General features: G+C 61.7%; 46 protein-coding genes. 21 read left to right on the top strand and 25 right to left on the bottom strand.

Going from position 1 to position 49927, the window contains the following annotated elements; all coding sequences use genetic code 11:
- Positions 1 to 96: 96 nt before the first annotated feature.
- Together LVD08_RS18510 and LVD08_RS18515 are read right to left on the bottom strand one after the other, a co-directional pair.
- On the bottom strand, positions 97 to 1746 hold the full coding sequence (locus LVD08_RS18510) for an acyl-CoA dehydrogenase family protein (protein ID WP_115988826.1): 1650 nt from the start codon (positions 1744 to 1746) through the stop codon (positions 97 to 99).
- A gap of 97 nt (positions 1747 to 1843) precedes the next feature.
- On the bottom strand, positions 1844 to 4198 hold the full coding sequence (locus tag LVD08_RS18515; RefSeq protein ID WP_247268887.1) for a hybrid sensor histidine kinase/response regulator: 2355 nt from the start codon (positions 4196 to 4198) through the stop codon (positions 1844 to 1846).
- Between the two features lie 303 nt (positions 4199 to 4501).
- Between LVD08_RS18515 and LVD08_RS18520 the strand changes: the two genes are divergently transcribed.
- From LVD08_RS18520 to LVD08_RS18535, 4 genes are all read left to right on the top strand, one after another.
- Positions 4502 to 5299 carry a hydroxymethylpyrimidine/phosphomethylpyrimidine kinase gene (locus tag LVD08_RS18520; protein ID WP_007960553.1) on the top strand — a complete coding sequence of 266 codons (798 nt, stop codon included), beginning with the start codon at positions 4502 to 4504 and terminating at the stop codon, positions 5297 to 5299.
- Positions 5300 to 5317: 18 nt separating this feature from the next.
- Positions 5318 to 5941, top strand: coding sequence for a thiamine phosphate synthase (gene thiE / locus LVD08_RS18525; RefSeq protein WP_007960555.1), 624 nt, complete (start codon positions 5318 to 5320; stop codon positions 5939 to 5941).
- A gap of 15 nt (positions 5942 to 5956) precedes the next feature.
- Positions 5957 to 7240, top strand: a complete 1284-nt coding sequence (gene hemL, locus LVD08_RS18530) for a glutamate-1-semialdehyde 2,1-aminomutase (RefSeq protein ID WP_134787403.1) — start codon at positions 5957 to 5959, stop codon at positions 7238 to 7240.
- A 225-nt stretch (positions 7241 to 7465) separates the two neighbouring features.
- Positions 7466 to 8020 carry a tetratricopeptide repeat protein gene (locus tag LVD08_RS18535; protein WP_003228518.1) on the top strand — a complete coding sequence of 185 codons (555 nt, stop codon included), beginning with the start codon at positions 7466 to 7468 and terminating at the stop codon, positions 8018 to 8020.
- A 124-nt stretch (positions 8021 to 8144) separates the two neighbouring features.
- On the opposite strand, the gene LVD08_RS18540 is transcribed toward LVD08_RS18535, so the two are convergent.
- Entirely contained in the window at positions 8145 to 8474 is a 330-nt protein-coding gene (locus tag LVD08_RS18540; protein ID WP_003185742.1) for a DUF1820 family protein, read from the bottom strand.
- A gap of 133 nt (positions 8475 to 8607) precedes the next feature.
- Here LVD08_RS18540 and miaB point away from each other — a divergent pair, with 133 nt between their 5' ends.
- From miaB to lnt, 5 genes are all read left to right on the top strand, one after another.
- Positions 8608 to 9936 (top strand): tRNA (N6-isopentenyl adenosine(37)-C2)-methylthiotransferase MiaB, encoded by a 1329-nt coding sequence (gene miaB / locus LVD08_RS18545; protein WP_003228520.1) that lies wholly within the window; start codon positions 8608 to 8610, stop codon positions 9934 to 9936.
- A gap of 215 nt (positions 9937 to 10151) precedes the next feature.
- Entirely contained in the window at positions 10152 to 11150 is a 999-nt protein-coding gene (locus tag LVD08_RS18550; RefSeq protein WP_007960560.1) for a PhoH family protein, read from the top strand.
- Complete coding sequence (gene ybeY, locus LVD08_RS18555) at positions 11143 to 11637, top strand: rRNA maturation RNase YbeY (protein WP_096795275.1); 495 nt, start codon at positions 11143 to 11145, stop codon at positions 11635 to 11637. Before LVD08_RS18550 ends, ybeY begins: the two co-directional genes overlap by 8 nt.
- A 5-nt stretch (positions 11638 to 11642) precedes the next feature.
- Positions 11643 to 12482, top strand: a complete 840-nt coding sequence (locus LVD08_RS18560) for an HlyC/CorC family transporter (RefSeq protein ID WP_027612886.1) — start codon at positions 11643 to 11645, stop codon at positions 12480 to 12482.
- A gap of 276 nt (positions 12483 to 12758) precedes the next feature.
- A complete protein-coding gene (gene lnt / locus LVD08_RS18565) occupies positions 12759 to 14282 on the top strand; it encodes an apolipoprotein N-acyltransferase (RefSeq protein WP_096795276.1) in 1524 nt (507 codons plus the stop codon).
- 91 nt (positions 14283 to 14373) lie between these two features.
- Here the strand turns inward: lnt and LVD08_RS18570 are convergent, their stop codons facing one another.
- Entirely contained in the window at positions 14374 to 15153 is a 780-nt protein-coding gene (locus LVD08_RS18570; RefSeq protein WP_247268888.1) for a YdcF family protein, read from the bottom strand.
- Positions 15154 to 15258: 105 nt separating this feature from the next.
- Positions 15259 to 15582: a hypothetical protein gene (locus tag LVD08_RS18575; protein ID WP_096796296.1), complete on the bottom strand. Its 324-nt coding sequence runs from the start codon at positions 15580 to 15582 to the stop codon at positions 15259 to 15261.
- Positions 15583 to 15838: 256 nt separating this feature from the next.
- On the opposite strand from LVD08_RS18575, the gene leuS reads away from it, so the two are divergent.
- From leuS to LVD08_RS18600, 5 genes are all read left to right on the top strand, one after another.
- The gene (gene leuS / locus LVD08_RS18580; RefSeq protein WP_247268889.1) at positions 15839 to 18445 is read left to right on the top strand and encodes a leucine--tRNA ligase; all 2607 of its coding nucleotides are present in this window, start codon (positions 15839 to 15841) and stop codon (positions 18443 to 18445) included.
- An 88-nt stretch (positions 18446 to 18533) separates the two neighbouring features.
- Positions 18534 to 19139, top strand: a complete 606-nt coding sequence (locus tag LVD08_RS18585; protein ID WP_007960576.1) for an LPS-assembly lipoprotein LptE — start codon at positions 18534 to 18536, stop codon at positions 19137 to 19139.
- Positions 19140 to 19178: 39 nt separating this feature from the next.
- Positions 19179 to 20216, top strand: coding sequence for a DNA polymerase III subunit delta (holA, locus tag LVD08_RS18590; RefSeq protein ID WP_003228535.1), 1038 nt, complete (start codon positions 19179 to 19181; stop codon positions 20214 to 20216).
- 199 nt (positions 20217 to 20415) lie between these two features.
- Complete coding sequence (gene arfA / locus LVD08_RS18595) at positions 20416 to 20580, top strand: alternative ribosome rescue factor ArfA (protein ID WP_027612891.1); 165 nt, start codon at positions 20416 to 20418, stop codon at positions 20578 to 20580.
- Between the two features lie 61 nt (positions 20581 to 20641).
- Positions 20642 to 21964: a lytic murein transglycosylase gene (locus LVD08_RS18600; protein WP_247268890.1), complete on the top strand. Its 1323-nt coding sequence runs from the start codon at positions 20642 to 20644 to the stop codon at positions 21962 to 21964.
- 125 nt (positions 21965 to 22089) lie between these two features.
- Here the strand turns inward: LVD08_RS18600 and LVD08_RS18605 are convergent, their stop codons facing one another.
- The 13 genes from LVD08_RS18605 to LVD08_RS18665 form a co-directional block, all read right to left on the bottom strand.
- Positions 22090 to 23040, bottom strand: a complete 951-nt coding sequence (locus tag LVD08_RS18605; protein WP_115988818.1) for a S66 peptidase family protein — start codon at positions 23038 to 23040, stop codon at positions 22090 to 22092.
- A 129-nt stretch (positions 23041 to 23169) separates the two neighbouring features.
- Entirely contained in the window at positions 23170 to 24168 is a 999-nt protein-coding gene (gene lipA / locus LVD08_RS18610) for a lipoyl synthase (RefSeq protein ID WP_160768663.1), read from the bottom strand.
- Positions 24169 to 24193: 25 nt separating this feature from the next.
- On the bottom strand, positions 24194 to 24841 hold the full coding sequence (lipB, locus tag LVD08_RS18615) for a lipoyl(octanoyl) transferase LipB (protein WP_027612894.1): 648 nt from the start codon (positions 24839 to 24841) through the stop codon (positions 24194 to 24196).
- Positions 24841 to 25116: a DUF493 domain-containing protein gene (locus LVD08_RS18620; protein ID WP_027612895.1), complete on the bottom strand. Its 276-nt coding sequence runs from the start codon at positions 25114 to 25116 to the stop codon at positions 24841 to 24843. Before LVD08_RS18620 ends, lipB begins: the two co-directional genes overlap by 1 nt.
- Before the next feature lie 85 nt (positions 25117 to 25201).
- Positions 25202 to 26359, bottom strand: a complete 1158-nt coding sequence (locus LVD08_RS18625; protein WP_003228546.1) for a D-alanyl-D-alanine carboxypeptidase family protein — start codon at positions 26357 to 26359, stop codon at positions 25202 to 25204.
- Between the two features lie 187 nt (positions 26360 to 26546).
- Positions 26547 to 27557: a septal ring lytic transglycosylase RlpA family protein gene (locus LVD08_RS18630; RefSeq protein ID WP_247268891.1), complete on the bottom strand. Its 1011-nt coding sequence runs from the start codon at positions 27555 to 27557 to the stop codon at positions 26547 to 26549.
- The gene (mltB, locus tag LVD08_RS18635; RefSeq protein WP_007960589.1) at positions 27557 to 28567 is read right to left on the bottom strand and encodes a lytic murein transglycosylase B; all 1011 of its coding nucleotides are present in this window, start codon (positions 28565 to 28567) and stop codon (positions 27557 to 27559) included. The genes LVD08_RS18630 and mltB overlap by 1 nt, the downstream gene beginning before the upstream one ends.
- A gap of 17 nt (positions 28568 to 28584) precedes the next feature.
- Positions 28585 to 29688, bottom strand: coding sequence for a rod shape-determining protein RodA (rodA, locus tag LVD08_RS18640; RefSeq protein WP_166497270.1), 1104 nt, complete (start codon positions 29686 to 29688; stop codon positions 28585 to 28587).
- Between the two features lie 31 nt (positions 29689 to 29719).
- Positions 29720 to 31615, bottom strand: coding sequence for a penicillin-binding protein 2 (gene mrdA, locus LVD08_RS18645; RefSeq protein WP_027612897.1), 1896 nt, complete (start codon positions 31613 to 31615; stop codon positions 29720 to 29722).
- 10 nt (positions 31616 to 31625) lie between these two features.
- Positions 31626 to 32093: a 23S rRNA (pseudouridine(1915)-N(3))-methyltransferase RlmH gene (gene rlmH, locus LVD08_RS18650; RefSeq protein WP_003185785.1), complete on the bottom strand. Its 468-nt coding sequence runs from the start codon at positions 32091 to 32093 to the stop codon at positions 31626 to 31628.
- Positions 32094 to 32102: 9 nt separating this feature from the next.
- Positions 32103 to 32597, bottom strand: coding sequence for a ribosome silencing factor (gene rsfS / locus LVD08_RS18655; RefSeq protein ID WP_007960601.1), 495 nt, complete (start codon positions 32595 to 32597; stop codon positions 32103 to 32105).
- A 72-nt stretch (positions 32598 to 32669) separates the two neighbouring features.
- On the bottom strand, positions 32670 to 33392 hold the full coding sequence (nadD, locus tag LVD08_RS18660) for a nicotinate-nucleotide adenylyltransferase (RefSeq protein WP_049827899.1): 723 nt from the start codon (positions 33390 to 33392) through the stop codon (positions 32670 to 32672).
- Entirely contained in the window at positions 33361 to 34632 is a 1272-nt protein-coding gene (locus tag LVD08_RS18665; RefSeq protein ID WP_247268892.1) for a glutamate-5-semialdehyde dehydrogenase, read from the bottom strand. Before LVD08_RS18665 ends, nadD begins: the two co-directional genes overlap by 32 nt.
- Before the next feature lie 177 nt (positions 34633 to 34809).
- Here LVD08_RS18665 and LVD08_RS18670 point away from each other — a divergent pair, with 177 nt between their 5' ends.
- A complete protein-coding gene (locus LVD08_RS18670) occupies positions 34810 to 35508 on the top strand; it encodes a DNA-3-methyladenine glycosylase (protein WP_247268893.1) in 699 nt (232 codons plus the stop codon).
- 190 nt (positions 35509 to 35698) lie between these two features.
- Positions 35699 to 37015, top strand: a complete 1317-nt coding sequence (locus LVD08_RS18675; RefSeq protein WP_247268894.1) for a bifunctional DedA family/phosphatase PAP2 family protein — start codon at positions 35699 to 35701, stop codon at positions 37013 to 37015.
- 3 nt (positions 37016 to 37018) lie between these two features.
- Here the strand turns inward: LVD08_RS18675 and LVD08_RS18680 are convergent, their stop codons facing one another.
- The 3 genes from LVD08_RS18680 to LVD08_RS18690 are packed head-to-tail and all read right to left on the bottom strand — an operon-like array spanning position 37019 to position 38698.
- Positions 37019 to 37609, bottom strand: coding sequence for an LON peptidase substrate-binding domain-containing protein (locus LVD08_RS18680; protein WP_247268895.1), 591 nt, complete (start codon positions 37607 to 37609; stop codon positions 37019 to 37021).
- A gap of 10 nt (positions 37610 to 37619) precedes the next feature.
- Positions 37620 to 38336: an LrgB family protein gene (locus LVD08_RS18685; protein ID WP_247268896.1), complete on the bottom strand. Its 717-nt coding sequence runs from the start codon at positions 38334 to 38336 to the stop codon at positions 37620 to 37622.
- The gene (locus tag LVD08_RS18690; RefSeq protein ID WP_095139173.1) at positions 38336 to 38698 is read right to left on the bottom strand and encodes a CidA/LrgA family protein; all 363 of its coding nucleotides are present in this window, start codon (positions 38696 to 38698) and stop codon (positions 38336 to 38338) included. Before LVD08_RS18690 ends, LVD08_RS18685 begins: the two co-directional genes overlap by 1 nt.
- Before the next feature lie 180 nt (positions 38699 to 38878).
- Between LVD08_RS18690 and LVD08_RS18695 the strand changes: the two genes are divergently transcribed.
- The 3 genes from LVD08_RS18695 to LVD08_RS18705 all read left to right on the top strand — a co-directional run bounded on the left by LVD08_RS18695 (position 38879) and on the right by LVD08_RS18705 (position 41841).
- Complete coding sequence (locus LVD08_RS18695; RefSeq protein WP_003228575.1) at positions 38879 to 39334, top strand: MaoC family dehydratase; 456 nt, start codon at positions 38879 to 38881, stop codon at positions 39332 to 39334.
- A 110-nt stretch (positions 39335 to 39444) separates the two neighbouring features.
- A complete protein-coding gene (locus LVD08_RS18700) occupies positions 39445 to 41172 on the top strand; it encodes a C13 family peptidase (RefSeq protein WP_247268897.1) in 1728 nt (575 codons plus the stop codon).
- Positions 41173 to 41199: 27 nt separating this feature from the next.
- Positions 41200 to 41841 (top strand): oxidoreductase, encoded by a 642-nt coding sequence (locus tag LVD08_RS18705; protein WP_007968134.1) that lies wholly within the window; start codon positions 41200 to 41202, stop codon positions 41839 to 41841.
- A 107-nt stretch (positions 41842 to 41948) separates the two neighbouring features.
- Here the strand turns inward: LVD08_RS18705 and LVD08_RS18710 are convergent, their stop codons facing one another.
- The 4 genes from LVD08_RS18710 to LVD08_RS18725 form a co-directional block, all read right to left on the bottom strand.
- Positions 41949 to 42233: a YceK/YidQ family lipoprotein gene (locus tag LVD08_RS18710; protein ID WP_096796309.1), complete on the bottom strand. Its 285-nt coding sequence runs from the start codon at positions 42231 to 42233 to the stop codon at positions 41949 to 41951.
- On the bottom strand, positions 42226 to 42873 hold the full coding sequence (ubiX, locus tag LVD08_RS18715; RefSeq protein WP_007968137.1) for a flavin prenyltransferase UbiX: 648 nt from the start codon (positions 42871 to 42873) through the stop codon (positions 42226 to 42228). The genes LVD08_RS18710 and ubiX overlap by 8 nt, the downstream gene beginning before the upstream one ends.
- Positions 42870 to 44219, bottom strand: a complete 1350-nt coding sequence (gene mpl / locus LVD08_RS18720; RefSeq protein ID WP_027612907.1) for a UDP-N-acetylmuramate:L-alanyl-gamma-D-glutamyl-meso-diaminopimelate ligase — start codon at positions 44217 to 44219, stop codon at positions 42870 to 42872. The genes ubiX and mpl overlap by 4 nt, the downstream gene beginning before the upstream one ends.
- A gap of 157 nt (positions 44220 to 44376) precedes the next feature.
- Positions 44377 to 46284 (bottom strand): sigma-54-dependent Fis family transcriptional regulator, encoded by a 1908-nt coding sequence (locus LVD08_RS18725; RefSeq protein ID WP_247268898.1) that lies wholly within the window; start codon positions 46282 to 46284, stop codon positions 44377 to 44379.
- 301 nt (positions 46285 to 46585) lie between these two features.
- On the opposite strand from LVD08_RS18725, the gene exaC reads away from it, so the two are divergent.
- Both exaC and eat read left to right on the top strand, forming a co-directional pair.
- Positions 46586 to 48106: an acetaldehyde dehydrogenase ExaC gene (gene exaC, locus LVD08_RS18730; protein WP_247268899.1), complete on the top strand. Its 1521-nt coding sequence runs from the start codon at positions 46586 to 46588 to the stop codon at positions 48104 to 48106.
- Between the two features lie 308 nt (positions 48107 to 48414).
- Positions 48415 to 49785 (top strand): ethanolamine permease, encoded by a 1371-nt coding sequence (eat, locus tag LVD08_RS18735; RefSeq protein ID WP_247268900.1) that lies wholly within the window; start codon positions 48415 to 48417, stop codon positions 49783 to 49785.
- The last annotated feature ends 142 nt before the right edge of the window (positions 49786 to 49927 follow it).

The raw sequence follows: 49927 nt of genomic DNA on the forward strand, positions 1-49927 counted from the left end.
GCTTGCTCGCGAATGCGCAGTGTCAGTCGACCTATCCATTGACTGACACACCGCATTCGCGAGCAAGCCCGCTCCCACAAGGGGATTTGTGGTGGGTCAGAAACCCTGGGGGGTAGCGCGGGCGACGATGGCTTCGACGTCCAGCCCACGCGGCAATGCACCGTAGACCCGGCCGCCACCACTCAGGCGGCTGGCAATGAACGCGTCGCTGACCGCCGAGTTGCCGGCCTCCAGCAATAGCTTGGCCTGCAAACCGAGCGCGATGTCTTCGGTGAGTTGCCGCGCCCGATACTGAATGTCGCTGGTGTCCTTGAACTGCGCCTGCAACTGCTGGATATGCGCAGCCAGACGTTTGTCGCCATGGCCATCGCCCAACTCGCTGAACAGCACATCGAGCACACCCGGCTCTTTCGACAGCGCGCGCAGCACGTCCAGGCACTGCACATTGCCCGAGCCTTCCCACGTCGAGTTGACCGGCGCTTCGCGATACAGCCGTGGCAGGATGCTCTCCTCGACATACCCGGCACCGCCCATGCACTCGGCGGCTTCGTTGATCATTCCGGGGGCACGTTTGCAGATCCAGTATTTGCCCACCGCCGTCACCAGCCGGGCGAATTGCGCTTCATGGCGATCATCCAGATGATCCAGCGCCTTGCCCATGCGCAGGCTCAGCGCAAGTGCGGCCTCGCTTTCCAGCGCCAGATCGGCCAGCACGTTCTGCATCAACGGTTGCTCGCTGAGCAGTTTGCCGCCGACCTTGCGGTGCGCGCAGTGGTGGCTGGCCTGGGTCAGCGCCTGACGCATCAGCGAGCTGGAGCCGACCATGCAATCGAAACGGGTCATCGCCACCATCTCGATGATGGTCGGTACGCCGCGCCCTTCTTCGCCGACCATCCATGCCAGCGCGCCGCGAAACTCCACCTCGCTGGAGGCATTGGACTGGTTGCCGAGTTTGTTTTTCAGGCGCTGGATGTAGAACTGATTGCGCGTGTCGTCCGGGCGGTGGCGCGGCAGCAGGAAGCAGGTCAGGCCCTTGTCGGTCTGCGCCAGCGTCAGGAACGCATCGCACATTGGCGCCGAGCAGAACCACTTGTGCCCGACCAGTTCATAGGCCTGCCCCGGGCCACTGGCACCGACCGGATAGGCCTTGGTGGTATTGGCCCGCACGTCGGTGCCGCCCTGTTTCTCGGTCATCGCCATGCCGATGGTCACGCCGGCCTTGTGCGCCATGCCGACGTTACGCGGGTCGTATTCGGTGGCGAGAATTTTCGGCAGCCACTGTTCGGCCAGATCCGGCTGCAAACGCATGGCCGGGACACTGGCGAAAGTCATGGTCAACGGGCAACCGCTGCCCGCCTCGGCCTGGCTGTGCAGATAGCTCATCGAGGCGCGGGCGACATGTGCGCCGTCCTGCGGATGAGTCCAGGGGGACGAGGTCAGGCCATGTTCGATCGCAGTGCGCATCAGCTCGTGATAAGCGGGATGGAATTCCACCAGATCGATGCGATGACCGTAGCGGTCATGGCTGACAAACACCGGTTTGTTCTGATTGGCAAGGAATCCTGCCGCCATCAGCGGCCCACCGGCCAGTGCACCGTAGGCGTCGATCCGCGACTCGGCCCACCCGGCGCCGAAACGGCGTGACCACTCCTGCAACGGCAGGTCGATGCGGTACAGGTTGGCACCGTCCAGCGATGGCGGCTGGTTGGTGACTTCGTGGGTTTCGGCGAACTGATGCAGGTTCATGACGGGGCTCCTTTGGTCAGCCAAGGGATTCAGTTAAGCACCGGCCCGTGGCTGATCAAAGTGTCATATGCGCCGAACTGTCGGCGCTTTCGCCCTGTTACGCGCTGAGCACCCGACGCTCCAGCGCCGTCTGCAGGTCTTCGAATTTCACCGGTTTGTTCAGGTAATCGATGCGCGTGCCAGGTGCGCAGTGCTCGCGATCTGTGCCCAGCGCCAGCATGAACACCGGCAGATTGGCGCAGCCGGGCAACCCATGAATCTGGCAGCACAACGACGCGCCTTCATGATTGGGCAACTGGCAATCGATCAGCACCGCGTCGAAGGTTTCCCGTTGCAGGCAATCAAGTGCCGCCGCGCCGTTGTCCGCCGTGCGCACGCGGAAACCGAGCTTGAGCAGCATGCCGCGCATCACCAGTTGGTTGACGCTGTTGTCATCCACCAGCAACACCGTGCAGTCCTGCGGTGCACGGCTGCGCTCATGCAGCGCTTGCGGGGTTGGCGCCGCTTCGAGCGGCGGCAGCTCGAACTCGACATCCAGTTGAAAACGGCTGCCGCTGCCAGGCTGGGAGCGGTGAGTCAGCTTGCCGCCGAGCAGTTCCACCAGTTGCCGACAGATCGCCAGCCCCACGCCCAGCCCGCCGTATTCGCGGGTCATCGAGCCATCAAGCTGGAAGAAGCGCTGATACATCGTCGCCTCGCCCAGATCGGTGAAACCGATGCCGGTGTCGATCACCGCAAACGACAACGCCAAGCGGTTGTCCGCTGTCGGCTTGCCGGTCACCCGCAGCGCCAGACCACCGACTCGGGTGAACTTGATCGCGTTGTCCAGCAGGCACTCCAGGCATTGCGCCAGTTTTGCGCTGTCGCCGTGCAAGCGATCCGGCAGGGTCGGCAGCACCTCGACCTTGAAGTCCAGCGACTTGCTCGCCGCGTTGCCGTCGAACTGCACGCGCAAGGCCTCGACCACCGCGCGCAGACTGAAGCTGCCCGGCGTCGCCTTGAGCTTGCCGGCCTGCAATTCGGTGAGGGTGAGGATGCCGTTGACCATGCGCATCATGTCCCGGGCAGAGCCAGCGGCGGTTTGCTGGTATTGCTCCAGTTCAGGCTCCAGCTCGACGGTCTGCATCAGCTCCAGCGATCCGATCACCCCGTTCATCGGCGTGCGCAACTCGTGGGTCAGGGTCGCGAGGAATTCATCCTTGAGTTTGTTGCTGTGGGCCAGTTGCTGGTTGAGCACTTCGAGTTTCTGCCCGGCATCGAACAGGGTTTGCGCCTGTTGTTCGCGCATCGCGTTGATGCGGTCGGCCAGCGCCAACGACAGCAGCGCGACTTCGATCGCCGAACCGATCTGACTGGCGTACATGGTCAGGAACACGTTCGGCAGCAGGCCCAGCACCATCAGCGTATTGACGATGCCGCCGAGCAGGAATGCCGACCAGGCAATGATGAAATAACGCGCCACCCGCAAGCCACGCCACCAGGCGAGAATCCCGGCGGCGAAGATCACCACGGTGAACACCAGCGCCAACAGGGTCGCCAGGCGCAGCGACAATGCGTAACTGGTCATCAGCGACAGCCCGACCACCAGCGCGCCGAACGCGATCAGGGCGATCAGCAGATAGTCGAGCCAGCGGCTGTGGGTTCTGGTCTGCAGGAAACTGCGGGCGAACTGGCTGCCGAACAACCCGGCGCAACCGATGAAAAACGGTGTGGCGGCGTTGGCCCACCACGGATTGTCCGGCCAGAAATACTCGACCGCCGCGCCGTTCACCGACAGTTGATAAAGGCCGAACGAGGCGATGTAGAAGATGTAATAGAGGTAACTGGTGTCGCGCACGCTCAGGTAGATGAACAGGTTGTAGACCAGCATCCCCAGCAGCACGCCATAGATGATCCCCAGCACATACAGGCGCACCGGCTGGTCTTCGAGGTACGCGGTGCTCGACCATAACGTCACTGGTGCCTGGATCGAGCCTTCACTGGCCAGGCGCAGGTACACGGTTTTTTGCTGGTCAGGGGCGAAGGTCAGGTCGAACAGGTAATTGTTCTGCCGGATCTCGCGACTGGCGAACGGCAAGGCGTCGCCGGTCTGCCGGATCAGGCGGTAGTCGCCATTGGCATCGGCCATATAAAGGTCGAGGTGATCGAGCGGCGGATACGCCAGCTCCAGCAGCCAGGTGCGTTGCGCGGCCGGATTGTTTGGACGGTAATGCAGGTCGATCTTCAGCCAGAACGCCGAGCGCGAGTAACCGGCATTGAGCGTGGCTTTGTCGTGGGGTTTGAAATTGCCCGCCGCCGCTTGAGCGCGGACGTCGGCGATGTTCGCCTGACCGCTCGGGTCTTCGAACACTTGCAAGGAGCGGCCCAGGGGAAGGCTCTGGGTATTTTCGTCGAACTCGACGGCGCTTGCGAGGAGGGGCAAGCAGAACAGCAACATCAGCAAATAGCGCATTGAAGCCCCAGCGTGGCTCGTCCGGTTGTGTCAGGAAGCCCCCCATTCCCTTTGAGTAGACGTAAAACCGGTATTACCTGTTATTGGTTTGGATCCAGACTAGCATAGCCGTTGATGGCCATTGAGCACCATCGAAATTTTTCCTACAAAGGCTCTAGAACGGGCGTTTCAGAGCAAAGCAGCGAGCTAGAGCTGTTGAGTTGGTCAACTCAGTAAAGCAGCAGACATTGTGAATGCTTTTGTGATGACAAGCTCGATCGGGACTGAACCCCAAATTCAGCTTTGGTGGTAAGCTCGCGCACCATGAATATCTACAGCTCCCGCCCCGTTGTCCTCTGTCTCTCCGGCCACGACCCCAGTGGTGGCGCCGGCTTGCAGGCAGATATCGAAGCCCTGCTTGCGCAGGGTTGCCATGCGGCTCCGGCCGTCACCGCCCTGACCGTGCAAGACACCGTCAACGTCACTGACTTCCGCGTCCTCGACCGTGAGTGGGTACTGGCCCAGGCCAATGCCGTGCTCAACGACTCCGAAGTCGCTGCGGTCAAACTGGGCATGCTCGGCTCGCTGGAAATGGTCGACACCGTGGTCGAACTGCTTTCGGCGCACCCGCACCTGCCGGTAGTCTGCGACCCGGTGCTGCGTGCCGGCGGCGGCGGACGCCTGGGCAAGGACGAAGTCGGTTATGCGATGCGCGAGCGTCTGCTGCCGCTGTCGATCATTGCCACCCCCAACCTGCCCGAAGCGCGGATTCTCGCCGAACTGCCCGAAGGCACCGCGGATGAGTGCGCGGAAAAACTCCTGCCGTTCGTCAAAAACCTGCTGATCACCGGCGGCCATGGCGACGAAACTGAAATCCACAATCGCCTGTACAGCCGTGACGGCCTGCGTGAAACCTTCTATTGCCAGCGTTTGCCGGGCAGTTATCACGGCTCCGGCTGCACATTGGCCAGCGCCCTCGCCGGTCGGCTGGCCCAGGGCGAAAACCTCGCCAGCGCCGTGCGTACTGCACTGGATTACACCTGGCGCACCCTGCGCGATGCCGAACAACTGGGCAAAGGCCAGTTCGTGCCGCGTCGCCTGCCGCTGGATTTTTGCTCGTAACGTCGTGAGGTCTGCCTGATGAAACTCCGTGGCCTGTACGCCATCACCGACAGCCAATTGCTGGCGGGCAAGTTTCTGTCCTACGTGGAGGCGGCGCTGGAAGGCGGCGTCACCCTGCTGCAATACCGCGACAAAAGCAGCGACGAGGCCCGCCGCCTGCGCGAGGCCGAAGCGCTGCGCGATCTGTGCGAACGCTACAAGACGCAGTTGATCATCAACGATGACGCCGAGCTGGCCGCGCGCCTCAACGTCGGCGTGCACCTGGGGCAGACCGACGGCCCGCTGTCGCCGACCCGCGCCCTGCTCGGCTCCAAAGCCATCATCGGTTCGACCTGCCACGCGCAACTCGAACTGGCCGAGCAAGCCGCCAAAGAAGGCGCGAGCTATGTCGCCTTCGGTCGCTTCTTCAATTCCAACACCAAACCCGGCGCGCCAAGCTGCAGCCTCGATCTGCTCGACGAGGCCAAACGCAAGCTGCATCTGCCGGTCTGCGCGATTGGTGGCATCACCCTCGACAACGCCGCACCGCTGGTGGCCCACGGGGTCGACCTGCTGGCGGTGGTCCACGGTTTGTTCGGTGCCGAAAGCACCGCCGAAGTGACCCGCCGCGCCCGCGCCTTCAACGAACTTCTGAAAATCTGATTTGAGAGCCCGATCATGTCTCGTTCCGAAACCCTGTTTGCCAATGCCCAGAAACACATTCCCGGTGGCGTGAACTCGCCGGTTCGCGCGTTCAAGAGTGTGGGCGGCACACCGCTGTTCTTCAAGCATGCCGAAGGCGCCTACGTCACTGACGAAGACGACAAGCGTTATGTGGATTACGTCGGTTCGTGGGGGCCGATGATCCTCGGCCACAGCCACCCGGACGTGCTCGATGCAGTGCGCAATCAACTGCAACACGGCCTGTCCTACGGCGCGCCGACCGCGATGGAAACCGAGATGGCCGACCTGGTCTGCTCGCTGGTACCGTCGATGGACATGGTGCGCATGGTCAGCTCCGGCACCGAAGCGACCATGAGCGCGATTCGTCTGGCCCGTGGTTACACCGGTCGTGACAGCATCATCAAGTTCGAAGGTTGCTACCACGGTCACTCCGACAGCCTGCTGGTCAAGGCCGGTTCCGGCGCGCTGACCCAGGGCGTGCCAAGCTCCGCCGGTGTACCGGCCGCGTTCGCCAAACACACCCTGACCCTGCCGTTCAACGACATCGACGCCGTGGAGAAGATGCTCGCCGAAGTCGGTCAGGACGTCGCCTGCATCATCGTCGAGCCAGTCGCTGGCAACATGAACTGCGTGCCGCCGGCACCGGGTTTCCTCGAAGGCCTGCGCTCGCTGTGCGACAAGCATGGCGTGGTGCTGATTTTCGACGAAGTGATGACCGGTTTCCGCGTTGCCCTCGGCGGCGCCCAGGCGCACTACGGCGTGACCCCGGATCTGACCACGTTCGGCAAGATCATCGGTGGCGGCATGCCGGTCGGCTGCTTCGGCGGCAAGCGTGAAATCATGGAGCGCATCGCACCGCTGGGCCCGGTGTACCAGGCCGGCACCCTGTCGGGTAACCCGCTGGCGATGGCCGCCGGTCTGACCACCCTGCGCCTGATCAGCCGTCCGGGGTTCCACGCCGAACTGACCGACTACACCACGCGCCTGCTCGACGGCCTGCAACAACGCGCCGATGCCGCGGGCATTCCGTTCGTGACCACGCAAGCGGGTGGCATGTTCGGCCTGTACTTCAGCGGCGCCGACGACATCGTCACCTTTGAAGACGTGATGGCCAGCGACGCAGCACTGTTCGGTCGCTTCTTCCACCTGATGCTCGAAGGTGGCGTGTACCTGGCACCGAGTGCATTCGAAGCCGGTTTCACCTCGATCGCCCACGGCGAAGCCGAGCTGAAAATCACCCTGGACGCTGCCGAACGCGCCTTCGCTGCATTGAAGTAATCGCCGTACCGCTGACGTTGGCCATGGCCAGCGTCAGCTTTCACCTACACTCACGCCGTTTTTCCCACGCCTCTGCTAAAAATCCATCAGAAAGTGGCCGATATATTCCCCGCGCAGCAGAAAAACGAGTAAAGACTTTGTAAGGTTGGCCCTGCTTATTTCATAATGCGCGCTTATTGGATCCCTCGATGGGTCCGCGTGCCCTTCAGAGGTAAGTCGATTCCCATGAACCGCACCGGCCGCACCCTTGCCTTGGGCTGCCTGTTGCTCCTTCAGCCCCTGCTCGCGCATGCACAAGCAGGCGGCAACTCGTTGTTGATCCCGGCGATGGGTCGTTGCACCCTCAACACTCAGCCGCAAGACGTCACGCAGGCACTGGCCGCCTGCCAGAAAGCGGCCGACGAAGGGGATGCGCAAGCGCAATACGAGTTGGGTGAGTTCTACTACGACGGCAAGAATGCGCCACGCGATCTCAATCAAGCCCTGAGCTATTTCGAAAAGGCCTCGCTGCAAGGCCACGCTCAGGCGCAGTTCAAGCTTGGCACCATGTTCTTCCACGGCGAAGGCGTGCAGGCCAACAACATTCAGGCGTACATCGTGCTGAAGATGGCCGCGGTCAACGGCGCCGAAGATGCGCTGGACACCGCCGACGAAGTCTCCGAAAAAATGTCCCGCGAAGACCTCGAAACCGCGACCCAGGTGCTCGGGCAAATTTTCCGTAAATACCTGATGGAACTGCAGAGCGCCGACGGGCGTACGCCGTTTTCGCCACTTCCCTGATTTCTGCTTTGCTCTGACTATCCCCATTCGCGAGCAGGCTCGCTCCCACATTTGATCTCCAGCGCTGCGAAGATCTTTTGTGGGAGCGAGCCTGCTCGCGAAGGGGGCGACGCGGTTCTGAGCCCTACTTCTCAGGCATCGGCATCGGAAACGGCATCACATTGCCGACCGCGCCACGGGCTTCGCTGATTTTCGGGGTGCCCAGACGTTCCACCTCGTCGATGCGCACGATCGAATGCATCGGCACAAAGCTGCGCACCACACCTTCGAACTGCGCCTTGAGCTTCTCTTCGCTCGGATCGACCACCACTTGCGTGCGCTCGCCAAAGACGAACTCTTCCACTTCCAGAAAACCCCACAGATCACTTTGATAGATCTGCTTGGCGTACATTTCGAACACCTGGCCCTGGTTGAGGAAAATCACCTTATAGATTGGAGCTTCGCGTTTGGTCATGACGGGGGGATAACATCGGGGATAAAAATGAGGGCGCAAACTATAGCATAGCCGCCGGACGCACAGCGGTAGGAACCTGAGGGCTTGTTCCCTATAATGCGCGGTTCTTTGAATCAGGTGACGACCTTACTCCATGGCCAAGAAGCTTTACATCGAAACCCACGGTTGCCAGATGAACGAGTACGACAGCTCGCGCATGGTTGATCTGCTGGGCGAACATCAGGCCCTGGAAGTCACCGCCCGCGCCGAAGACGCCGACGTGATTCTGCTCAACACCTGCTCGATCCGCGAACGTGCTCAGGATCGGGTGTACTCGCAGCTCGGCCGCTGGCGCGAACTGAAACTGGCCAACCCGGACATGGTGATCGCCGTCGGTGGTTGCGTGGCCAGCCAGGAAGGCGCGGCGATCCGTGATCGCGCCCCGTATGTCGACGTGGTCTTCGGCCCGCAGACCCTGCACCGTCTGCCGGAAATGATCGACGCCGCGCGCAGCAGCAAGTTGCCGCAAGTCGACGTCTCGTTCCCGGAAATCGAAAAATTCGACCATTTGCCCGAGCCGCGCATCGACGGCCCGAGCGCCTACGTGTCGGTGATGGAAGGTTGCAGCAAGTACTGCACGTTCTGCGTGGTGCCCTACACCCGTGGCGAAGAAGTCAGCCGGCCGTTCGATGACGTGATTGCCGAGATCATTCACCTCGCCGAAAACGGCGTGCGTGAAGTCACCTTGCTCGGGCAGAACGTCAACGGCTATCGCGGCCTGACCCACGATGGGCGTCTGGCCGATCTGGCCGAGCTGATCCGCGTGGTCGCCGCTGTCGACGGCATCGACCGCATCCGCTACACCACTTCGCACCCGCTGGAGTTCTCCGACAGCCTGATCCAGGCCCACGCCGAAGTGCCGGAGCTGGTCAAACACCTGCACTTGCCGGTGCAGTCGGGTTCCGACCGGATCCTCGCGGCGATGAAGCGCAACCACACCGCGCTGGAGTACAAATCCAAGCTGCGCAAACTGCGCGCTGCGGTACCGGGGATCTGCATCAGTTCGGACTTCATCGTCGGCTTCCCTGGCGAGACCGAGAAAGACTTCGAACAGACCATGAAGCTGATTGCCGACGTCGGTTTCGACTTTTCCTACTCGTTCGTCTACAGCCAGCGCCCGGGCACGCCGGCGGCCGATCTGGCCGACGACACCCCGGAAGAGCTGAAGAAAGAACGCCTGAACGCCTTGCAGCATCGTTTGAATCAGCAAGGGTTCGAGATCAGCCGACAAATGGTCGGTTCGATCCAGCGCATTCTGGTCACCGACTACTCGAAGAAAGACCCGGGCGAGCTGCAAGGGCGTACCGAGAATAATCGTATCGTCAACTTCCGCTGCGATAATCCGACCCTGATCGGCCAGTTCGCCGACGTACACATCGACGCGGCGCAACCGCACTCGCTGCGCGGCTCGCTGGTCCAATAACACCGCAAATCCCTGTGGGAGCGAGCCTGCTCGCGAAAGCGGTCTGTCAGACACCTCAATGTTGAATGTGTCGCCGCCTTCGCGAGCAGGCTCGCTCCCACAGGTACAGCGCCAGGGGCATGAATCGGGCGAGTTCATATAAGAGCTTTCGCACCCACGCCACTGGCGTTATCCTTGATTTCATCTTAATTGCCCCAGGGCGGCTAAATACGACCTTGAACGCACCCATAGAACCACATCGTTTTATCCTCGAGCCCTTTGAGGCTCGCCGCTTCGCCAATCTGTGCGGGCAATTCGACGAGCATCTGCGCTTGATCGAACAGCGCCTGGCCATCGAGATCCGTAATCGCGGAAACCAGTTCGAGCTGATCGGCGACCCCAAGCACACCACGTCTGCGGAAAACCTGCTGCGCCGCCTGTACCGCGAAACCAAGGGTACCGAGCTGTCGCCAGACATGGTGCACCTGTTCCTTCAGGAATCGGCTGTGGTCGAACTGGACAACCACGCCCCCGCCGAAGCCTCCGTCGCCCTGCGCACCAAGAAAGGCATGATTCGCCCACGCGGCTTGAATCAGCTGCGCTACGTGAAGGAAATCCTCGGCAACGACATCAACTTCGGCATCGGTCCGGCCGGTACCGGCAAGACCTATCTGGCCGTGGCTTGCGCCGTCGATGCCCTGGAGCGCGAGCAGATCCGCCGCATCCTGCTGGTACGTCCGGCGGTTGAAGCGGGTGAAAAACTCGGCTTCCTGCCCGGCGACCTGAGCCAGAAGATCGACCCGTACCTGCGCCCGCTGTACGACGCCCTCTACGAAATGCTCGGCTTCGAATATGTGGCCAAGCTGATCGAGCGCCAGGTGATCGAAGTCGCGCCGCTGGCCTACATGCGCGGTCGTACGCTGAACAATAGCTTCATCATTCTCGACGAAAGCCAGAACACCACCGTCGAGCAGATGAAAATGTTCCTGACCCGGATCGGCTTTGGCTCCACCGCGGTCATCACCGGCGACATCACCCAGGTCGACCTGCCGCGCGGCACCAAGTCCGGGCTGCACCATGTGATCGAAGTGCTCAAGGACGTTCCGGGCATCAGCTTCACCCATTTCCAGCCCAAAGACGTTGTGCGTCACCCGTTGGTGCAGCGGATCGTCGAGGCCTACGAGCGCTTCGAGACCCGTGCCGAAGCCGCCAGGGAAACCTCGCGCGATGCTTGAGCTGGATCTGCAAATCGCTACCGAAGCGAACGCCCCGAGTGAAGCCGACTTCCGCAAATGGTGCGAACTGGCCCTGCGCCAGCGCAGCGCCGACTCGGAAATGACCATTCGTCTGGTTGACGAGGAAGAAGGTCGTGAGCTGAATCACACCTGGCGCCATAAGGATTACGCGACCAACGTCCTGTCGTTCCCGGCCGAAGTCCCTGACGAGTTTCTCGACATCCCGCTGCTCGGCGATCTGGTGATCTGCGTGGCCGTGGTCGAGCGCGAAGCTGCCGAACAAGGCAAGGAACTCCAGGCCCATTGGGCACATCTAGTCATTCACGGCTGCTTGCATCTGCTCGGTTACGACCATATAGATGACGACGAAGCCGAAGAAATGGAAGCACTGGAACGCGAGTTGCTTGCCGAACTGGGCTATCCCGATCCGTACGCGGACGACGAAGCCGAAACATCCCCTATCGTTACAACAAAGGATTCAGAGTAATCGCTATGAGCGAAGATCGATCGAGCAACGGGCAGAAGTCATGGCTGGGTAAACTGACCCAGGCTTTTGCCCACGAGCCGAAGAACCGTCAGGAGCTGCTTGAGCTGCTGCGTGATGCACATCAGAACAAACTGCTGGACAGCGAAGCGCTGGCCATCGTCGAAGGCGCCATCCAGGTGGCTGACCTGCAAGTACGCGATATCATGGTGCCGCGCTCGCAGATGATCAGCATCAAGGCGAACCAGACACCCCGTGAATTCCTCCCGGCCGTGGTCGACTCGGCCCACTCGCGCTATCCGGTCATCGGCGAAAGCCACGACGACGTGATGGGCGTGCTGCTGGCCAAGGATCTGCTGCCGCTGATCCTCAAGGAGAACGGCGACAGCTTCAACATCAAGGACCTGCTGCGCCCGGCCACCTTCGTGCCCGAGTCCAAGCGTCTGAACGTGTTGCTGCGTGAATTCCGCGCCAACCACAACCACATGGCCATCGTCATCGACGAATACGGCGGCGTCGCCGGCCTGGTGACGATTGAAGACGTGCTGGAACAGATCGTCGGCGACATCGAAGACGAGCACGACGTCGAAGAAGACAGCTACATCAAGCCGCTGCCCAGCGGTGACTTCCTGATCAAGGCCCTGACGCCGATCGAGAACTTCAACGAGTTCTTCGACAGCGAATTCTCCGACGACGAATTCGACACCGTCGGCGGCTTGGTGATGAGCGCGTTCGGGCACTTGCCAAAACGCAACGAAATCACTGAAATCGGCGCCTATCGTTTCCGCATCCTGAACGCCGACAGCCGTCGGATTCATTTGCTGCGACTGACGCCAATCGCTCGTTAAATCTAAGGATTGGGGTATGTCATCAGCTATTTCCTGTATCGCGTTGCGCCTGAAAGCGGGCCAGGCAAGGCGCAGTCCGCAGGGAATGGCATTCCCTTTCCAAGGACTGCAACGCAGCATGGCCCGCTTTCAGGCGTAACCCGGAGGGCCGGGCCTGCTGTTACGCAGGGCTGCGTTGCTCGTCGTTCATTTGAAAAACCAAACTTCACTCCTCGCGCCTTGCCCTGCGTAACAGCAGACCCGGCGCGATACAGGAAATAGCTGATGACATACCCCCTGCGCTGGACAACCCGCCCCGGCTGGCCCGGTAACCTGCTGGCCGTGGCGGCCGGTGCAATCACTACCTTCGCCCTGGCCCCGTTCAACATCTGGCCGCTGGCTTTGCTCGCGGTTGGGCTGTTCTACGCCGGCCTGCGCGAGCTGAAACCGCGTCAGGCGCTGGGCCGTGGCTGGTGTTTCGGTTTCGGCCTGTTCGGCGCCGGCACCAGTTGGATCTACTACAGCATCCACCATTTCGGTGGCGCATCGGTGCTGCTGGCCGGGTTCCTGATGTTGCTGTTCACCGCAGCGATCGCCTTTTTCTTCGCCCTGCCCGCCTGGGTCTGGGCGCGCTGGTTGCGCCGCAATGAAGCACCGCTGGCCGATGCGCTGGCGTTTGCCGCGCTGTGGGTCGGGCAGGAAGCGTTTCGTGGCTGGTTCCTCACTGGTTTTCCGTGGCTCTACTCCGGCTACAGCCAGCTCGACGGCCCATTGGCCGGGCTCGCGCCGGTGGGCGGCATGTGGCTGGTGTCGTTCGTGCTGGCGCTGACTGCGGCGCTGATCTATAACGCGCCGCGCTTGCTGCAAACCGGTCGTAAAGGCTTTATCGCGGCCGGTTTGCTGTTGCTGGTCGGGCCATGGGTGGCGGGTATTGCGCTCAAGGGCCACGCCTGGACCAGTCCGTCCGGCCCGGCACTGAGCGTCGCCGCGATTCAGGGCAACGTCGAACAAAGCATGAAATGGGATCCGGCGCAGCTTAACGCGCAACTGGCGCTGTACCGCGACCTGAGTTTTCGCTCGAAGCCGGTGGACCTGCTGATCTGGCCGGAAACCGCGGTACCGGTGCTCAAGGAGTCCGCCGAGGGCTACTTGAACATGATGGGCAACTTCGCCGCCGAGCGTAAATCGGCGTTGATCACCGGCGTACCGATCCGCGAGACGGTTCGTCACGAAAAACGCTTCTTCAACGGCATCACCGTGGTCGGCGAAGGCGATGGCACCTACCTCAAGCAGAAACTGGTGCCGTTCGGTGAGTATGTACCGTTGCAGGATCTGCTGCGCGGGTTGATCGCGTTCTTTGACTTGCCGATGTCCGACTTCGCTCGCGGTCCGGCGGATCAGCCGCTGCTGCAGGCCAAGGGTTATCAAATCGCGCCATTCATCTGCTACGAAGTGGTGTACCCGGAATTTGCCGCTGGGCTGTCGGCACGCAGCGATCTGCTGCTGACAATCAGCAACGACACCTGGTTCGGCACCTCGATCGGCCCGCTGCAACACCTGCAAATGGCGCAAATGCGCGCACTTGAGGCCGGCCGCTGGATGATCCGCGCTACGAACAATGGCGTGACTGGGCTGATCAACCCGTTCGGGCAGATCACCGAGCAGATCCCGCAGTTCGAACAGGGCATTCTGTATGGCGAAGTGGTGCCGATGCACAACCTGACGCCGTACCTGCAATGGCGTTCATGGCCGCTGATCATCGTCTGTGTGCTGCTGTTTGGCTGGGCGCTGATGGCGAGCCGGATGTCGAAAACCCTTTAAAAAGCTTCGCGAGCAAGCCCGCTCCCATATTTGGAATGCAATTCAAATGTGGGAGCGGGCTTGCTCGCGAATGGACATCAGTAGCACCCAATCAATCAGGGTTGGCATCACCCCGGTAAAACAGCGAATACCCCACCTGCCCCACCGCCTCATTCAGCAACTGCCCGCTCTGCCAGATCGACTTGAACTCCGGCAGCCAGCCACCAAACGGGCGCGCATTATCGGTTCCGAGAAACCCGACGGGCGCCGGCACCACTTCGAATCCTGCCTGCTGGAAACACCACACGGCGCGCGGCATGTGCCAGGCCTGCGTGACCACCACGACGCGCTTGATGCCTTGGGGCAACAAGATGTCGGCGCTGAATTTGGCGTTTTCCCAGGTGGTACGGCTCTCGCCTTCCTGCCAGCGCGTGGTCACGCCGAAATCATCGCGCAACGAATCGGCCATCAGCTTCGCCTCGGTCGGCGGCGTGCCGTAATGCAGGCCACCGCTGGTCAGAATCGGCAGCCCGGAGGCCTTGGCCAGTCGCGCCGCATAGCGCTGACGCTCCAGCCCCACGCCGGTTGGCTGGTCCTCGCCCCAGGCCAGATCGCCGCGCTCGCGCCCGGAGCCCAGCACCACGATGGCATCGGCGCGCTGCGCCAATATCGACCACGACTCACGGGGCAGCGGCGGCTCACGCTCCAGCGCTTTGGCGCCCCATTGCACCACCACCGGCAGGCTCATCAGCCAGAAACCACCCAGGCCAAGGGCAAAACACAGACCGGCCAGCCGTGGCCGGGAGCGGCGCAGCCACCAGGCGACCAGCAACAGCAGCAAAAGAATGCCAGGCGGCAATAGAAGTTGTTTGATGAAGTAACGCAAAGGCATCGGGGCATCTCCAGAGATGCCCGAAGCCTAAGAGTGTTAACGAAACGTTACAACCGATAGGTAGGATCCTGTTGGAAAAGATCCGTTACTTGACCTGCCATGCGATTACTTGGCCTGCACAGAACGAACCTTTACGGTGTCTCTGCCGGGCGCCTTGTCCTTGAGCCAGATGACCTTGGCTGAATGTGCTGCATCGAGCTGTTTCACTGCCTGCGACAGGTATCCATGCGATTCACGCTCACTGCGATCCAGATAGGCCTTGACCAGTTTGAACTCGGCGGGGCTCAAGCCACGCAATTCCAGTTCCACGGGGCGCTCATCGCGCAGCCGGCCAGCGGTTTTTGCAGCGTCGAGCGCCATGCCCAGACGATCCATCAACCGTTCATACAACTCGGGTTTCGTCACGTTTTTCTGCCGTTGCTCCACCATCCCTCACCTCATTGAAGATAAGACTCACTCCCCAATAAGAGCTTAGCTTCGCTGCACAAACCGGCTGAACGCCGCGACCAACGGCCCTCGCCACGGTTTTCCGGGGCCAGACAGCTGTAATCAGGGTTTCCCTAGGCCAAGCGCGGTCATGTATGCTACGGCGCTTCCTGTCATTCCACTTCCAGCCTGTCCGGAGCATCCCCCGGAGGGCGCGTTGAAGAGGATTAGGCCACCCCTATCCAGTACAAAAGTAGCCATGCACGAACAATATCAGCCCCGTGAAATCGAAGCCGCCGCCCAGTCGTTCTGGGACGAGCAAAAGTCCTTTGAAGTCAGTGAACAGCCAGGCAAGGAAACCTACTACTGCCTGTCGATGTTCCCTTACCCCAGCGGCAAGCTACACATGGGGCACGTGCGCAACTACACCATCGGCGACGTGATCTCCCGCTACCAGCGCATGCAAGGCAAGAACGTTCTGCAACCGATGGGTTGGGACGCCTTCGGCATGCCGGCGGAAAACGCCGCGATGAAGAACAACGTGGCACCCGCCAAGTGGACCTACGAAAACATCGCCTATATGAAGTCCCAGCTGCGCAGCCTGGGCCTCGCGGTGGACTGGTCCCGTGAAGTGACCACCTGCAAGCCGGATTACTACCGCTGGGAACAATGGCTGTTCACCCGCCTGTTCGAAAAAGGCGTGATCTACCGCAAGAACGGCACCGTGAACTGGGACCCGGTCGACCAGACCGTGCTGGCCAACGAACAAGTGATCGACGGGCGCGGCTGGCGCTCCGGCGCGCTGATCGAAAAGCGCGAAATCCCGATGTACTACTTCAAGATCACCGCTTATGCGGATGAGCTGCTGGAGAGCCTCGACGAACTGACTGGCTGGCCGGAACAGGTCAAGACCATGCAGCGCAACTGGATCGGCAAATCCCGCGGCATGGAAGTACAGTTCCCGTACAACGTCGACTCGATCGGCGAAGCAGGCACCCTCAAGGTTTTCACCACCCGTCCGGACACCCTGATGGGCGCGACCTACGTTGCCGTGGCTGCCGAGCACCCGCTGGCCACCCAGGCCGCGCAGAACAACCCGGAGCTGCAAGCGTTCATCGCCGAATGCAAGGGCGGCAGCGTGGCTGAAGCCGACGTCGCCACCCAAGAGAAAAAAGGCCTGCCGACCGGCCTGTTCGTCGAGCACCCGCTGACCGGTGAAAAACTCCCGGTATGGGTCGCCAACTACGTGCTGATGCACTACGGCGACGGCGCGGTAATGGCTGTGCCGGCGCACGACGAGCGCGATTTCGAATTCGCCCACAAGTACAACCTGCCGGTCAAATCGGTGGTGCGCACCAGCTCCGGCGACACCAACCCGGCTCCGTGGCAAGACGCCTACGGCGAGCACGGTACGCTGATCAATTCCGGCGAGTTCGACGGCCTGGACTTCACCGGCGCTTTCGACGCCATGGAAGTCGCCCTGATCAAGAAAAACCTCGGTGCCTCGCGCACTCAGTTCCGCCTGCGCGACTGGGGCATCAGCCGTCAGCGCTACTGGGGTTGCCCGATCCCGATCATCCACTGCGCCACGTGCGGTGACGTGCCGGTGCCGGAAGACCAGTTGCCGGTGGTGCTGCCGGAAGACGTGGTGCCGGACGGCGCCGGTTCGCCGCTGGCGCGCATGCCGGAGTTCTACGAGTGCAGCTGCCCGAAATGCGGCCAGCCTGCCAAGCGTGAAACCGACACCATGGACACCTTCGTCGAGTCCTCGTGGTACTACGCCCGTTACGCCTCGCCGCACTTCGAAGGTGGCCTGGTGGAAAAATCCGCGGCCGACCACTGGTTGCCGGTGGATCAGTACATCGGCGGTATCGAACACGCCATTCTTCACCTGCTGTACGCGCGTTTCTTCCACAAGCTGATGCGTGACGAAGGTCTGGTCAGCTCCAACGAGCCGTTCAAGAACCTGCTGACCCAGGGCATGGTGATCGCCGAAACTTACTATCGCCGCGAAGCCAATGGTGCCTACACCTGGTTCAACCCGGCGGACGTGGAACTGGAGCGTGACAGCAAGGCCAAGGTCATCAGCGCCAAACTGAAATCCGACGGCTTGCCGGTGGAAATCGGTGGCACCGAGAAAATGGCCAAGTCGAAGAACAACGGCGTCGACCCACAGTCGATGATCGATCAGTTTGGCGCCGACACCTGCCGCCTGTTCATGATGTTCGCTTCGCCGCCGGACATGAGCGCCGAATGGTCGGACTCCGGCGTTGAAGGCTCGCACCGTTTCCTCAAGCGCGTCTGGCGCCTGGCGCAGGCCCATGTGACCCAGGGCCTGCCGGGCAAGCTGGACATCGCCGGCCTGAACGACGAGCAGAAAGTTGTGCGCCGCGCCATCCACCTGGCCATCAAACAGGCCAGCCATGACGTCGGCCAGAACCACAAATTCAACACCGCCATCGCTCAGGTGATGACGCTGATGAACGTGCTGGAAAAAGCTGCGCAAGGCACCGAACAGGACCGCGCGCTGATTCACGAAGGTCTGGAAGCCGTGACGTTGCTGCTGGCTCCAATCACGCCGCACATCAGCCATGAGCTGTGGAATCAACTGGGCCACGCTGACCCGGTGATCGATGCCGGCTGGCCTGCGGTCGATGAAAGCGCACTGGTGCAGGACAGCCTGCAACTGGTCATTCAAGTGAACGGCAAGCTGCGTGGCCAGATCGAAATGCCGGCCAGCGCCACCCGCGAAGAAGTTGAAGCGGCGGCCCGCGCCAACGAAAACGTGCTGCGTTTCGTCGACGGTCTGACCATTCGCAAAGTGATCGTTGTACCAGGGAAACTGGTTAACATCGTCGCCAGCTAAATTGGATTGGGCGTCAGGTTCGCCTGACGCACTGTAAAACCTTTCGGGCCGCAGGGTCGGCCCACATGGTTTCAAGGGGAGCAACACAATGATCAAACGCAATCTGCTGGTGATGGGCCTCGCCGTTCTGCTGAGCGCCTGCGGTTTCCAGCTGCGTGGCACCGGCACCAACGAACTGTCGATCAAGGAGCTCGATCTGAGCGCCCGTAACGCTTATGGCGAGACCGTCACCCAGCTGCGTCAGGTGCTCGAGTCCAGCGGCGTCAAGGTCTACAGCGGTGCACCGTACAAGCTGTATCTGGCTGACGAACAGGAAAACCAGCGTATCCTCAGCTACGCCGGTGCCGGTCGTACGGGTGAGTACCAAGTGACCACCGTGCTGAACTACGACATCGTAGGCGAACACAATCTGAACCTGCTGAGCGACAAGCTTGAAGTGCAGAAAGTATTCATCCACGACGGCAACAACCTCGTCGGCTCCGATCAGGAAGCCAACGACGCCCGTCGCGAAACCCGTCGCGAACTGGTTCAGCGCATGATGCTGCGCCTGCAACAGCTGACGCCGGGTCAACTGCAGCAATTGCAGCAAGCGGCCAACGACCGTGCCCGGGCTGAAGCCGACGCGCTGAAGGCGGCACAGAAAGCTGAAGCGGAAACCCCGCGTCAGTCGCCGCTCGAACTGCCGCAGCAGTAAGACGTACGGGGCGCTCAGGCGCCCCGTTCGCCCTCTCTTATGAAGCTCGCTCCCGCTCAACTCGGCAAACACCTGCAAGGTGCGCTCGCGCCCGTCTATATCATCAGCGGCGATGACCCGCTGTTGTGCCAGGAAGCCGCCGACGCCATTCGCAGTGCTGCCCGCCAGCAAGGTTTCGACGAACGCCAGGTGTTCGCCGCCGACGCCAATTTCGATTGGGGGACCTTGTTGCAGGCCGGCGCCAGCATGTCGCTGTTCGCCGAAAAACGCCTACTGGAACTGCGCCTGCCTTCGGGCAAGCCCGGTGACAAGGGCGCTGCCGCGCTGATCGAATACTGCTCGCGCCCCGCTGAAGACACGGTGCTGCTGATCAGCTTGCCCAAGCTCGACGGCAGTGCGCAGAAAACCAAGTGGGGCAAGGCCCTGGTCGAAGGCCAGCAGACCCAGTTCATCCAGATCTGGCCGGTGGATGCCAACCAGTTGCCGAGCTGGATTCGCCAGCGTCTGTCGCAGGCCGGCTTGTCGGCCAGCCAGGACGCGGTCGAACTGATCGCCGCACGCGTCGAGGGCAACCTGCTCGCCGCCGCGCAGGAAATCGAAAAGCTCAAGTTGATGGCCGAAGGTGGGCAGATCACCGTCGAAACCGTGCAGGCCGCGGTGGCTGACAGTGCGCGCTTCGACGTGTTTGGCCTGACCGACGCCGTACTCAACGGCGAACCGGCCCACGCCTTGCGCATGCTTGAAGGCCTGCGCGGTGAAGGCGTCGAGCCACCGGTGATTCTCTGGGCACTGGCGCGGGAGTTGCGCCTGCTGGCCAATATCTCGCTGCAGTACAGCCAAGGCACGCCGCTGGACAAGTGCTTCAGCCAGGCGAAACCGCCAGTCTGGGACAAGCGCAAACCGCTGATGAGCAAAGCCCTGCAACGCTACTCGGCGCAACGCTGGGCGCAGTTGTTGCTCGAAGCCCAGCGCATCGATGCGCAGATCAAGGGTCAGGCCGCCGGTTCGCCGTGGATGAGCCTGAGCCGGTTGGCGCTGTTGATGTCGGGCCAGCGTCTTTCACTGCCCGCCGAGTAAGACGTTCAACCGCATAACGCCCTTTCGCGAGCAAGCCCGCTCCCACAGTCGATCGCATTCACATGATAGAACTCGGTCGACTGTGGGAGCGGGCTTGCTCGCGAAGGCGTCAGAATATTCCTACGCAATAGAGGCTGGACAGACGCGCGGCTTCGGCAGATTATTCGCCCCGCAGCACCCACCTACCGAGAGAACCCTCATGAGCAAAAAGCCATCGAAACATGGCCCGAACAAGGCCAAATCCATCATCGCCCAACCCCTGTTCCGCAGTCGCCAGGAACGACCAACCAAGGGTAAAGGCAGCTACCGCCGCGAAGCCTTCCAGTCTAATAGCTGGGAGGCTTCTTACTTTCTGGCTGCCTGAAGCACAGCACCCCCTGGTCATGTTAAGGTCTGCACCTGATTCGTATCCCCTGGAACTGTGCATGCCCTTCAGTCTTTCCCGTCGTTGGCCCGTTCGCCAACTGATCGCTGCCTCCAGCTTCATTCTGCTTGTCGCCTGCGCGGAAAAACCTACCGCCGCCGATGCGCAACCCCTTCAAGCCGCCCCTGTCGCAACAGCCCCGGCAATCATCCCGCCGGTAGTGCCGTCCGCTGACCCGCTTGATCTTCAGCCAACCCAGACCTTTGCCGAATGGCAGGCGGGTTTCCGCAAGGATGCCTTGGCAGCCGGGATCCGCGCCGATCTGTTCGACCGCGCGTTTGCCAATGTCAGCTTCGATGCCAGTGTGATCAAAGCCGACCGCAGCCAGCCGGAGTTCTCTCGTCCAGTATGGGAATACCTCGATGGCGCCCTGTCGCCGCTGCGAGTGCGCAAGGGGCAGGCGCTGATCAGTCAGTACGCCGACATCCTGCAAAGCATCGAACAGCGTTATGGCGTGGATCGCCAGGCACTGGTGTCGGTATGGGGCATGGAAAGCAACTTCGGTCAGTTCCAGGGCAGCAAATCGGTGATCAACTCGCTGGCGACCCTGGCCTACGAAGGCCGTCGCCCCGCATTTGCTCATGCACAACTGATCGCGGCGCTGCAGATCCTGCAGCAGGGTGACATCACGCCAGAAAAGATGCTTGGCTCGTGGGCCGGTGCGATGGGCCAGACCCAGTTCATTCCGACCACCTACAACACCCACGCGGTGGACTTCGACGGTGACGGCCGCCGCGACATCTGGGGCAGCCCGGCCGATGCGCTGGCCTCCACCGCGCACTACCTGCAAAGCTCCGGCTGGCAGCGTGGTCAGCCGTGGGGCTTTGAAGTGCAGCTGCCGAGCGGCTTCAACTACACCCTCGCCGATGGCACGATTCGCAAGACCGTCACCGAATGGCGTCAACTCGGCGTGATCCTGCCCAATGGCGGTCAGGCCCCAGCCGGTTCGGAACAGCTGTCCGCGGCCCTGCTGCTGCCGGCCGGTTACCGTGGTCCGGCGTTCCTGATCCTCGATAATTTCCGGGCGATCCTCAAGTACAACAACTCGTCGTCCTATGCACTGGCCGTCAGCCTGTTGTCCGAGCGCTTCAATGGCGCAGGCCTGATCAACGGCACATGGCCGAAAGACGACCTGCCATTGAGCCGTACCGAACGTATCGAATTGCAGACCCTGCTGAGTGCGCGTAACTACGATGCGGGAACGGCGGATGGGATTATCGGCGCCAATACCCGCAAGGCGATCCGCAGTGCCCAGCAGGCGCTGGGTTGGCCGGCGGATGGTTATCCGACGCATAAGTTGCTTGAGAGCCTGCGTACTCAATAGAAGATAGCCGTATGGCTGATGCCGCCTTCGCGAGCAAGCCCGCTCCCACATTGGTTCTGTGTACGACACGAATCAAATGTGGGAGGGGGCTTGCTCCCGAAGACTGACTCACTGGCAATCAAACCCTAGCGTTTGATCACTACATCCTGTTCCAGCATCAATTCCTTCTTCCCCGCATCCAGCCGCACCAGCGCCCCCATCGGCAGCGTCAGGTTCGGATCACAATGCCCGCTGCGCCACCCCGACAGCACCGGAATCCGTAACGGCTCGAACGTCTGCTTGAGCAAGCGATTCAGCGCCTCGACATCGACCCCGGCGACATCCCCCACCAGCACCCCGCGCAATCTGGCCAGCTTGCCAGCCAGACGCATCTGCGTGAGCAAACGGTCGATGCGGTACAGCGGCTCGTTGACGTCCTCGATCAGCAGAATCACGCCCTCGACATCAATCTCATACGGCGTGCCCAGCGTTGCGGCGATCATCGCCAGATTGCCGCCGAGCAAACGCCCGTGCGCAATGCCCGGTTCGACGGTGGTCAAGGGATAAGCCACCGGATGGCTCAACACACTCCCCGCCTTCAACTGACCGCGCAGCATGGCGAAGAATGAGGTGACAGTCGGCGGCTCCTTGTCGCCCAGCAGGTCGGCATTGAGCAACGGGCCATGGAAGGTCACGAACCCGGCGTAGCGGCTGATCGCCAGATGCAGCGCGGTGATATCGCTGTAGCCGACAAACGGCTTGGCGTGGCGGCTGAGCAGATCGTAATCGATCCGGTCCAGCAGGCGCGGCGTACCGTAGCCGCCGCGCAGGCAGATGATCGCGTCGACTTCAGGGTCGGCGAACGCGGCATGCAGGTCGTTGAGGCGCACGTCATCGCTGCCGGCCAGATAGCCGTCCTTCTCGTAGACACCGGGGAACACTTTCAGCGCATACCCGCGGGCGCGCATCCACTGCACAGCCTTTTCCGTGTCCAGCGCACCGGGGCCAGCAGGGGCGATCACGCCGATCAGCCCTTCGGATGGCAGCGCCGGTACGGGTTTATGCGGAAAAAGGCTGTGGGTCGGTCGAACGGTCATCCATGGGTCTCCCTGTGTAAAGTCTTGCAGACACAGTAGTCAGGTCCAGAGACAAACAAAAGAGTGCGCGGCAGGCCCAAACAAAAATACCCGCCGAGGCGGGTATTTTTCGAGGCTATCAGCGCCGGATCAGGAACCGAGCAGTTCAGCCTTGACCAGTTTCGCCTGCTCGTCGGCGTGATACGAGGAACGTACCAGCGGGCCGGAAGCAACGTTCTTGAAGCCCATCTTGTAACCTTCCTCGGCGAACCAGGCGAAGGTGTCCGGGTGCACGAAACGCTGCACCGGCAAGTGGCTGCGCGACGGTTGCAGGTACTGGCCGAGGGTCAGCATGTCGATGTCGTGTTCGCGCATGCGCTTCATGACTTCGATGACTTCTTCGTCGGTCTCGCCCAGACCCAGCATCAGGCCGGATTTGGTCGGAATGTGCGGCATCATCTGCTTGAAGCGTTGCAGCAGGGTCAGCGACCACTGGTAATCCGAACCCGGACGCGCAGCCTTGTACAGGCGCGGCACGGTTTCCAGGTTGTGGTTGAACACATCCGGCGGCTCGGCAGCGGTGATTTCCAGGGCGATGTCCATGCGGCCACGGTAGTCCGGGACCAGGGTTTCCAACTGCACGTTCGGCGACAGCTTGCGGATCTCGCGGATGCAGTCAGCAAAGTGCTGGGCACCACCGTCACGCAGGTCGTCGCGGTCAACCGAGGTGATCACCACGTACTTGAGCTTGAGGTCGGCAATGGCGATCGCCAGGCTCTCCGGCTCGTTGACGTCCAGTGGTTTCGGACGACCGTGGCCAACGTCGCAGAACGGGCAACGACGGGTGCAGATGTCGCCCATGATCATGAAGGTCGCGGTGCCGCCGGAGAAGCACTCGCCCAGGTTCGGGCAGGAGGCTTCTTCGCAGACGCTGTGCAGCTTGTGCTTGCGCAGCAGACTCTTGATCCGGTCGACTTCCGGCGAAACCGGGATGCGCACGCGAATCCAGTCGGGTTTCTTCGGCAGTTCGGTGGTCGGAATGATCTTTACCGGGATGCGTGCAACCTTCTCGGCGCCGCGCAGCTTGACGCCGGCTTCAACCTTGGGACGCGGGGCCGGGCGCTCGGTCACGTCGAGCGTCGGGATCATGGTTTGCACTGCATCAGTAGTCATATCAGTCGATTCCGCCCGTCAGGGTCGTCTGCTCAGCATAGTCGAGGTGTTTGACGAGCTGCGCGCGCAGCCGGGCACTTACCTCGGCAAATTCAATCGATCCTGCGTGATCGCTCAGCTGGGTCATCGCCAGCCCGGCATAGCCGCAGGGATTAATCCGTCGAAACGGCTCCAGGTTCATATCCACGTTCAGGGCCAGGCCATGAAAGGAGCAACCGTGGCGAATCCGCAAACCCAGAGAAGCGATTTTCGCTCCGTCGACGTAGACGCCGGGAGCATCTGGCTTGGCGGCGGCGGTGACGCCGTAGCTGGCCAGCAGTTCGATAAGGCACTGTTCCATGCGCGTGACCAGATCACGTACGCCGAAACCCAGCTTGCGCACATCCAGCAACAGGTAAGCCACCAATTGGCCCGGGCCATGATAAGTCACCTGCCCGCCGCGATCGACCTGTACCACCGGGATATCGCCCGGCAGCAACAGGTGTTCGGCCTTGCCGGCCTGGCCCTGGGTGAACACCGGTGGGTGCTCGACCAGCCAGATTTCGTCGGCGGCATCGCTGCCGCGCTCGTTGGTGAAGCGTTGCATGGCATGCCAGACCGGCTCGTAAGCCATCTGGCCAAGTTCGCGAAAGCCCAGCGTGCCCGGCATCACAACACCATGTGCACGAAACCGGAAGCCCGCAGTTCGCTGTTGATGTTGTACAGCTGATCCTGGTCTGTCGCGACGATGTGCAGCTGGATGGTGGTGTACTTGCCGTTGCTGCTTTGACGCTCGTCGATGCGCTCATCATTGATGGTTGCGTGTTTCTTGACGATGTCGATGATTTTGTCTTTGTTGCCGACGCCCGTATCGCTGATCACCTTAATCGGATAATCAGTCTGCGGAAATTCGATCTTTGGCGCCTTTACTTCGGTATCGGTCATGGCGTAACGGCCTCTAGAGCGCAAGCCGTGGTAACGCACATGGCCCCGCACCGGATCGGGGCGGGGCCATGCAGGTCAACACAAATCAGTTGAACAAGCCGTAGAAGAATAGACGGATGCTATCCCACATGCGGCGGAAGATACCACCCTCCTCGACAGCGTCCAGAGCGATCAGGTCAGCGCTGTGCACTACCTTGTCGTCCAGTTTCACTTCGACTTTACCGATCACGTCGCCCTTGGCGATTGGCGCGGTCAGTTGCGGGTTCATGGTCATGCTGGCAGCGAGCTTTTTCAGCTGGCCTTTTGGCAGGGTCATGGTCAGGTCTTCAGCCAGGCCGGCCTTGACTTGACTGGTGGTGCCTTTCCACACCGGGGCCTGAGCCAGTTCGGTGCCCTTCTGGTAGAAGGTCTGGGTTTCGAAGAAACGGAAACCGTAGGTCAGCAGCTTCTGGGTTTCAGCGGCACGCGCCACTTCGCTGTTGGTGCCGAACACCACGGCGATCAGACGCTGGCCATCACGTACAGCCGAGGACACCATGCAGTAGCCGGCTTCGTCGGTGTGACCGGTTTTCAGACCGTCAACGGTCTTGTCGCGCCACAGCAGCAGGTTGCGGTTAGGCTGCTTGATGCCGTTCCAGAAGAACTCTTTCTGCGAGTAGATCGCGTAGTGAGCCGGGTCTTCGTGGATGATCGCACGGGCCAGGATCGCCATGTCATGAGCCGACGAGTAGTGCTCAGGGTTCGGCAGACCGGTCGGGTTCATGAAGTGCGAGTTGGTCATGCCCAGATCGGCGACCGTCTTGTTCATCAGGTCGGCGAACGCGTCTTCGCTGCCGGCGATGTGCTCGGACAGCGCCACGCTGGCGTCGTTGCCGGACTGGATGATGATGCCGTGCAGCAGGTCGCTGACGGTCACTTGCGAGCCGACTTTGATGAACATCCGCGAGCCGCCGGTACGCCAGGCGTTTTCGCTGACGGTCACCGGGTCGTTCTCACCGATCTGGCCACGACGGATTTCCAGCGTAGCGATGTACGCGGTCATCAGTTTGGTCAGGCTGGCTGGCGGCAGACGCTGGTCACCGTTGTTCTCCACCAGCACGTTGCCGCTGCTGGCGTCCATGAGCACGTAGGCTTTTGCAGCCAGTTGAGGTGGCGACGGCATCATCTCGGCCGCGAAAGCGGCTGGCGAGAGGAGCAGCGGGACTAGCAGACACAGGCGTTTGGCAAAGGTGGTGATGTTCATCCGTCTCTCGAAATCGCTAATGGAAACTTGCCCGAAGGCAAAACTATTCAGACAGCCTTCTAACGGGCCATCGCGTGTTCAGTTGCTCACTCCAGTCACCCTTGCCGGGCTTTTGTTCTTCGACGAGCCAACAACCTGGTTCACCCCCCAAAACCGCAAGTGAACCGTCAATCAAGTGCTACGTTTCTTACTCGGTGACCACGCTCGGCGAGCCGAGATTGGCCAGGCGCACGCTGTTCTGCACCTGGGCGATCTCACCCGGCGAACCGATCGGCCCCAGGCGTACCCGGTGCAGGGTCTGCTGATTGCGCACGATCGAGCTGATGAACACCGGAGCGCTCACCATCCCGCTGAGCTTCGACCTCAGGAGTTCTGCAGCGTCCGGGTTGGCGAACGCGCCCACCTGCAGATACTGGCCAGACGCTGGTGCAGAAGCGTTTTTTTTTGCGCTGATCTGTACAGGGACAGTGTCAGAAGCATGTTGCTGCGGCGGCGGGGTCCACTGCTCGATGGTACCGGCCGACGCCGTGATCACCGGGGCGCTATTCTGCGCGACTTGTGGCTCGTTGAGCATCAGCGGCGCCGGACGGCCCTTGGCGGCCCACCATTGCTGCGGATCGATGCCCTCGACCTTGACCCGCGCGGTGCCGATTTCGGCATAACCGAGCTTCTTCGCGGCCGCGTAGGACAAGTCGATGATCCGGTCCGAATAGAACGGCCCGCGATCGTTGACCCGCAGGATCACGCTCTTGTTATTGTCCAGGTTGGTCACCCGAACGTAACTTGGCAGTGGCAGAGTCTTGTGAGCGGCACTCATGCCGTACAGGTCATACACTTCGCCGTTGGCGGTGTTTTGCCCGTGGAACTTGGTGCCGTACCAGGACGCCGTGCCCGAGGCGACGTAGGTCTTGGATTCCTGCAACGGGAAATAGGTCTTGCCCAGCACGGTGTACGGGTTGGCCTTGTACGGGCCGGTGTGCAGGGTCGGCGTGGCGTCCGGGATCCGCGAAACATCGACATCCCACCACGGCGCGCCGTCTTTGTGCGCGCGGTTGATGTCCAGCCCCGGCTGCGCACGTACGGCGGTGGACGAGGTCTTCTGGGTTGGCGTGCGGCTGGTCGAACAGCTGGCGACCAGCACCGCCAACGCGGCGAATGCCACCAGCTTCAGGGGTTTATTGATAGGCAATGCCCGCATTACTTGACGCCCCGTGCTTTTACCAGCTCTTCAGACAGTTGATGTACGGCCATGGCGTACATCACGCTGCGGTTATAACGCGTGATCGCGTAGAAATTCTTCAGGCCCATCCAGTATTCAGGGCCGTTGTCGCCTTCGAGGCGAAATGCAGTAACCGGCATATCATCGCGCAGCGCATCATGACTTGACCAGCCCAGCGCCCGCAACTCTCCGACCGTTTTCGTCGGCTCGATGCCGGTGGTCAGGCCTTCATCGACCTGCTCGCCGCGCACATCGGCGCGACTGACCACCGGTTCCCCGGCGACCCAGCCATGCCGTTTGAAGTAACTGGCCACGCTGCCGATCGCATCGTCCGGATTGGTCCAGATATTGATGTGACCGTCACCGTCGAAATCCACCGCATAGGCGCGAAAGCTGCTCGGCATGAATTGCGGCAAGCCCATCGCCCCGGCGTACGAGCCTTTGAGGGTCAATGGATCGACCTGTTCTTCACGGGCCAGCAGCAGGAACTCACGCAATTCCTTGCGGAAAAATTCGGCACGGGGAGGATAGTCGAAACCGAGCGTGGACAATGCATCAATCACCCGGTAATTGCCGGTATTACGTCCGAAAAAGGTCTCGACGCCGATGATCGACACGATGACTTGTGCCGGTACGCCGTATTCCTGCTCGGCACGGGCCAGTACGGCCTCGTGCTGGCGCCAGAAGTCCACACCACGGGCGATGCGCGCGTCGGTGATGAACATCGGGCGATATTCTTTCCACTGTTTGACCCGCTCGGCGGGTTTGGAGATCGCGTCGAGAATCGCCTGCTTGCGCTGGGCCTCGCGGAACACCGCCATCAGTTGCTCGCCGGCAAAACCGTAGTCGCGGGTCATTTCACCGACGAATTCGGCCACCTGCGGTGAACCTTCGTAATCGCCGGCCAGCGCTTCCTGCGCGCTGCCAAGGATGCCGACCAGGCCGACCCACGGCGCGTAACGAGTCGCCCAGCTGCGCATGACTTGCATTGAACTCTTCACCTTATTCAAACCTGTGCGATCCACTTGCGATGCGTATGAATCGACATCAAAACCCCAAACGCTGACAGCAGTGTCACCAGCGAAGTTCCTCCGTAGCTAATGAAGGGCAACGGCACCCCCACCACCGGCAACAGGCCACTGACCATACCGATGTTGACGAAAACATAAACAAAAAACGTCATGGTCAGCGCGCCGGCGAGCAATTTGCCGAACAGCGTCTGCGCCTGGGCGGTAATCACCAGGCCGCGACCGATCAGCAGCAGATAGATCAGCAGTAGCGCGCAGATGCCCACCAGACCGAACTCCTCGCCCAGTACGGCAATGATGAAGTCGGTGTGGCTTTCCGGCAAAAAGTCCAGGTGCGACTGGGTGCCCAGCAGCCAGCCCTTGCCGAACACGCCCCCGGAACCGATCGCGGCTTTCGACTGGATGATGTTCCAGCCGGTGCCGAGCGGATCGCTTTCCGGGTCGAGGAACGTGAGGATCCGCTGCTTCTGGTAGTCGTGCATGATGAAGAACCACATGGCGATCGCCACCGGTACGGCGGCGGCCAGCACGCTGAGGATCCAGCGCCAGCGCAGTCCGCCCATGAACAGCACGAACGCGCCGCCGGCCAGAATCAGCAGCGACGTACCAAGGTCAGGCTGGCGCACGATCAGAATGAACGGCACGCCGATCAGCATCAGGCTGATGCCGACATGCTTGAGTTGCGGCGGTAGCGTGCGTTTGGACAGATACCAGGCAATCGTCGCCGGCATCAGAATCTTCATGAACTCCGAAGGCTGGAAGCGGATCACCCCGGGGATGTTGATCCAGCGCGTCGCGCCCATGGCGTTGTGGCCCATGATGTCCACCACCAACAGCAGCACCACGCCGATCACGTAACCGAGCGGTACCCAACGCGCCATGAACCGCGGTTCGAACTGGGCGATGACAATCATCGACACCAGGCCGATGCCGAAAGAAGTGGCTTGTTTGCCCAGCAGATCCCAGCTTTTGCCACTGGCCGAATACAGCACGAACAGACTGCCTGCGGCGAGGATCAGCAGCAGGATCAACAGCGGGCCATCGATATGCAGACGTTGCAGCAGCGTCGCCCGGCGACGCATCACATCCTCGCTGGAGAGCATGCGATCAAAATTATTCATCACGGGCCGTAGCCTCCGCACTGATAGGACCGGCGTATTCGGCCTTCAATCGACCATCCTGGTCCAGAAGCCAGGCGTCCATCACCTGACGCACCACTGGCGCGGCGACCCCGGAGCCGGACTCACCGTTCTCGACCATCACCGAAACCACGATTTTCGGGTTGTCGGCCGGGGCGAAACCAACGAACAAGGCGTGGTCGCGGTGGCGTTCCTGAACCTTGGAGCGGTCGTATTTTTCACCTTGTTTGATCGCGACGACCTGAGCGGTACCGGACTTGCCGGCGATGCGGTATTGCGCACCGATTGCTGCCTTGCGCGCAGTACCCCGGGCGCCGTGCATCACCTGCTGCATGCCGTGGTTGACCTTGGTCCAGTCCGACGGATCGCGCAGGACGATGTCCGGCATCGGGTTCTCGTCTACCGGTTTGGCGCCCTCAATGGTCTTGGCCAGGTGCGGCCGGTTCCAGATGCCTTTGTTGGCGACCAGCGCCGTGGCCTGCGCCAGTTGCAACGGTGTGGACTGCATATAACCCTGGCCAATCCCCAGAATCAGGGTTTCACCCGGGAACCACGCCTGCTTGCGCGTCGCGCGTTTCCACTCGCGGGATGGCATCAGGCCGGGGGATTCTTCGAACATGTCCAGCGAGACCTTCTGGCCGATGCCGAACTTGTTCATATAGGCCGACAACCGATCGATGCCCAGCTTGTGCGCCAGGTCATAGAAGTAGGTGTCGTTGGAACGCATGATCGCCGTGTCGAGATCGACGAAGCCGTCACCGGTGCGGTTCCAGTTGCGGTACTTATGATCGTAGTTGGGCAGCATGTAGTAACCGGGGTCGAACACCCGGCTCGACGCCGTCACTACGCCAGAATCGAGACCGGCAATCGCCACCGCCGGCTTGATCGTCGAACCCGGCGGGTACAGACCGCGCAGCACGCGGTTGAACAGCGGCCGGTCGATGGAATCGCGCAGTTCGGCATAGGCCTTGAAGCTGATGCCGGTGACGAACAGGTTCGGGTCGAAACTCGGTTGGCTGACCATCGCCAGCACTTCGCCAGTCTTCGGATCGAGCGCCACCACCGCGCCACGACGCCCGCCCAGCGCAGCTTCGGCCGCTTCCTGCAGTTTGATGTCCAGGCTCAGGACGATGTCCTTGCCGGGAATCGGATCGGTACGCTTGAGCACGCGCAATACGCGGCCCCGAGCGTTGGTTTCGACTTCCTCGTAACCCACCTGGCCGTGCAGTTCCGGCTCGTAGAAACGCTCGATGCCGGTCTTGCCGATGTGGTGGGTGCCGCTGTAGTTGACCGGGTCGAGGGTCTTCAGCTCTTTCTCGTTGATGCGCCCCATGTAACCCACCGAGTGCGCAAAATGCGCGCCCTGCGGGTAGTGGCGCACCAGCTGCGCGACCACTTCCACCCCTGGCAGGCGGAACTGGTTCACCGCGATCCGGGCGATCTGCTCTTCGGTCAACTCAAACAGGATCGGCACCGGCTCGAATGGCCGACGCCCCTGACGCATGCGTTTCTCGAAGATCACCCGGTCCTCGGGCGTCAGTTGCAGCACTTCGACGATCACGTCGAGCACTTGCTGCCAGTCGCCGGAACGCTCGCGGGTCATGCTCAGGCTGAAGCTCGGACGGTTGTCCGCCACCACCACGCCGTTGCGGTCGAAGATCAAGCCGCGGGTCGGCGGAATCGGCTGCACGTGGACGCGGTTGTTTTCCGAGAGTGTCGAGTGGTACTCGTACTGGATCACCTGCAAGTAGTACAGCCGCGCAATCAGCACGCAGATCAACAGCATGACCGCAATGGCCCCGAACACGACGCGGCTGCGCACCAGGCGGGCGTCCTTTTCGTGGTCCTTGATGCGGATCGGCTGAGACATGAGGGCAGGACTACTTGTGGTAAGGGTGACCGGACAGCACGGTCCAGGCACGGTACAGCTGTTCGCCGATCAGGATCCGCACCAGCGGGTGCGGCAAGGTCAGCGGCGACAACGACCAGCGCTGATCGGCGCGGGCGCAGACTTCCGGCGCCAGCCCTTCGGGGCCGCCGACCATGAAATTGACCGTGCGCGAATCCAGCCGCCAACGGTCGAGTTCGACCGCCAGTTGCTCGGTGCTCCAGGGCTTGCCGTGGACTTCCAGCGTGACGATCCGCTCGTTCGGCCCGACCTTGGCCAGCATGGCTTCGCCTTCCTGGCGGATGAAACGGGCCACGTCGGCGTTCTTGCCACGGGTATTGAGCGGAATTTCCACCAGTTCCAGCGCCAGTTCGGACGGAAGACGCTTGGCATATTCATGCCAGCCTTCTTCCACCCACTTGGGCATGCGTGAACCGACGGCGATCAGTCGCAGTCGCACAGCAATCCCTTACAGCTGGTCTTTGTTGAGCTTGGTGAAATGCTCGTGGGTGTTTTCCGGGCTGTGGTGCTTGGCGTCTGCCGCACGGCTTTGCTCGGCACCGGCCCACAGGCGTTCCAGGTCGTAGAACTGACGCGCCGACGCGGTCATCATGTGCACGATCACCAGGTCGAGGTCGAGCAGCACCCAGTCGCTGTCGCCCTTGCCTTCTTCGCCCAGCGGCTTGGCGCCCTGCTTTTTGACTTCTTCACGGACCTTGTCCAGCATCGCGTTGATCTGGCGATTGGACGTACCGGTGGCGATGATCATGTAGTCGGTGATGCTCTGCTTGTCGCGCACATCGATGATCTGGATGTCTTGTGCCTTGACGTCTTCCAGGGCTGCCACGGCAACCTTGACCAGCTCGTCGCCCTTGAGCGGCTCGTTGGTGTTGGCGACTTCCGGCAGCGGCGCGCTCTTGAACGTGCCTTTGCGCTTAACTTTGCTTACGTCTTTGTCAGTCATATAAAACTCGTTTTGCTCGTATATTCGGCGGCTTGGCGATACGTGGATTCGTATCAGTGAAGCACGCCTTGTTCAGTTCGACGCACGGTACAGACCGTGCGCATCGATGTAGGCCAGGACCGCGTCGGGCACCAGGAAACGTACCGACTTACCGCTGGCCAGCAGTTGACGGATCTGGGTGGCGGAAACCGCGAGCGGTGTCTGCCAGACGAATGCAATCTGTCCGCTCGGCCCTTTCAGGGCCAGCGGGTCGCTCACCGAACGCGCTGCCAGCAGGTTGCGCAAGGCATCCGGCGGTTCGCTGTCGGCGTCCGGGCGCTGTAGCACCAGGATGTGGCAATGCTGGAGCAACTCTTCCCAGCGATGCCAAGTGGGCAGGCCGCAAAATGCGTCCCAGCCCAAAAGCAGAAAAACCTGGGTCTCGGCGGCCATTTCGGCACGCATCAACTCCAGGGTATCAATGGTGTAAGACGGCTTGTCCCGCTGCAATTCGCGGGCGTCCACCACCAGCGGCGGCACTCCGGCCACCGCGCATTCAACCATTGCCAACCGATCCTGCGCCGACACCTGCGGCGTATCGCGGTGCGGCGGCCGGGCGCTGGGCATCATGCGCAGCTCGTCGAGCAGCAGCGCTTCGGCGACTTCCAGCGCACCACGCAAATGGCCGATGTGCACCGGGTCGAACGTGCCGCCCAGTACGCCGATGCGCCGGGGTCGGAGTTCGCCGTCAGGCAGCGGCGCTGTCAAGTCGAGGTCGGTCAAGTCAGACCGTCGCCTGGCCGCGCAACTGGCCATCACCGACCACGATGTACTTCTCGCAGGTCAGTCCTTCGAGGCCCACCGGGCCGCGGGCGTGCAGCTTATCAGTAGAAATGCCGATCTCGGCACCCAATCCGTATTCGAATCCATCGGCGAAGCAGGTCGGGGTGTTGATCATCACCGACGCCGAGTCGACTTCCGCGACGAAACGCCGGGTGTCGGCGAGGTTTTCGCTGACGATCGAGTCGGTGTGATGCGAGCCGTAATGGTTGATGTGTTCGATGGCCTGATCCAGTCCGTCGACCACGCGGATCGACAGGATCGGCGCCAGATACTCGGTGCTCCAGTCGTCTTCGCTGGCCGCCACCGCGTCGATGATCGCGCGGGTGCGTTCGCAGCCACGCAGCTCGACGCCTTTCTCGCGGAACTGGGCAGCCATCGACGGCAGGAAATCCTTGGCAACACTTTGATCGACGAGCAAAGTCTCCATCGCCCCGCAGATGCCATAACGATAAGTCTTGGCATTGAAGGCGATGCGCTGGGCTTTCGCCAGATCGGCGTGCTCGCTGACAAATACGTGGCAGATGCCGTCCAGATGCTTGATCACCGGCACCCGGGCATCGCGGCTGATGCGTTCGATCAGGCCACGGCCACCGCGCGGCACGATGACGTCGATGTACTCGGGCATGGTGATCATCGCGCCGACGGCGGCACGGTCTGTGGTTTCGACCACTTGCACCACGGCTGCCGGCAATTCGGCCTCGGCCAGACCGCGCTGGATGCACGCGGCAATCGCGCGGTTGGAATGAATCGCCTCGGAGCCACCGCGCAGGATGGTCGCGTTGCCGGACTTCAGGCACAGGCTGGCGGCATCGATGGTCACGTTGGGCCGGGATTCGTAGATGATCCCGATCACACCCAGCGGCACGCGCATCTTGCCGACCTGAATCCCGGACGGGCGGAAGCTCATGTCACGGATCGCACCGACCGGGTCGGGCAGTGCTGCCACCTGACGCAGGCCGACGATCATGCCGTCGATGCGCGCCGGAGTCAGCTCCAGACGCTCCAGCAGGGCCGGCTCCAGACCGTTGGCGCGACCGGCGGCCAGATCCTGTTCATTGGCTGCGGCCAGCTCGGCGCGAGCAGCGTCCAGCGCATTGGCAGCAGCCTGCAGGGCGCGGTTCTTCTGCGCGGTGCTGGCACGGCCGATGACCCGGGAAGCTTCGCGGGCGGCGCGACCCAATCGGGTCATGTAGTCAAGAACGGACTCAGTCATGGTCTGCTGGGGTCTTGGCAAAGAGGAAAGCGGCAGATTATAGCTGTCGCGTCCCGGGACTAACAGCGGTGACAGGCGGATGGTCGAAATGGACTGCAATTTGCCGACGTTCAGCCGTAATTAAGCCGCGGATTGTTATCATCACGACCTCCTTCGCCTGGATAACCACCGTTTGCCATGTCCAACCTGACCGTTCGCGCCACCGCCGAGCGCCTGCCACTGGGCCTTCCGGACGCTTTTTTCGACCGTGACGCGCAAGTGCTGGCCCGCGACCTGCTCGGCAAAGTCATCCGCCACCGGGTCGGCGATCTGTGGCTCAGCGCCCGGATCATCGAAACCGAAGCCTATTACTGCGCGGAAAAAGGCAGTCATGCATCGCTCGGCTACACGGAAAAACGTAAGGCTTTGTTTCTGGATGGCGGGCACATCTATATGTATTACGCCCGCGGTGGCGATTCGCTGAACTTCAGCGCTCAGGGGCCCGGCAATGCGGTGCTGATCAAGTCCGCCTACCCGTGGGTCGATGAAATCAGTGGGCCGGCGAGTCTGGCGCAGATGCTGCTGAACAATCCCGATGCCCAGGGCCGGCCGCGTCCTTCGCAAAAGCTTTGCGCCGGGCAGACGCTGCTGTGCAAGGCGCTGGGGTTGAAGGTGCCGATGTGGGACGCCAAGCGTTTCGATCACGATCTGATGCTGGTGGAAGACACCGGGCCGGCACCGACCCAGATTATCCAGACCACCCGCCTGGGCATCCCCCATGGCCGCGACGAACACCTGATGTACCGTTTCGTCGACGCCGCGTATGCCCAATGGTGCACGCGGAACCCGCTGCGCCGGGGCCAGGTCGAAGGTCGCGATTATTTTTTGCTGTCCTGAAGTGACACAGGTTTTGAACCTAATGCGTCCTTGTGGGAGCGGGCTTGCTCGCGAAGAGGGCGTGTCAGATACGAGTTCGTTGATGACACACCGCATTCGCGAGCAAGCCCGCTCCCACAGGGGTACTGAGTGATTGCTGAAATTTTGTACAGCCTTCGGGACTTATTGAAGATTTGATGGAGTTGTGTGTATGGGCCCATGGCTCGATAGCGTGACCGGGTGGCTCGCCGCCAATCCGCAGTGGCTGGCGGCTGCGGTATTTATCGTCGCTTGCGTGGAGTGCCTGGCAATTGCCGGGCTGATCGTGCCCGGCACGGTGTTGCTGTTTGCCGTGGCCGTACTCGCCGGCAGCGGCGCACTGTCGTTGAGTGAAACCCTGCTGCTGGGCTTTCTCGGCGGGATACTCGGCGATGTGATCTCGTACTTCCTCGGCCGCCATTTCCATCAGAACATCCGCCGCCTGCCGGGGCTGCGCCACCATCCGGAATGGATGGCCGGGGCCGAAACCTACTTCCAGCGTTACGGCATCGCCAGCCTGCTGGTCGGGCGCTTCATCGGCCCGTTGCGGCCGATGTTGCCGATGGTTGCCGGGATGTGCGACATGCCCTTCCCGCGTTTCGCCGCCGTCAGCCTGCTGGCCGCCGCCGGCTGGAGCGTCGCCTATCTGCTGCCGGGTTGGGCCACCGGCGCGGCGATCCGCTTGCCGCTGCCGGAAGGTTTCTGGCTGCAGGCCGGCATCGTTGCCGCCAGTATTGCGGTGATGGTCGGCATGAGCGTCAACAGCAGCTTGCGCCAGCATCGCCGGGCGACGATCTGGATCAGCAGCATGAGCCTGATGATTCTGATCGGCCTGTTTATTGGCTATCCGTACCTGCACGCCCTCGACCAGGGCGTGATGACCCTGGTGCAGGAACATCGGCAGCCGATGCTCGATGAAATCGCAGTGACCTTCACCCTGATCGGTGAATTCCGCAATATGTTGATGTTCAGCGCCCTGCTCACCGGTCTGTTGCTGCTTTGCCGGCAATGGCGTCAGGCGATTTTTGCCGGTGGCGTGCTGCTGTGCACCGCGCTCCTCAATACCGTCACCAAACAGTTTTTCGCCCGGGTCCGCCCGGAAGTGCTGACCGATCCGCTGACCAGCTACAGCATGCCCAGCGGTCATGCCTCGGGTTCGTTCGCGCTGTTTCTGGTGCTGGCGGTTCTCGCCGGCCGCGGACAACCGCCGCGCATGCGCCTGACCTGGCTGCTGCTCGGCTGTATTCCAGCGCTGTCGATTGCTTTGTCACGGGTTTATCTGGGGGCGCACTGGCCGACGGATATTCTGGCCGGCGCAATGCTGGCGGCATGCGTATGTGCGGCGGGCTTGTGGCTGAGTCAGCGCAAGGCGCCGCTCAATGCTATGCCGTTCAAGGTCTGGTGGCTGATTCTGCCGGCACTGCTGGTGCTGTTCAGCCTGTTCGTTCTGCGGCATCTGCCGGACACGATGTTGCGTTACGCCTACTAATACTTAGGCGAACAGCTCGCCCTGCAGCTCATCGAGCAGCGCCTGGATCGCATCCAGTCGCTGCTGCGGATCGTCGAGTTGCAGCAGGTCGATCTTGTCTTCTTCGGCGAACGGCAGCAGATACGCCAGCTGATTGGCCAGCGACTGCTGCACCAACGCTTCGGTGCCCATGTTCAACGCCTCGACCATTGGGTGCTCGGCCAAGGCCTTGAGCAGCGCCACCAGATCGGCGTCTTCGTCCTGCAACGGTTGCTCCGGCTCATCGTCCAGCCACTCGACGTCGGCGAGGATCAACTGATCGCGCTGCACCTCTGTGCGCAACACCTGAAAACGCCGCCCGCCCTGCACCCGGATCCCCAGCAGACCATTGTCCTGTTGCTGGAAATCGGTGATCCGCGCCTCGCAGCCGACCAGTGCAAAGCCCTCTGGCGCAACGCCGACTTCGTGGCCGTCAAGAATGCACACCACGCCGAAACCGCCACCCTGTTTCATGCAGCGGCCGATCATGTCCAGGTAGCGCGCCTCGAAGATCTGCAAGTCAAGGTTGCAGCCGGGAAACAGCACTGTATTCAGCGGAAAAAGCGGCAGACTCATAGACATTTCCTTACACCACCATCGACACCGCCAACGGCAGGAACACCGCCGTGGCCACGCCCATCAGACTCATCGCCAGCGCCGCGAAGGCGCCGCATTCATCGCTTTCCTGCAACGCCACCGAGGTGCCGACCGCGTGCGCGGTCATGCCCAGCGCCATGCCGCGCGCCTCGGGGCTGTGCACGCCGAGCCGGGTCAGCAGCGCCGGGCCGAAGATCGCGCCGATCACCCCAGTGATCAGCACGAACACCGCCGCCAGCGCCGCGACACCACCGATCTGCTCGGCCACCAGCATGGCAATCGGCGAAGTCACCGACTTCGGCGCCATGGTCATCAGGATCATGTGCTCGGCACCGAACCACCAGCCCAGCAATACGCCCATGCCCGTGGCGACCACGCCGCCTATCACCAGCGTAGTAAAAATCGGCCAGAACAATTGGCGGATGCGCTTTAGGTTGACATACAACGGCACCGCCAGCGCCACGGTCGCCGGGCCCAGCAGAATGCTGAGGATTTCGGTGCTCTTGCGGTACTCGGCGTAGGTCAGGCCGCAGCCGACCAGCACGCCAATCACTAATAGCATCGAGACCAGCACTGGTTGCAGAAAGATCCAGCGGGTTTTCTCGAACGCCGCCAGTACCAATTGATAGGCACCGAGGGTGATGCCGATGCCGAACAGCGGATGATGGATCACCGAAGCCCAGGCGCCTTGCCAATCGAAGAGCATCACGACTCCTCCGAGTGCGGCGCATGGCGCTTGACCAGGCGTTGCATCAGCACCCCGGCGAAGGCCATCGACAGGATCAACGACAACACCAGCGCGCCGACAATCGCCCAGAAATCGGCGGCAATGTCGCTCGCATAAACCATCACGCCCACCGCCGGCGGCACCAGCAGCAACGGCAGATAGCGCAGCAGGCTGCCGGCCGCGAGGTTCAGCGGCTCGCCGACTTCACCGCGAATGATCAGGAACACCAGCAACAGCAGCAGACCGATGATCGGCCCCGGCAGCACCGGCAACAGCAAATGGTTGAGTGCCGTGCCGAGCAATTGGAACAGCACCAGCATGGTCAGGCCACGTAACAACATCAGACATCTCCCCCCGCAAGTCCTCGGCATTATAAGCACGGCAGCGCTATGGATCGGCATTCGCCAAAAGCATGGTCGGTTGACCGGAGCAAATCGCCATGTTGATCTACAGTGGTTCGCAGGGCGGTCAAATCCCCCACCTGAAAAACTATAAAACCGATGAACCCAAGGAGAGTCTCAATGCCCTATGTTCCCGTTGCAGAGCTCAAAGATTATGTCGGCAAGGAACTCGGACGTTCCGAATGGCTCACCATCGATCAGGAGCGCATCAACCTGTTCGCCGAAGCCACCGGGGATTATCAGTTCATCCATGTCGATCCGGTCAAAGCCGCGCAAACGCCTTTTGGCAGCACCATTGCCCACGGTTTCCTGTCGTTGTCGCTGATCCCGAAACTGATGGAAGACATCCTCGTGCTGCCGCAAGGCCTGAAGATGGTGGTCAATTACGGCCTGGACAGCGTGCGTTTCATCCAGCCGGTGAAGGTCAATTCAAAAGTGCGCCTGAAGGTCGATCTGGCCGAAGTGACCGAGAAAAAACCCGGTCAATGGCTGCTCAAGGCCACCGCGACGCTTGAGATAGAAGGCTCGGACAAACCGGCCTATATCGCCGAACCGCTGTCGCTCTGCTTCGTTTGAGTCACGAGATGCGAAACAGCGCACGCTGTTTCGCATCAGCGCTGTTTTCCCGGCTGTATAAGGTCACATAGCTGCGGCATACTCGGTCGCCTAATTGCCCGGATCCCGCTATGCGCCCACTCGCTTCTCTTGCACCCCTTGCCCTGACCCTGATGCTCACCGCGTGCGGCGACGGCGAATCGCTGTTGCCCCCGGATGCACGGCTGCCGGACGGCGGACGCTATCGCGGTGAACTGGTCAACGGCTTGCTGCAAGGCCAGGGCCGGGTCGACTACCCCAACGGCAGTTGGTACGCCGGGCAGTTCGACAAGGGCCAATGGCATGGCCAGGGCGAGTGGCACGGCAGCAACGGCGAAGTCTATCGCGGTCAGTTTCAGCAGGGGCTGTTCGATGGCCAGGGCAGCCTGACCACCAACGCCAGCAGTTACACCGGCGGTTTCAAGCAGGGCCGCCGCGATGGCGAAGGCACCCTCAAGGAAAACGCCATGACCTACCGTGGCGAGTTCAAGGCTGACCAGTATTCCGGGCTGGGTCGTCTGGAAATGGACGACGGCAGTTCCTATCAGGGCCAGTTCGCCCACGGCAAACCCAACGGCGAAGGCCAGCGCGGCGACTCCAGCGGCAATACGTTCAGCGGCCACTTCGTCAACGGCCAGCTCGAAGGCAATGGCACGTTCAACAGTGCCGATGGCGACATCTATGTCGGTGGTTTCAAGAACAGCCAACTGCACGGCAAGGGCCGCTACGAGAACGCCGACGGCGACGTGTGGCTCGGCCAGTTCAAGGAAGGCGCACTGACCGGCAAGGGCGAACTGATCGGCGCCGACGGCAGCCACTACATCGGCTTCTTCAACGACTGGCGCTTCAGCGGTCAGGGCCGCTTGAACCTGTCTGACGGCAGCTTCTACATCGGCGGGTTCGACGGCGACAGCTACGCCGGACGCGGCACCCTGGTGCTGACCGACGGCACCGTGCTCAGCGGTACCTGGATCAACGGCCAGCGCGTACGTGATGCCGACGGCAAGCTGTTGCCCGACACCCTCGAACTCGGCTTGCTGGCCCAAGGGCGTCTGCTCGATGACGCACTGGCCGCCGTGCCTGCCTCAACTCCGGCAGTCGAGCTGTACACCCTGACCCTCGGCGGCGACGGCAAGCAAAGCGTGTTCCTGCGCGAGTCCGATTACGTCGCCAACATGCTCACTACGCGTTTCGGCGCTTATGGCCAGATTCGTCTGGTCAACCACCGCGAGCATCTCGCCGACCGGCCGATGGCCACCCGCGAAAACCTGCGCCGCGCCGCGCAGACCCTCGCTGAACGCAGCGGCCCGGAAGACCTGATCTTCATCTACCTGACCAGCCACGGCACTGCCGAACACGAGCTGGTACTCGATCAACCGCGCATGGAGCTCGCCGACCTGCCCGCCGACGAACTTGCCGCCGTGCTCGCGCCACTGAAAAACCGCGACAAGGTGATCGTGATTTCATCGTGCTATTCCGGCGGTTTCATCCCCGCGCTGAAAGATGAGCGCACCCTGATCATGACCGCCTCGCGTGCCGACCGCGTGTCGTTCGGTTGCTCGGAAGAAGCCAACTTCACCTACTTCGGCGACGCCCTGTTCGCTCAGGCCCTGAACCAGACCGACGATCTGGAGCAGGCCTTCAAACTGGCCAAGGCCACCGTCGCCGAGCGCGAACTGGCGGACAACTTCGAAGCCTCGGAGCCACAGATCTGGGCACCGAAAACCGTGCTGGCGCACTGGCAACTGCTGCGTAAACAGCAGGCCAGAAAAGCGTTGCAGAGTGCTGCATTGAACGACGGAGCAACAAACAGCAACTAAGCTGAACAGTATCAAGGGAGAAACACTATGTACTTGACGCCTCAGCACGTATTGCTTGCCGGAGCCACCGGACTGACCGGTGAACATCTGCTCGACCGTTTGCTCAACGAGCCGACGATCACCCGCGTGCTCGCCCCGTCCCGTCGTCCATTGGCGGAGCATCCGCACCTGGAAAACCCGGTGGGCGACCCACAGGCGTTTCTGCCGCAACTCAGTGGTCGCGTCGATATCGCCTATTGCTGCCTCGGCACCACCATCAAACAGGCGGGTTCCGAAGCCGCGTTCCGCGCGGTGGATCTGGACATGGTGGTGGCCTTCGCCAAACGTGCGCGGGAGATGGGCGCGCGGCACCTGATCGTGATCAGCGCGCTGGGCGCCGATCCGAAATCGTCGATTTTCTACAACCGGGTCAAAGGCGAGATGGAGCAGGCGTTGCGCGCGCAGGACTGGCCGCAACTGACCATCTGCCGACCATCGCTATTGCTGGGAGATCGCACCGAGCCGCGCTTGGGCGAACAACTGGCGGCGCCGTTCTCCAAACTGATTCCCGGCAAATATCGCGGCATCGAAGCCTGCCAACTGGCCCGGGCGATGTGGCGCCTGGCGCTGGAAGAACAGGATGGGGTGCGGATCGTCGAGTCGGATGAGCTGCGAAAGCTCGGCAAATAATCTATAGCGTCTGGAAGAAAGCTTTCGCGAGCAGGCTCGCTCCCACAATTGCACCGCGCTCTCCTGTGGGAGCGAGCCTGCTCGCGAATGGAGTGCGCAGCACTCCCCTACAACCCACCAGTCGCCTGAAACCCCACGCCAATCACGGTCAGCAAAGACAACGGCAACAACAGCGTATCGAGCAACGCACTCGCCGGCAGGTCCACTCCCGGATAACTCGGCGCCTCAGCCCCGAAGCGATCCATCGCACAGCACCCGCCATTCATCGCATACAAATCCAGGCGTGTCCCGGAATACACCACCGGCGCCCCCGGCTTGGCCGCATCCAGCGTGCGCGCGGTGGCGCAGCCGGCCAGTTGCAGCGCCAGCGCAATCATCAACAGCTTATTCATCGCTGCTCAGATGATGCTCGCCCCAACGCGGCAGCATGTCCTGAGGAATGCCCAGCAGATTGAGAATCCGCGCCACGACGAAATCGATCAGGTCGTCGATGGTCTGCGGCTGGTGATAGAAGCCCGGCGAGGCCGGCAGGATGGTCACGCCCATGTTCGACAACTTGAGCATGTGTTCCAGATGAATGCTCGAATACGGTGCCTCGCGTGGCACCAGAATCAACTGGCGACGTTCCTTCAAAGTGACGTCCGCCGCGCGCTCGATCAGGTTGTTGCACGCGCCCGTGGCAATCGCCGACAAGGTACCCGTGGAACACGGCACCACCACCATCGCCGCTGGTGCGCCGGAGCCCGAGGCTACCGGCGACATCCAGTCTTCCTTGCCGTACACGCGAATCTGCCCGGCGGCCGCCCCGGTGTATTCGGTAAGGAACGCCTGCATCATCTGCGGCTTGGGCGGCAGCGTGACATCGGTCTCGGTAGCCATCACCAGTTGCGCGGCCTTGGAGATCAGGAAGTGCACTTCGCGATCTTCCCGTACCAGGCAGTCGAGCAGGCGCAATCCATACTGCGCGCCAGACGCGCCGGTCATCGCCAGCGTGATGCGTTCCGGGCCGCCGCTCTGGGCAAAAGTGTTCATTGCAGTGCCTCGGCGAGTTTGCCGTGCAGGCCGCCGAAGCCGCCGTTGCTCATGATCACCACGTGAGTACCGGGCTGGGCCTGGCTCTTCACGCGTTCGATGATGCCTTCCAGCGAATCGCTGACAATCGACGGCACGCTGCACAGTGCGGCAGTGGCGCCCAGATCCCAACCGAGGTTGGCCGGGGCGTACCAGATCACCTGATCGGCATCGACTACGCTGTCCGGCAGACCGTCACGGTGTGCGCCGAGCTTCATCGAGTTGGAGCGCGGCTCGATGATCGCGATCAGCGGTGCGTCGCCGATGCGCTTGCGCAAGCCATCGAGGGTGGTGGCAATGGCGGTCGGGTGGTGGGCGAAGTCGTCGTAGATGGTGATGCCGCGTACTTCGGCGACTTTCTCCATCCGGCGTTTGACGTTCTTGAATGCGCTCAACCCGGCGATGCCCATCGCTGGCACCACACCGACATGCCGCGCCGCTGCCAGCGCAGCCAAGGCGTTGGCGACGTTGTGCTGACCGGTCAACTCCCATTCGACCGTGCCCTGGGACACGCCTTCGAACATTACTTCGAACGCCGAGCCATCGTCTTTGAGCAACTTGACCTGCCACTGACCGCCGACGCCGGTGGTCTGCACCGGGGTCCAGCAGCCCATTTCGATCACGCGCTGCAAGGCCGGTTCGGTGGTCGGGTGGATCACCAGACCTTCGCTCGGAATAGTCCGCACCAAGTGGTGGAACTGCCGCTCGATCGCCGGCAGATCGGGGAAGATGTCGGCGTGATCGAACTCAAGGTTGTTGAGGATCGCGGTACGCGGACGGTAGTGGACGAACTTCGAACGCTTGTCGAAAAACGCGCTGTCGTACTCGTCGGCCTCGATCACGAAGAACGGCGTGCCGCCCAGACGTGCGGACACCGAGAAGTTCTGCGGCACGCCGCCGATCAGGAACCCCGGGCTCATGCCGGCGTGTTCCAGCACCCAGGCGAGCATGCTGCTGGTGGTGGTCTTGCCGTGCGTACCGGCGACCGCCAGCACCCAGCGCCCTTGCAGCACGTGATCGGCCAGCCATTGCGGGCCGGAGACGTACGGCAGGCCTTTGTTCAGCACATACTCCACCGCCGGGTTGCCGCGCGACATGGCGTTGCCGATCACCACCAGATCCGGTGCCGGATCGAGCTGGGCCGGGTCGTAGCCCTGGGTCAGCTGAATGCCCTGGGCCTCAAGCTGCGTGCTCATCGGCGGATAGACGTTGGCGTCGGAGCCGGTCACGTGATGGCCCAGCTCTTTGGCCAGAACCGCCATCGAGCCCATGAAAGTCCCGCAGATACCCAGAATATGAATGTGCATAGTCGACCTCGTAAAACATGGCCGCAGGTTAGCGCAGGGAGGGGGAAATCGCACCTGGTGTTTCGCCTGCGCCGACGCCTTCGCGAGCAAGCCCGCTCCCACAAGGTTGGCGCTGATCCTGTGGGAGCGGGCTTGCTCGCGAACGGTGCGGCGCGGTTTAACGGGAGATCGCGTGTTTGCGCAGCTTTCTATAGAGGGTATTGCGGCTGACCCCGAGCTGCTGCGCGGTCTGGGTCATGTGCCAGCGCGTTTGCTCCAGCACATCGAGCAACGCCAGACGTTCAGCGTCTTCCAGCGGATGCTCGGACTCAACCGACTTCAGCTGCAGCGCCGGCCGCGTCTGCCGAATCATCGCCGGCAAATCCTCCAGCCCGATTCGCCCTTCATCACACAATGCCGCCAATGTGCGCAGAACATTGCGCAACTGCCGAACGTTGCCCGGCCAGTTGAAGGCCAGCAACGCCTTGCGCGCCGGTTCGTCGATCACAATTGTTTCGCCGCCGGCCTCCTCGGCCAGCAGGAAATCCAGCAACTGCGATTTATCACTGCGTTCGCGCAACGCCGGTAGCGCAACTTCGAGGCCATTGAGCCGGTAATACAGATCTTCGCGGAAGCTGCCGTCCGCCACGCGCTCCAGCAGATTACGGTGAGTGGCGCTGATGATCCGCACGTTGACCGCTTCCGGCTCGCCGCCGATCGGCACCACCTGCCGGTCTTCCAGCACCCGCAACAACCGGGTTTGCAGCGCCAGCGGCATGTCACCAATTTCATCGAGAAACAACGTGCCGCCATCGGCCTGCTGCAGCTTGCCGCGCATGCCGTCCTTGCGCGCGCCGGTGAAACTGCCGCCGCGATAACCGAACAGCTCGCTCTCGATCAGGCTTTCCGGGATCGCCGCGCAATTGAGGGCGACGAAGGCTTTGCTGGCGCGCTGGCTGGCGTGATGCACAGCCTTGGCAAAGGCTTCCTTGCCGGAGCCGGTCTCACCGTTGATCAGCAGCGGCACGTCGCGTTCGAACACCCGCAGCGCCTTGCGGAAATCCGCTTGCAGCGCCGCGTCGCCGAGGCAAATGTTCGTCAGCGGTTGAGGCTTGGCCACGACCGGGGCCGGCAGGATCGGCGCCGGCTTGCGCGATTCGCCGCGCAACAAGGCAAACAGATGCCGCCCGTCGCGGGTGCGCAGCGGCCAACTGGCGCTGGCATTGGCGCTGGCCCGACCGAGCAACTCGTCCAGCGAACAATCGAAGAACGCTTCCACCGGCTTGCCGAGCAAGCCTCCGCGAATATGCCCGAGCAGGTTCAGCGCACTCTGGTTGACCGCACTGATCCGCCCTTCCCCGTCAAACGCCAGCAGCCCTTCGCTGAACAGACCGACCGACTCGGCCTGCAGATGGAAACGCAGCAACCACTGGTTATCAAAGCAACGCAGGAAATAGCAGCTCTCGATCATCTTCGCCGACAGATTGACCAGCGCCATGGTGTGGAACTGGCTCTGCCGAGAAACGTCCTGGCGCGCCGAGGACACGTCGAGCACCGCCAGCAGTTCGCCGTGCGGGTCGAACACCGGGCTCGCCGAGCAGGTCAGGCCGGTGTGGCGGCCGCGAAAGTGTTCGTCCTGATGGATGGTCAGTGCCTGGCGCTCGACCAGACAGGTGCCGATGCCGTTGGTGCCTTCGCAGGCTTCGCTCCAGTCGGCGCCGAGCCAGAGACCGGCGCGTTCGAAAATCTTGCGCTCGGCCGGTGCGGTAACGCAGTTGAGGATCACCCCGCGCGCGTCGGTCAACAGCACCGCATGACCGGCGCCCGACAGTTGTTGATGCAGGCTGCTCATTTCATTGCCGGCGATCTGCAACACCTGTTGCAGGCGTTCGCGGCTTTCCAGCACGCGCCCGTGTTCGAGCACGGTGGGCGCCATGGTCAGGGCCGGGTCGAGGTGATAGTCCTCAAGACAGCGCAGCCACGAGCGGGCAATCGACGGATCGGCACCGGGCCCGTGCAGGTGCGGCTTGCCCTGACTGACGGTGAGAACCTGCTGGGCATGGCGACTCAAATGGTTGTCGTGCATTTCTTATTATTCTCCCCGAGGCTCGATGGCCCAATGCTGAGGTGAGGCCCAGCATCCTCCAGCCGCCCCGGCATTGCAATGCTGGCAAGACCAGCCGGTCACTGGCTGTGCCAAAAGCGGTACAAACTGTCACCCCCTCTGTACCGAAACCATCACAGGCTGCGTCCGCCCGTCCGACACAAACCGCGCAAAGCCTTGATTTGCCTGCCCTGCACGGCAGTGGCCCGACCTTTGCTCTACGCTTATAGCAAGCGCACTTGCGCGTTTCTCTAATAAGTACAAAGCCAAGGAGAACAACATCATGCGTTACGCTCACCCCGGTACTGAAGGCGCCAAAGTCTCGTTCAAGAGCAAGTACGGTAACTACATCGGCGGCGAGTTCGTCGCACCTGTCAAAGGTCAGTACTTCACCAACACCTCGCCAGTGAGTGGCCAGCCGATTGCCGAATTCCCCCGCTCCACTGCCGAAGACATCGACAAGGCACTGGACGCCGCCCACGCCGCAGCCGATGCGTGGGGCGCGACCTCGGTGCAGGCGCGCTCGCTGATCCTGCTGAAAATCGCCGACCGCATCGAACAGAACCTCGAACTGCTGGCGATCACCGAAACCTGGGACAACGGCAAAGCCATCCGCGAAACCCTCAACGCCGACATCCCGCTGGCAGCCGACCATTTCCGCTACTTCGCCGGTTGCCTGCGCGCGCAGGAAGGCAGCGCTGCCGAAATCGACGGCAACACCGTGGCCTATCACATCCATGAACCGCTGGGCGTGGTCGGGCAGATCATCCCGTGGAACTTCCCGCTGCTGATGGCCGCGTGGAAACTCGCCCCGGCACTGGCCGCTGGCAACTGCGTGGTACTCAAGCCTGCCGAGCAAACCCCGCTGGGCATCTGCGTGCTGATGGAGCTGATCGGTGATCTGCTGCCACCGGGCGTGCTCAACGTGGTGCAAGGTTTCGGCAAAGAAGCCGGCGAAGCCCTGGCCACCAGCAAACGCATCGCCAAGATCGCCTTCACCGGCTCGACCCCGGTCGGCTCGCACATCATGAAATGCGCGGCCGAGAACATCATTCCATCGACCGTGGAGCTGGGCGGCAAGTCGCCGAACATCTTCTTCGAAGACATCATGCAGGCCGAACCGACCTTCATCGAAAAAGCTGCCGAAGGCCTGGTGCTGGCGTTTTTCAACCAGGGCGAAGTCTGCACCTGCCCGTCCCGCGCACTGGTACAGGAATCGATCTACGACGAATTCATGCAAGTGGTGATGAAGAAAGTCCTGCAGATCAAACGTGGCGACCCGCTGGATACCGACACCATGGTTGGCGCGCAGGCGTCCGAACAGCAATTCGACAAGATCCTGTCGTACCTGGAAATCGCCAAGGGCGAAGGCGCCGAGCTGCTGACCGGCGGCAAGGTGGAAAAACTCGAGGGCAATCTGGCGACCGGGTATTACATCCAGCCAACCCTGCTCAAAGGCACCAACAAAATGCGCGTGTTCCAGGAAGAAATCTTCGGCCCGGTGGTGAGCATCACCACCTTCAAGGACGAAGCCGAAGCCCTGGCGATCGCCAACGACACCGAGTTCGGCCTCGGCGCCGGCCTGTGGACCCGCGACATCAACCGCGCCTACCGCATGGGCCGCGCGATCAAGGCCGGTCGTGTGTGGACCAACTGCTACCACCTGTACCCGGCGCACGCCGCGTTTGGCGGGTACAAGAAGTCCGGCGTCGGCCGTGAAACCCACAAGATGATGCTCGATCACTATCAGCAGACCAAAAACCTGCTGGTGAGCTACGACATCAATCCGTTGGGCTTCTTCTAAAACCCGGGGGCGATACAGATATTTCTGTGTCGCCCTTTCGACCGCTTTCGCGAGCAGGCTCGCTCCCACAAGGGAGTCGTGTCGCACCACATACACAGGCTCGGCACAAATCCACTGTGGGAGCGAGCCTGCTCGCGAAGGCGTCCTGTCTGACACACCATCAATGGCCTGGCCGCTCTGGCACGGCCCTTGCGTACCCGTCATTCAGGTTTTGCACAAAAACTGCCGCTGCGTGAACAGCGTCCATCCACCTCAACCACTGCACCCGAAAGTCCAACAGATCGAACAATAAAAAACAGAGAGGACTTATGACTTCCACCACACAGCTCAAACCCACACTCGGCACCCTGCACCTCTGGGGTATTGCCGTCGGCCTGGTGATTTCCGGCGAATACTTCGGCTGGAGTTACGGCTGGGGCACCGCGGGCACCCTCGGATTTCTGGTCACGGCGCTAATGGTCGCGACCATGTACACCTGCTTCATCTTCAGCTTCACCGAACTGACCACCGCGATTCCCCACGCGGGCGGGCCGTTTGCCTACAGCCGCCGGGCGTTCGGCGAAAAAGGCGGGTTGATCGCCGGCATCGCCACGCTGATCGAATTCGTCTTCGCCCCACCGGCGATCGCCATGGCCATCGGCGCCTACCTCAATGTGCAGTACCCGGAGCTTGATCCGAAGGTGGCAGCGGTCGGCGCGTATTTCGTGTTCATGACCCTGAACATCCTAGGCGTCAGCATTGCCGCGACTTTTGAGCTGGTGGTCACCGTGCTGGCGGTCGCCGAACTGCTGGTGTTCATGGGCGTGGTCGCGCCGGGCTTCAGCTTCAGCAATTTCGTGCTCAATGGCTGGTCGGGTTCCAACGAGTTCACGATGGGCTCGATCCCCGGAATCTTTGCGGCGATCCCGTTCGCGATCTGGTTCTTCCTCGCCATCGAAGGCGCCGCCATGGCCGCCGAAGAAGCCAAGGACCCGAAACGCACAATTCCCAAGGCTTATGTCAGCGGCATCCTGACTCTGGTGTTCCTCGCCATCGGCGTGATGGTGATGGCCGGCGGCGTCGGCGACTGGCGCCAACTGTCGAACATCAATGATCCGCTGCCACAGGCAATGAAAGCGGTGGTCGGCAACAACTCATCGTGGATGCACATGCTGGTGTGGATTGGCCTGTTCGGTCTGGTGGCGAGTTTCCACGGGATCATTCTTGGTTACTCGCGACAATTCTTCGCCCTCGCCCGCGCCGGTTATCTGCCGAAAAGCCTGGCCAAGTTGTCGCGCTTTCAGACCCCGCATCGGGCGATTCTGGCCGGCGGTGTGATTGGTATCGCGGCGATTTACAGCGATGGACTGGTCAATCTGCAAGGCATGACCCTGACTGCTGCGATGATCACCATGTCGGTGTTCGGCGCGATCGTGATGTACATCATCAGCATGCTCAGCCTGTTCAGACTGCGTAAGACCGAGCCGAATCTGGAACGCACCTTTCGCGCCCCGGGCTATCCGGTGGTGCCAGCAATTGCGCTGTTTCTGGCCGTGGTGTGCCTGGTGGCGATGGCGTGGTTCAACACGCTGATCGGCTGTGCGTTCCTGGGTTTCATGGCCGCTGGCTATCTGTATTTCCAGCTGACCGCCAAGCAACGCTCAGAAGCCCCGGCAGACGCTATGCTCGAAGGTATCTAGTTGCACCGGCACCGGGCCTGTCGCCCGGTGCCCGCTATATAGAAGTGCATGAAGATCCCCCTGTGGGAGCGGGCTTGCTCGCGAAGGCGTCGTGTCATCCAACAACGATGTCGTCTGACACGACGCTTTCGCGAGCAAGCCC

The sequence above is a fragment of the Pseudomonas sp. YL2 genome, assembly GCF_023063025.1.
Classification (GTDB): domain Bacteria; phylum Pseudomonadota; class Gammaproteobacteria; order Pseudomonadales; family Pseudomonadaceae; genus Aquipseudomonas; species Aquipseudomonas putida_A.

What these genes read in the sequence shown, in the direction of transcription:
- LVD08_RS18510 (WP_115988826.1), bottom strand. Translation starts at nt 1,746, where the DNA reads ATGAACCTGCATCAGTTCGCCGAAACCCACGAAGTCACCAACCAGCCG.
- LVD08_RS18515 (WP_247268887.1), bottom strand. Translation starts at nt 4,198, where the DNA reads ATGCGCTATTTGCTGATGTTGCTGTTCTGCTTGCCCCTCCTCGCAAGC.
- LVD08_RS18520 (WP_007960553.1), top strand. Translation starts at nt 4,502, where the DNA reads ATGAATATCTACAGCTCCCGCCCCGTTGTCCTCTGTCTCTCCGGCCAC.
- thiE (WP_007960555.1), top strand. Translation starts at nt 5,318, where the DNA reads ATGAAACTCCGTGGCCTGTACGCCATCACCGACAGCCAATTGCTGGCG.
- hemL (WP_134787403.1), top strand. Translation starts at nt 5,957, where the DNA reads ATGTCTCGTTCCGAAACCCTGTTTGCCAATGCCCAGAAACACATTCCC.
- LVD08_RS18535 (WP_003228518.1), top strand. Translation starts at nt 7,466, where the DNA reads ATGAACCGCACCGGCCGCACCCTTGCCTTGGGCTGCCTGTTGCTCCTT.
- LVD08_RS18540 (WP_003185742.1), bottom strand. Translation starts at nt 8,474, where the DNA reads ATGACCAAACGCGAAGCTCCAATCTATAAGGTGATTTTCCTCAACCAG.
- miaB (WP_003228520.1), top strand. Translation starts at nt 8,608, where the DNA reads ATGGCCAAGAAGCTTTACATCGAAACCCACGGTTGCCAGATGAACGAG.
- ybeY (WP_096795275.1), top strand. Translation starts at nt 11,143, where the DNA reads ATGCTTGAGCTGGATCTGCAAATCGCTACCGAAGCGAACGCCCCGAGT.
- LVD08_RS18560 (WP_027612886.1), top strand. Translation starts at nt 11,643, where the DNA reads ATGAGCGAAGATCGATCGAGCAACGGGCAGAAGTCATGGCTGGGTAAA.
- LVD08_RS18570 (WP_247268888.1), bottom strand. Translation starts at nt 15,153, where the DNA reads ATGCCTTTGCGTTACTTCATCAAACAACTTCTATTGCCGCCTGGCATT.
- LVD08_RS18575 (WP_096796296.1), bottom strand. Translation starts at nt 15,582, where the DNA reads ATGGTGGAGCAACGGCAGAAAAACGTGACGAAACCCGAGTTGTATGAA.
- leuS (WP_247268889.1), top strand. Translation starts at nt 15,839, where the DNA reads ATGCACGAACAATATCAGCCCCGTGAAATCGAAGCCGCCGCCCAGTCG.
- LVD08_RS18585 (WP_007960576.1), top strand. Translation starts at nt 18,534, where the DNA reads ATGATCAAACGCAATCTGCTGGTGATGGGCCTCGCCGTTCTGCTGAGC.
- holA (WP_003228535.1), top strand. Translation starts at nt 19,179, where the DNA reads ATGAAGCTCGCTCCCGCTCAACTCGGCAAACACCTGCAAGGTGCGCTC.
- arfA (WP_027612891.1), top strand. Translation starts at nt 20,416, where the DNA reads ATGAGCAAAAAGCCATCGAAACATGGCCCGAACAAGGCCAAATCCATC.
- LVD08_RS18600 (WP_247268890.1), top strand. Translation starts at nt 20,642, where the DNA reads ATGCCCTTCAGTCTTTCCCGTCGTTGGCCCGTTCGCCAACTGATCGCT.
- LVD08_RS18605 (WP_115988818.1), bottom strand. Translation starts at nt 23,040, where the DNA reads ATGACCGTTCGACCGACCCACAGCCTTTTTCCGCATAAACCCGTACCG.
- lipA (WP_160768663.1), bottom strand. Translation starts at nt 24,168, where the DNA reads ATGATCCCGACGCTCGACGTGACCGAGCGCCCGGCCCCGCGTCCCAAG.
- lipB (WP_027612894.1), bottom strand. Translation starts at nt 24,841, where the DNA reads ATGCCGGGCACGCTGGGCTTTCGCGAACTTGGCCAGATGGCTTACGAG.
- LVD08_RS18620 (WP_027612895.1), bottom strand. Translation starts at nt 25,116, where the DNA reads ATGACCGATACCGAAGTAAAGGCGCCAAAGATCGAATTTCCGCAGACT.
- LVD08_RS18625 (WP_003228546.1), bottom strand. Translation starts at nt 26,359, where the DNA reads ATGAACATCACCACCTTTGCCAAACGCCTGTGTCTGCTAGTCCCGCTG.
- LVD08_RS18630 (WP_247268891.1), bottom strand. Translation starts at nt 27,557, where the DNA reads ATGCGGGCATTGCCTATCAATAAACCCCTGAAGCTGGTGGCATTCGCC.
- mltB (WP_007960589.1), bottom strand. Translation starts at nt 28,567, where the DNA reads ATGCAAGTCATGCGCAGCTGGGCGACTCGTTACGCGCCGTGGGTCGGC.
- rodA (WP_166497270.1), bottom strand. Translation starts at nt 29,688, where the DNA reads ATGCGTCGCCGGGCGACGCTGCTGCAACGTCTGCATATCGATGGCCCG.
- mrdA (WP_027612897.1), bottom strand. Translation starts at nt 31,615, where the DNA reads ATGTCTCAGCCGATCCGCATCAAGGACCACGAAAAGGACGCCCGCCTG.
- rsfS (WP_007960601.1), bottom strand. Translation starts at nt 32,597, where the DNA reads ATGACTGACAAAGACGTAAGCAAAGTTAAGCGCAAAGGCACGTTCAAG.
- nadD (WP_049827899.1), bottom strand. Translation starts at nt 33,392, where the DNA reads ATGGCCAGTTGCGCGGCCAGGCGACGGTCTGACTTGACCGACCTCGAC.
- LVD08_RS18665 (WP_247268892.1), bottom strand. Translation starts at nt 34,632, where the DNA reads ATGACTGAGTCCGTTCTTGACTACATGACCCGATTGGGTCGCGCCGCC.
- LVD08_RS18670 (WP_247268893.1), top strand. Translation starts at nt 34,810, where the DNA reads ATGTCCAACCTGACCGTTCGCGCCACCGCCGAGCGCCTGCCACTGGGC.
- LVD08_RS18675 (WP_247268894.1), top strand. Translation starts at nt 35,699, where the DNA reads ATGGGCCCATGGCTCGATAGCGTGACCGGGTGGCTCGCCGCCAATCCG.
- LVD08_RS18680 (WP_247268895.1), bottom strand. Translation starts at nt 37,609, where the DNA reads ATGAGTCTGCCGCTTTTTCCGCTGAATACAGTGCTGTTTCCCGGCTGC.
- LVD08_RS18685 (WP_247268896.1), bottom strand. Translation starts at nt 38,336, where the DNA reads ATGCTCTTCGATTGGCAAGGCGCCTGGGCTTCGGTGATCCATCATCCG.
- LVD08_RS18690 (WP_095139173.1), bottom strand. Translation starts at nt 38,698, where the DNA reads ATGTTGTTACGTGGCCTGACCATGCTGGTGCTGTTCCAATTGCTCGGC.
- LVD08_RS18695 (WP_003228575.1), top strand. Translation starts at nt 38,879, where the DNA reads ATGCCCTATGTTCCCGTTGCAGAGCTCAAAGATTATGTCGGCAAGGAA.
- LVD08_RS18700 (WP_247268897.1), top strand. Translation starts at nt 39,445, where the DNA reads ATGCGCCCACTCGCTTCTCTTGCACCCCTTGCCCTGACCCTGATGCTC.
- LVD08_RS18705 (WP_007968134.1), top strand. Translation starts at nt 41,200, where the DNA reads ATGTACTTGACGCCTCAGCACGTATTGCTTGCCGGAGCCACCGGACTG.
- LVD08_RS18710 (WP_096796309.1), bottom strand. Translation starts at nt 42,233, where the DNA reads ATGAATAAGCTGTTGATGATTGCGCTGGCGCTGCAACTGGCCGGCTGC.
- ubiX (WP_007968137.1), bottom strand. Translation starts at nt 42,873, where the DNA reads ATGAACACTTTTGCCCAGAGCGGCGGCCCGGAACGCATCACGCTGGCG.
- mpl (WP_027612907.1), bottom strand. Translation starts at nt 44,219, where the DNA reads ATGCACATTCATATTCTGGGTATCTGCGGGACTTTCATGGGCTCGATG.
- LVD08_RS18725 (WP_247268898.1), bottom strand. Translation starts at nt 46,284, where the DNA reads ATGCACGACAACCATTTGAGTCGCCATGCCCAGCAGGTTCTCACCGTC.
- exaC (WP_247268899.1), top strand. Translation starts at nt 46,586, where the DNA reads ATGCGTTACGCTCACCCCGGTACTGAAGGCGCCAAAGTCTCGTTCAAG.
- eat (WP_247268900.1), top strand. Translation starts at nt 48,415, where the DNA reads ATGACTTCCACCACACAGCTCAAACCCACACTCGGCACCCTGCACCTC.